Below are 54,088 nucleotides of genomic sequence, written 5' to 3'. Positions count from 1 at the left end.
GAAAGGCCGCCGCCAGAACCGTCGATGAACTCTGGTCAGTCGTCGTCAGATGCCTCTCCGCCTTCATGCCAGAGGAATGCCAACACTATTTCGAAGCCGCAGGATATGACCCGGAATAAGTCGAATCTGCTCTAGGCCAAACGCTCGCTGGTCGTTGGACTTCGGCACGACCAGTTCGCCTGCGGGCGACGCTTCCGCGTGCTGAACATCGCTGATGACGTCACGCGCGAGTGCCTCGCAGCGATCCCCGATACCTCGATCTCAGGCCGTCGTGTTGCCCGCAAGCTAATCGCCGCCTGGGTCCAGGACTTCAACACGTGGCGGCCACACTCCTCGCTCGGCTACCTGACGCCGACGGACTTCGCCAAGATGATCACGGCAACCGGCTCCGGCGCTCCGCTATCGGATGGCTCCGCGCCTTCGCCGGTTGCTCAACCCGCGCCCTACGGCGTAGCAGAAAGAGACGAGGCTCCAATCGCCGCCGAATGAAAGTTCAGTGGCAGATCATCAGCTTGCGAAATTTTAAGTTGACGAATCTCCACCTGATCCTATCCAGTATGCGAAAAGGATCATCGTAAAAGCCGTAAGATGATATACCGGTCCTAGATAAACTGCATTACTGGTACTGAAGCTTGTGGTGCCGACGATCGCCAGCAAAGCCAACCTTGTTCCGGCAAACACGAGAGAAATCAATACAATTCGCTCGACCGTATTAAAACGTGGCGTTCGAAACTCAAAAAGTCGCCGCGTTGCTGCCATAACCACAAGCAGCAAGATTGCAATGAAGGCAAATCGGTAAATGTCTACGACATACTGGACGAAAGTGGCGACAGATCCTGCTTGATAGGCTTCGCGATCGATTAAGAATGTGGATATAAACTCGGGCGACTGGAACGTGGGGGGACGCTGGAGTGTACCATACATATTGCTGAGGGCCGGTTCGGCACCGCCGCTCAATTCTGGTGTCAGGACGATGCGATCGATCAGGAATACGTTGCGTAGTAAGCGCAGCATGTATGACGGCATTTGCCATACGTCTTCAATACTCATGGTCGGAAGGGACTTAACGATCCTTCTGTGACAGCTGAGGCGCCCGTCCTCACAAGCCGTCTCGATGTCTAAGCGAACCTGATCATAGAACTCGGCGGCTTCTCCCGCACTTTTGTGAATTCCACTTTGCCAAGCGGCATAGCGCACAGCCCAATGCCACCAGCCGTTGCCTATCTCGCCGCAACGCTCAGGCGTTTGTGCGCAGGCAAAATCGAAAAAATGTGGGCTGTCAAGAAATGGACGTAGCGTCGCGAAGCGCGGACTGACTTCGTAGAGGCGAGCGCGAGTGGCACGTGGAACTGCCACCCCCGGTATTGGGCTGTCTCCGCTAACCGATTGCGTTGCGGAGATCATCCCGACGAAGGTGGGGTCTTTGATCTCTGCGATGGTCCAGCGACCGTAATACGAATAATTGAGATAACCGAGTGACAAAATAATAATCGCAAAAGCAGTCCCAAAAGCTAAACTCGTCTTTAGTTTAGCGGCCACTGACTTCTCGGCCAAGGTAAGCGTCATGAGCACGCCGGGTATCAACCATATACCGTCTTCACGGGTAATCCAAAGCCACCCAAAGGTGAGGCCACTGGCGGCACCCCAGCGAAGATTAGTCTTGGACGTCATCCAGAAGATGATGATCCCAAGAAATAGGCAGACTTGAGCGGGGTAGATCGTCTCTCTTAAAACTCGGTCAAGCATAAAGTACTGTGGCGACAACAAAACCAACGCGAAAACGGCGACGGTTGCGACGCGCGAGTCTGTCAACCTTAGGACAGACCACGCTAGGAAGGCTGTTGCAGCCGCGTTAAAAATCGCGACCGCAATATGGAAAGGCAGTCCGACAACGGACGTCGCAGCGATGAAAAATGAAAAGCCGGGCGGTTTTGCGAGGATGCGATCGTTGTAGGTCCCGAGCCATTCTCCGTCCAAAAGAGAACGTGCGATACCCGTGTAGAGAGCATCATCGTGGGCGAAAGTAGTGATTAACGCCCACGGCTTGTGGAGGAGGATTATAGTATAGATGATCAGGACGGCTAATGCGCAAATAAGCGCGTAGCGGTCCGCTACTGATTTATGAATTCGGGTCACGAAATGATCCTGGATCTATCGTATCATGATAAGCGAATCTTCACCGTAGAGCATCGAGCATGTCATTTACGAGTTTCGCCCAGTAAGGCTTGCGCGGCGAGCTCGATCGCTCGGCGCCAGTCCGATTGCGCGCGCATCTCGATGGACACCCAACCACGATAGCCGCCGCGCTCTAAAGCCCGGAACGCCGGTTCGTAGTCGCGACGAGCCGGGTCGACCGGACCAAGGCCCTCTTCGCTCAAATGGCAATGGACGCAAAGGCGCGCTGCCTGCTCCGTGACGTCCATGTCCTCCCCGTTGGTGAATACTGTGCCGGTGTCGAGCTGAAGTCCGAAGCCCGCCGTTTCGACGCGCTCCACGAGTTCAATGGCCTCGAGCGTCCGCGTTACGAAACGGCAGCCGTACACGGGCGGATTCGCTTCGAAAGCCAGGACCGTACCGTGGGATGCGAATTTGGGAGCAAGTTCGGCGAAGAACTCGGCGGCGATCGCCTCTGCCTCCTCGAAGCCCAGCATACCGGGATCGCGAAGGCCAGGCGAACCGAAGACGCAGGCGCCGGCGCCGAGTTCGCCGGCAACCTCCGCAACACGACCAAGATGACTTGCCAGGGTCTTCCGCATCGCTGGCCCGGCGAAGAGATGGGCATCGCTTATACCGAAGAGGATTGCCTGGAGCGCCGGGATAGCAAGACCACGAGAGGCCAAGTGACACCGATAGGCACGAAGATCCGCCGTCACGACTGCGTCAAGCGGCCCGAAGACTTTGGAGGGCGCAAGCTCAACCCCCTCAAACCCGAGCCTCTGCACGAGAGCGATGGCGTCCTCATCGCACTTAGCTGGCCACGCTATATTAGAGATTGAGCGTCTGGGCGTCATGCAAGCATCGTTTCAGGATCGCGGCGGGCCATCGTGACGAACTCGTACAGCTCTGCCATCACCTCGTTGGCCGACAGCCGGTAGGGAGCGGTGGCGCCGAACAAGGCCGAATGCTGCGTCGTCAGATCGTAGCGCGGGGCCGGATACGCTGCGGGTCCTATGACGGCGCCGGGGAAAAGCTCGCCCACGATGCGCTCGTTCGAGATGGGCTCAGGAAACAAATTAACGAGCGTAAGGCCCGCCTCTCGGGCAACCTCTAGATCTGCTGTCAGGCGAGCGAGAGGATACCATTGGAAGACTGCGTTCGGAACGATCCTGTCCGTCTGGTTGTTGGTCAGGAGGTCGTAAATCACATTCTTCTTCAGGCCCTTCCCAAAAAGAGCCGGCAAGCGCACAACGAGGACATCATTGAAGTGCATTCTCACGAACTGCTCCACCTCAAGGCGATGACGCCCGTAGGGCTGCCCATCCTCAGAAGCGGGAACGTGGCTTTCGCAGACCGCTAGACAAGGATCGGGATAGACGTCGATGGTCGAAACGAGGGTGAAACGTTTTGATGTGACAGTGGTGAGCGTGTCAAGGAGTACGGCGATGTCTCGCCAGTCCTTTTCCGGCTCCTTATTGGCTAGCCATTTAATCGCGGAGACGCCTGCACAGACGACCTCATCGAACTCTTCTCCAGCCATATCTTGAAAGTTCGATGAGTTGAAGAGATGCGTAAAGGCCCCGTCACGCTTTAGCTGGGAACCAACAAAGCCCGTGTGGCCAATAAGAGCGCGTTTGGAGGGCAAGGAACAGCTCCATGCGAGAAGGGGTTGATACCAAAGGTGACCAGATCACGACTGATCAGACATGATCCAGCGAACGACGACATAGTTGAGAACGAAGGAGATGCCGGTCGCGGAAACTAGTTGCACAAGCGCGAACTGGTCGCCCAAGCCAAGCCATTGCGAGGTGACTAGAAGGCTAATGCTGCGAGAGGCGAGCGCCAGTAATGCCGACATGACGGTTCCGGAAAGCCGGGTGGCGGAGAAGCTTCCCGCGCTCGACCGGAACGTCCAGAATTCATGCACGAAGTACATCAGGACGGCTGCGCACAGAAGCGATACCGAAGCAGATACTATAAGTGGTAAGGCAAAGACGTGATGAACGACGGCCGCGAGCGCGATGTCGAATGAAAGCCCGAGAAGACTAGCCACGAAGAAGCGAAAGAAGGAATTACGGCCAGCGGCTGTCGTCTGAGCGTTCGCGATCATTAACCCGTGCACCTCAACCAACAGCTTCAAAGAGATCGTAGATGTTGTCGATCTTGCTGCCAAGAACAGACCAGAGTCCGGGAACTTCCTTATGGTTCTGCAAGAGAATTGGTCGGCCGTCATCATGTTCGTTGCGGACGGGAACTGTCTTGATTTCGAAAAGGGATCGACGCCATGTCGCATCCTTCAGCGTCGGCATGTATCGACTTGAGTCGTTGATCATGTGCCGCCACCGCGTCCGGCGAGGTAGTTGCTCGCCTATCGCGTAGGCCGACGGGCCCGTCGCCCGATCTGTCCAAGCGAAATGGGGGGTATAGCGTACGTGTGTAAGGGAATAGGCCTTCGCGGAGGGGTAGGGCATGGTGGAGAAGAACGGCCCGTCCATGACGGTGGCGGCAATTCCATCAATCGTTCGCGGCGGATCAATGAGCGCGATCTCAACAAGTTCATGCTTCAACCGAATTGGCGCAATACCGCTTGCTCTCAGTACGTGGTTGATCTGCGAATAGGTGATGTTGAAGACGCGTGGAGCGCTCGCCGTTCGACCGCTGCGGAATTTTAGCTCGATGGCACTGCCGAAGGGTTCCAATCGCTCGGCCTGCGTGCGTAGGCACAGCTCTACCGGCAGCTTGCGGAGCCGTTCGAAGAGGATATCGCGAAGGATTGTATAGTCGAAGGCGTATTCAGTGCACGCAAAGACTTCCTCGATAAAATCGGAGGAGAATAGGGCTCGCTCTATAGGCGACGCCCTCTCGAACGGAGCCTGCATGGAGTTGAACATGCCTTCGAAACGACGAGCGTTTACTTTGCTGCGGTAGCGCGCGATGGCGTAGAGCATCCTGAAGTCGCGTCGTATGGCGGGTGCGAATTCGTCCGCGAAGCGTTCGAAATTGTGTCGCGAGCGAAGAGCTGTCGAGAAGCTGCGGGGATAATGAAAACCTGTGTGGACACGCGCTTGGTTGACTGCGGACGCGCGCTCGAAGGGCGCTTGCCCGGCGTCGCAGACAAGGACTCGGCAGCCTGCTTCCGCCAGATGGACTGCCAGTGCGCAGCCATAAAACCCTGCTCCGATGATAATCGCATCATAGACAGAAAAAGACGGGGTGTTCACGATCTCCATCAGGGTGCGTAACGTCCAGCAAGGGTCGTGAACAGAATGCGGATCAGCGCTAAATTGCCCAGCCCATTGAGCTTGGTCGGCATAGGGCCGTCGCAGGGGTACGATCTCGTTGTCGGGATTTCCTGCGTCCTTAGTCCCAACTGGGGCGCACGCACCGTGAGATACGCCAGAAGCTCATAGGTCTGAAAGACGTCGCGGAAGGGTTGCACCTTCGGATGCGATAGATATCGCGCGCTGTAGGCTCGAAAGCCCTGTGTGGTATCTGTGAACCTGCGCCGGGCGGCGAGGCTTAAAATCGGAGCATGCACCAGAACGATGCCGAGAGTTCGTAGCCAAGGTGTGTTCACCGCGCCGCCACCCGGCAAAAAGCGCGAGGCCTGCGCGTAATCGACTCCCTCCTCCAGGGCCTGCACAAAGAGCGGGACCGATTCTACAGAGTCCTTGCCGTTGCCGTCGATGGTGACAATACCTTCGTAGCCTTCATCGAGGGCATAGGCATAGCCCATGCGCAATTGCGCGGAGAGCTTACCTGGCCCGGTCTTGGTCAGGAGCGCCCGCACGCCCGTCTCGGCCAAGAGCGGCTCGGTGAGCGAACCATCGCTAGATCCTCCATCGGCGATGATGATGTCGCAGATGCTGTTAAGGCCGTGTTCGTGCATTCGGCGCAGTTGCCTGGCGATGCGCTCACCCTCATTGATCACCGGAACCACAATGCAGAACCGCGTTTTGCGGTCCGCCAGGCTTCGAACCTCGTGTGCAGGTACGCTTCGGGGTCGCACGTCTTCAGCTTTCACTAAAATATCCTGCGGGCTGTCTAGGCTGATCAATGTTCGTGCCCGCCTTCTACGTTAAGAAAGCTCGTATCAGAAAACAGATCGCTTACCGTGACATCTTTAATCAGGCGGGGCGGACGCGATCGCTCCTGACGATCGAGGAGCCTAGAGAGACCGAGGCACAAAATGGCGGATGCGGCCGACTGGACGAACATCCAGCCGGCGAGAAACGAAAACATCGTCGTCCACCCTTCGGCGATCTCATTGCGGAGCAGCCAGACGCCGACGACGTAGAGGAGGGAGAGAAGCGCTAAGGCGGAGAGGACAAGACATGCGATGCTGGCGGCCCGCAGGAGGCGTGGAGCCGAAGTCGCGATGAGCCTCGCAACGAGGTCAACGCGTCGCAGAATGAGTGAGACATCCGAGCGCGAGGGCGCCGTGTGCGTCTCGATGACGACGCGGGTGCGTGAATGCCCATGCACGGTGAAGCGGAAGAGATGCAGTTCCTCTGGATAGGCGAGCATCTCCCCTAGGAACTGGCGGCCGACACCGAGTGTGCGCTGAAACCGCGTATCCACCTCGAGCCCCGTAAGGCCGCGCACAAGCCAAGAGCTCGTCCGCTCTATCAGGGAACTGCGCTTCCGGCGAAGACGTACCAATTCGGCGCCCGAACTCAGCTTTTCGAGAACGATGGCGAGATCAATTGCTCCGATCTCGTCGGACGAAGACAGAATCACAACATCCCCGATGCATTCATGATAGCCATGCATAGCCGCGCGATCGAAATCGCCCGCGTCTGCGACTTGTAGGAAGCGAACATGAGGCACCTCGAAGCTCAGCGAGCGCACCAAGCACTGCGTAAGCGAGATATCTCCGTTTCCAATCAGAAGGAGTTCGAAGAAGGCGTGCCGCTCCCGCAAAGTGCTTGCCGCCCGCTTTATATCCCCCTCCAAAGCTGCCGACACCTCGTCGAATACGACGATCAAGCTGACGAGCAGAGAGCGGTCAAGCACTGACGGGCCCTGTGCGTCAGACTTTGAGTGAAGCGAAGCGTCCATGGTACTCCAGCAAAGCAGTTCACGGACTTCATAGCCAAATTGATTATGAGGAGCAATCGCGCGCCGTGTTACGCGGCCCGACCACGGCCGGCGAATCCTGTTCCGCCTGCGCGACCCAGCAGGCGGTCGAGAGATTGATAGACTGCGCAGCTCTGATCGTTAGGCATACGGATTTGTGCTTGTATGCGAACCGGGATGGACTTGCCCGGAAAATGTGGAGAGCACCAACTGAGGAACCACGAGGTGTTCTATGGGCAACGGGAACAGACCGACGCCGGAGTTTCGGCGTGAGGCAGTGCTGTGCGGCTGGCATTGAGCAGCGGCCGGACACGGCGGGAGATTGCGGAGGATCTCGGCATTGGCTTGTCGACTCTGACGCGTGGCTGAGCCAGGAGCGCGACGCCAGTGTGGTCTTGGTCGGTGGATCACCTATTACAACACCCAGCGTCCGCACTCGAGCCTTGCCGGTAGAACGCCGGTCGAGGCCTATCGGCGGAACGGGAATCAGATCATGGGAGGCATGCCCCCATGATCTGATGATCAAGCAGGCGGCATGTACGACAACAGGGATTTGCTTAACTCAGCCGCCAAACTGTCCAGGAAGGCGAAAAGCGAAAGATGTTACCCATGTCCGGTACAAATCGTCACCTATGCCTCCGGTCGTTCAAAGACTGATTTCCGATGCGGAAATCAGCCTTTTCTCTTTCAGGCCTCGTCGAGGCTTTCCAGCACGACATTGTCGTTGGTGTAGATGCAGATTTCGGCGGCGATGCGCATGGCGCGCCGGGCGATATCCTCTGCCGACAGATCCGTCTCGGCCAGCGCCCGGGCCGCGGCCAGCGCGTAGTTGCCGCCCGAGCCGATGGCGATGACGCCGCCTTCCGGCTCCAGCACGTCGCCATTGCCCGTCAGCGTCAGGGTGACACTCTTGTCGGCCACGATCATCATGGCCTCCAGGCGCCGCAGGTAGCGGTCCGTCCGCCAGTCCTTCGCCAGTTCCACGCAGGCGCGCATGAGCTGGTCGGGATACTGTTCCAGCTTGCCTTCCAACCGCTCCAGCAGCGTGAAGGCGTCCGCGGTGGCGCCGGCGAAGCCGGCGATCACCTGCCCGCCCTTGCCGATGCGCCGCACCTTGCGCGCATTGCCCTTCATGACCGTATTGCCCAGGGACACCTGCCCGTCGCCCGCCACGACCACCTTGCCGCCCTTGCGCACCGTCACGATCGTCGTGCCGTACATCTTGGCCGGATCGTGCTGTTCCATACTCATTATCGACGATTCCTTGTATCCTGCGCCGCCTGGGCGGCCCTTTGCCCGCTCATATGGGTGGCGGCGACGGCCCACGCAAACCGGCGCCCACGGCCGGGGTTTCCTCGCAGCCGAGTTTGCCCTACAGGATCGACCATCAACAGCGTAAGGGACAGGCGGTCATGGGCGACACGGCCGGGCGGCGCGATTCAGCGATCGAGCGCACGACGAAGGAAACGGCCATCCGCGTTCGGGTGGAGATCGACGGGCAGGGGCGCGCGGACGTCGCCACCGGCGTCGGCTTCTTCGATCACATGCTCGATCATCTCGCCCGCCATTCGCTGATGGACATAAGCGTGGCCGCCGAGGGCGACCTGCATGTCGACGATCACCATACCGTGGAGGACGTCGGCATCGCGCTCGGCCAGGCCCTGCGCAAGGCCATGGGAGAGCGGCGCGGCATCCGCCGCTATGCCTCGCTGGACCTTGCCATGGACGAATGCCTCACGCGCGCGGCGGTCGATGTTTCCGGTCGACCCTTCCTGGTGTTCCGTACGCGGTTCACGGCCGAGAAGATCGGCACCTTCGATACGCAGCTCGTTCGCGAGTTCTTCCAGGCGCTGGCGCAGAACGCCGGGCTGACGCTGCATATCGAGACGCTGTACGGCGACAATGCACATCACATCGCGGAAACCTGCTTCAAGGCGGTCGCCCGCGTGCTGGGTGATGCGCTGGCCATCGATCCGCGACAGGCCGACCTGATCCCCTCCACGAAGGGGGTCCTTGCCTGAGATGACGCGCTTCGTTGTCATGGATCCGCCGTCGCGCCTGCCTGCGGCCGAAGCCGTCTTCGTCCGCGACCGGTTCTCCTGGCTGGCCTTCCTTTTTCCGTTCGTCTGGCTGTTGTGGCATCGCCTGTGGCTGGCGACGGTCGGCTTCGTCGCAGCATCGGCAGCGGTGGCATTCGCCTTTCGCGCCGTCGGCTCCGGCCATGGGCAATTCGCCATCCTGGCGCTCTGCGCTCTCGTCGCGCTCGAGGGGCCGGCATGGCGCATCGCCAAGCTCAGGCGTCTCGGCTATACGGAAACCGCGATCCTGAACGCCGACGGGCTCGACGATGCGGAGCGGATCTACGCGGAAAACGCCGCGGATGCCGCGCCGGTCCGGCGCATGGCGCTGACGCCGGCCGGCCGACAGGCGTCGCGGGCGGTGCGCACGCTGCTCGACCCGATCGGAGGCTGAACCGGCCATGCAAACCGTCGCCATCATCGATTACGGGTCGGGCAACCTCCGATCGGCGGCCAAGGCCTTCGAGCGGGCCGCATCCGACAACGGCATCGACGCCCGGATCGTCCTGACCGACGAGCCGGAGCGCGTACGTGACGCCGACCGCATCGTGCTTCCCGGCGTCGGCGCCTATGCCGATTGCCGCGCCGGCCTCGACGCGGTGCCCGGCATGGTCGAGGCCCTGCGCGACGCGGTCGAGAGGAGCGGGAAGCCGTTCCTGGGCATCTGTGTCGGCATGCAGCTGATGTCGGAACGCGGCCTGGAAAAGACCATCACGCCGGGCCTCGGCTGGATCGCCGGCGATGTGGAGCCCATCGTGCCGGCCGATCCGACGCTGAAGATCCCGCAGATCGGCTGGAACACGATCGACGCGTCGTCCGTACACGCCCTCCTGGCCGGCATACCGACAGGGCCCGAAGGCCTGCACGCCTATTTCGTGCATTCCTATCACCTCGTCCCCGCCAGGCCTTCGCAGGTGGTTGCCACGGCCGATTATGGCGGCCCCGTCACGGCCATGGTGGCCGAAGGCAACAGGGCGGGAACGCAGTTCCATCCCGAAAAGAGCCAGGCCCTCGGCCTGGCGCTGATTGCCAATTTCCTGACCTGGAAGCCCTGAATGCCTCACCTTTTTCCGGCGATCGACCTGAAGGACGGACAGTGTGTGCGGCTGAAGCTCGGCCACATGGACGAGGCCACCGTCTATAACGACGATCCGGCCGCGCAGGCGTGCGCCTTCCGCGACCAGGGCTTCGCGCATCTCCATGTCGTGGACCTGAACGGCGCCTTCGAGGGGCGATCGGTCAATGGTGCGGCGGTGGACGCCATCCTGGCCGCCGTGGACGGCGACGTCCGGGTGCAGCTCGGAGGGGGCATCCGCAGCCTCGACGCCGTGGAAGGCTGGCTGGCGCGCGGCTTGTCGCGCGTCATTCTGGGCACCGTTGCGGTGCGCCGGCCGGACCTGGTGCGCGAAGCCGCAAGGCTGTTTCCGGGCCGCATCGCCGTCGGCATCGATGCCCGCGGCGGCAAGGTGGCGGTGGAGGGCTGGGCCGAGGCATCCGAGCTGGATGTGACGACATTGGCGCGCGCCTTCGAGGATGCCGGCGTATCGGCCATCATCTACACCGACATCGACCGAGACGGCATCCTGGCCGGCATCAACTGGCCGGCCACGATCGAACTCGCCAATACGGTGCGCATCCCCGTCATCGCCTCCGGGGGCCTCGCCTCGATGGCCGATATCGAGCGCCTTGCCGCGCCGGACGCCGCCGTTCTGGAGGGAGCCATCTCGGGCCGGGCGTTGTATGACGGGCGTATCGACGTTGCCGAGGCCCTGCGCATCTTGCGGTGAACCGGCCGGAGGGCGCATAAGCGGCCGGACGGAGACCAGAAAGCGGAACCCACGCCACGTGAGCCTGAAAAGCCGGATCATCCCCTGCCTCGACGTCAAGGACGGCCGCGTCGTCAAGGGCGTCAATTTCATCGACCTCGTCGATGCGGGCGATCCGGTCGAGGCCGCGCGCGCCTATGACGCCGCCGGGGCGGACGAGCTCTGCTTCCTCGACATCACCGCCTCTTCGGATGGCCGCGACACGCTTTACGATGTGGTGGCGCGCACCGCCGAGGCCTGCTTCATGCCGGTGACGGTGGGCGGCGGCGTGCGCGAGGTGGCCGATATCCGCCGCCTGCTGCTGGCCGGCGCCGACAAGGTGTCCATCAACACGGCGGCGGTGAAGCGGCCCGAATTCGTGGCCGAGGCAGCCGACAAGTTCGGCAACCAGTGCATCGTCGTCGCCATCGACGCCAAGCGCGTATCGGTTGGCGGCGAGGCACCACGCTGGGAAATCTTTACACATGGCGGACGCGAGCGTACCGGCATCGACGCGGTGGACTTCGCGCGGCGCGTCACCGCGCTCGGCGCCGGAGAGCTGCTTTTGACCTCGATGGATAGGGACGGCACCAAGGCCGGCTTCGACATCGACCTCACCCGCGCCGTAGCGGATGCGGTGAGCGTGCCGGTGATCGCTTCCGGCGGGGTCGGCACGCTGGACCATCTGGTGGACGGCATCCGCGAGGGGCATGCGACGGCGGTGCTTGCGGCCTCGATCTTCCACTTCGGCACCTATACGATCGGCCAGGCAAAGCGCCATATGGCGGCGGCCGGCCTGTCGATGCGCCTGGACGGACACTGAGACGATGACGACGGATTTCACGCTGCGCGACCTCGAGGCGCGCGTCCGCGAGCGGGCATCGAGCGCCGACCCCTCTTCCTACACCGCCAGGCTTGCGGCGCGGGGCATGCCGAAGGTGGCGCAGAAGCTCGGCGAAGAGGCGGTCGAAACGGTCATCGCGGCGCTCGGGGAAGGCGACGAGGCGCTGACGGGCGAGGCCGCCGACCTCCTCTATCACCTCATGGTGCTGCTGCATCTGCGCGGTATCCCGCTGGCGGCCGTCGAGGCCGAGCTGGCCCGCCGCACGGCCCAAACCGGGCTGGAAGAAAAGGCCGCGCGCGGGGCCGCGACCTGACCATGGACCAGATGTCGCCGTCGGGCCTGTCTCCCTATCGCTTCTATTCGGCCCAGGAATGGGGTGGGTTCCGCGCCGACGAGCGGCTGACGCTGACCGCCGAGGAGGTGAACCGGCTGCGCTCGATGGGCGATGCGGTCGATCTCGACGAAGTAGCCCGCATCTACCTGCCGATCTCGCGCCTGCTATCCTCGCATGTCGAGGCGATGCAACTCCTGTTCCGCGAACGGCAGCGCTTCCTGCGCCGCCCGGAGCTGCGCAAGACCCCGTTCATCATCGGGATCGCAGGGTCCGTGTCGGTGGGCAAGTCGACCACGGCGCGTATCCTGAAGGAATTGCTGGCCCGCTGGCCGAGTTCGCCGAAGGTGGACCTGATAACCACCGACGGTTTCCTCTACCCGAATGCGGTGCTGGAGGCCGAGGGCCTCATGCAGCGCAAGGGCTTTCCGGAGAGCTACGATGTCGGCGCCATCCTGCGCTTCCTGTCGGACATCAAGGCCGGTGCGCCGGAAGTGCGGGCGCCCGTCTATTCGCATTTCCACTACGACGTGATGAAGGGCGAAACGATCACGGTCGACCGACCGGACATCCTGATCTTCGAGGGGCTGAACGTCCTCCAGGTGCGCGAGATGCCGAAGGACGGCAAGGCAGTGCCCTTCGTCTCCGATTTCTTCGACCATTCCATCTACATCGACGCCGACGAGGCGGACCTCCGCCGCTGGTACATCTCGCGCTTCATGAAGCTGCGGGAGACGGCGTTCCGGCAGGAGGGCTCGTTCTTCCATCGCTATTCCAAGGTCTCGGATGCCGAGGCCCTGGCGATCGCCGAAGGACTGTGGAGCAACATCAACGCGCGCAATCTCTATGAAAATATCCTGCCGACACGCCCGCGCGCGGACCTGATCCTGCGCAAGGGCGGGCTGCATCGCGTCGAGCAGGTGGCCTTGCGGAAGATCTGATCCATGAAACGCCCGTCCGTCCTGTTCGTCTGCCTCGGCAATATCTGCCGCTCGCCCCTGGCCGAGTTCGCCTTCCGCGCGGCGGCGGCGCGCGAAGGACTCGATGTCGACGTCGAATCCGCCGGCACCGGCACCTACCATCTCGGCTACGCGCCCGACCCGCGCGCCCAGGCCGTGGCGCGCAAGGTCGGGCTGGACATGTCGGCAAAACGGGCGCGCCGCGTCACGCCGGACGATTTCCGCCGCTTCACTCACGTCGTGGCGCTGGACGAAGACAATCTGGTCGACCTGGAGCAGATGCGGCCTTCGGACGCGACGGCTGAGCTTTCGATGCTGCTCGACCATGTTCCCGGGCGCCACGGCGAGCCGGTGGCGGACCCGTATTACGGCGACGCCGACGGCTTCGACACCACCTGGAACGACGTGACGGCCGGCGCGGAGGCGATCGTCGAACTCCTGCGGAAAAGCCGCGGGACGGGACGTTAGCTGAGGTAACCGAGCTGCGCGGCCATGGCCACCGCATGGGTGCGGTTGGCGGCGTTCATCTTGCGGGTCGCCGATGCCAGGTGCTGCGACACCGTATGCTCCGAGACGCCGAGGCTGTGTCCGATCTCGGACGAAGTCTTGCCCAGCATGGCGAGCCGCAGGCAATCCATTTCGCGATGCGACAGCGGGTTGTTGGAGCGGTTCTCCTCCAGCCGGCAGGCCGACAGGATGCCGAACAGGGTGAACGTCAGGCAATGCAGCCCGGTGCGCGCCGCCTCGTCCGGAACGGGGTGCGTGCCGCCGAAGACGCCGGCGCCCTGCAATCCGCCGGGGCCGTGGACGGGCAGGAACAAGCCATGCACGTGCCCGCACGAGAGGAGGAAGCTGACCGTCTCGTCGGCCGGCTCGCCGCTGCCGGGCGTGTAGCCGAAGAGACTTTCGATATCCCATACGAAAGGCGACGGATCGGCCCTCAGGGCACGCATGACCGGGGAATAGCGGCCGAGGCCGAGCCGTTCGAAGCCGTCGCGGAACGGATCGCTCCAATTGCTGGCTACGGCCCGCAATTCGCCCTGCCCCGTTTCCGTGCCGTGGAAGACGGACAGGGCGCCATGGGTGAACCCGTAGGCATGGCATAGCCGACCGAGCACGCGCGACACGTCGGCGGCAGCCCATGGCCGCGGCATGTCCAGCATGTCGCACAGCGCATGGCTCGCTGCGGTTGACGCCCTGCCTTCGTCGAACGGCATGCCAGTTCCCTTTTTTCCCCAGTGTCTGACCTTAGGCGCGATCGGCTGCCGAATGAATCGGCATCGCATCGTCCGCCTGCTCATACCCAGCTTTTTGAGGCCATTTTGGGTGGGGGCCGGGCCCGCCATTGGCAAAATACGGTTCGTGTCCCCATCTGTCGTCGGGACAGGCCCGGCCGGGCCATCTCATTTTCCGGACAAGCGAAAGATCATGACCGACTTTTCACCCCGCGAGATCGTCTCCGAACTCGACCGCCACATCATCGGCCAGAACGACGCCAAGCGCGCCGTTGCCGTTGCGTTGCGCAATCGCTGGCGCAGGCAGCAGCTCGAAGGCTCGCTCCGCGAAGAGGTGATGCCGAAGAACATCCTGATGATCGGCCCCACCGGCGTCGGCAAGACGGAGATTTCGCGGCGCCTGGCCCGTCTGGCCGGCGCGCCCTTCATCAAGGTGGAAGCGACCAAGTTTACCGAGGTCGGCTATGTCGGCCGCGACGTCGAGCAGATCGTCCGCGACCTTGTCGAGATCGGCATCGTGCTCGTGCGCGACCGGAAGCGCGAGGAGGTGCGCGCCAAAGCCCATCGCGGCGCCGAGGAGCGCGTCCTCGATGCGCTGGTGGGCAAGACCGCCTCGCCGGCCACCCGCGACAGCTTCCGCAAGCGGTTGCGCGCCGGCGAGCTCGATGACAAGGAAATCGACGTCGAGGTGGCCGATACGTCCAACCCGATGGGCGGCATGGACATCCCCGGCATGCCGGGCGCCAACATCGGCGTGCTGAACCTGTCCGAGATGTTCGGCAAGGCCATGGGCAACCGCACCAAGCAGATGCACACGACCGTGCGCCAGAGCTACGACCTTCTGATCAACGAGGAATCCGACAAGCTGCTCGACAATGAAGCGCTGGTGGCCGACGCCATCGCCGCCGTCGAAAACAACGGCATCGTCTTCCTGGACGAGATCGACAAGGTGGCCAACCGGCAGGACGGCATGGGCGGCGGCGTCAGCCGGGAAGGCGTGCAGCGCGACCTCCTGCCGCTGGTGGAGGGCACGACGGTCGCCACCAAGCACGGGCCGGTGAAGACGGATCATATCCTGTTCATCGCCTCGGGCGCATTCCACGTGGCCAAGCCGTCCGACCTCCTTCCCGAGCTGCAGGGCCGTCTTCCGATCCGCGTCGAGTTGCAGGCGCTCACCAAGGACGATTTCCGCCGTATCCTGACCGAGACGGAAGCTTCGCTGATCAAGCAGTATGTGGCCTTGCTCAAGACGGAGAATGTCGATCTCGAGATCACCGACGACGCGATCGACGCCCTGGCCGATATCGCCGTGAGCTTGAATGCGAGCGTCGAGAACATCGGTGCGCGGCGCCTGCAGACGGTGATGGAGCGCGTGCTGGACGAGATCTCCTTCGACGCCCCGGACCGCGGCGGGGAGCGCCATCTCGTGGATGCCGCCTATGTCCACAAGGCGCTCGACGGCATCGCGGGCAATACGGATCTGTCGCGCTTCATCCTTTGACCTGTCGGTCGGGTATGGCCGCAACTCACGAATGAGTGTGCACGACGTGTAGGCGATATGGGCGGTGCTCGGGAAACGGAGTGCCGCCTTTCTCATTAGGTCATTCGAGCACAATCACTTATCGAACAACGGGACTCCTATGACGCGATTCACGACACTTCTGGCTTCGACCGCGCTTCTGACGGGCGCGGCCTTCGCCCAGACGAACGATTCCGGCCTGGGCCACGTCGAAGGGCAGGCGCCGGCCACCGGCGAAACCGCAGCGGCCGGCGCGCCTGTCGAGACGAACCCGCCCAACGCCCCGGACCAGCAGCCCGCCAGCACCGACCAGACGCGGGCTCCGCAGCCCGGCGCGACGCCGGAGATCGTCACCGAGGTCGTCGCCGAAGGCCTGCCGCATCTTTGGGCCATGGAATTCCTGCCCGATGGCCGCATGCTCGTTTCCGCCAAGGACGGCCAGATGATGATCGTGACGTCCGAAGGCGAGGCGGGCGAGGCGATCGCCGGCGTACCCGAGGTGTCTTCGGCAGGCCAGGGCGGCCTTCTCGACATCGTGCTGAGCCCGCAATTCTCCAGCGACCAGACCATCTATTTCTCCTTTTCGGAACCGCGCGACGGCGGCAACGGCACCAGCGTCGCCAAGGCGCGCCTGGTGGAGGACGGCGATACGGCCAGCCTCGAGGATGTCGAGGTGATCTTCCAGCAGATGCCCACCTATGACGGCGACAAGCATTTCGGCTCGCGCCTCGTCTTCGCGCCGGACGGCAACCTGTTCGTCACCGTGGGCGAGCGGTCCGACCCGGAGCCCCGCGTACAGGCGCAGGACCTCTCCAGCGGCCTCGGCAAGGTGTTCCGCATCACCCCCGACGGCGCGGCAGCGGAAGGCAACCCCTTCGCCGGGCAGGCGGATGCATTGCCGGAGATCTGGTCCTATGGCCATCGCAACCTGCAATCGGCCGCACTGGACCAGGAAGGCAATCTCTGGACCGTCGAGCACGGGCCGAAGGGCGGCGACGAACTGAACATGCCCGAAGCTGGGCTGAACTACGGTTGGCCCGTCATAACCTATGGCGTGGAGTATTCCGGCGCTGAAGTCGGAGAAGGCCAGACCGCCGCCGATGGCATGGAGCAACCCGTCTATTACTGGGATCCCGTCATCGGGCCGTCGGGCATGGCCCTGTATGAAGGCGACGCCATTCCCGAATGGGACGGCGCGATGCTGATCGGTGGTCTCGTCTCGCAAGGCGTGGTGGTGCTGCATCTGGAGAATGGCCGCGTCGCGTCCGAAGAACGCGTACCGCTGGATGCGCGCATCCGCGACGTGCGCGTCGGGCCGGACGGCGCCGTCTATGCCGTCACGGAGGTGCGCGGCGGTGGCGACAGCAGCATCATCCGCCTCAGCAAGGCGGCAGACTAACCTTCCGATTGTACCAACCGGGGGTGCGTGCTATTCAGCGCGCACCCTTTTTGTTGCGCGCCGCAGACCGGCTCGCCTGCAATCTTCCGGATAATGTCAGCGATGGTTCGGTTCACGCGTCGGCTTCCCGGCATGCTTTCCCTTTGCCTTGCCGTTATGGTCGGCCTTTCCGCAGGCGCCGCGAAGGCGCAGGATCTGGTGCCGCCCGGCAACCGCAACGCCAGCCAACCGGCCGTGCCCGGCGGCTCCCACAGCCGAACGCGGCAGTTGCGCACGACCTTCGATACCAAGTACCAGCGCATCTACGATCTTCTCAGGCACGACAAGGACCTGCGCACGAAGATCGTCGCCGTATCGCGGCGCTACTCCATCGACCCGGTCCATATCGCCGGTGCGCTGGTGGGCGAACATACCTACAATGTCGATGCGCTGGATCGCCTGCAGACCTATTACGTCAAGGCGACATCCTACCTCCAGTCCGGGCTGACCTTCGCCTACAAGGGCGAAAAGCTGACGGACTTCCTGTCACGCGAGCAATTTCGCGCCTGCGACGCGTCGCGCAGCGACGAGGCCCTGTGGAATTGCCGGGAAACCGTGTTCGAGGCCAATTTCCGCGGCCGGACGGTGGATGGGCGCAGCTACCCGAACCAGCGGTTCGGCACCACCTTCTTCCAGCCCTATTATGCCGGGCAGACTTTTGGCCTGGGTCAGCTCAACCCGCTGACCGCATTGTCGGTTTCCGATGTGGTCCACCGCGTGTCGGGCTATCCCGAGCTCGATCCGGCCGATGCCGCCGGGGTCTATGCCGCCATCATGGATCCGGACAAGACGCTCGCCTACATGGCGGCCGTCATTCGATCGTCCATCACGGCGTATCGCAGCATCGCCGGCTTCGATATCTCGAAGAATCCGGGCATCGTCGCGACGCTCTACAACCTCGGAAACCCCGTGGCCCGCGCCTCGACACTGGCGCGCGACAACCGGCAGAGGGCCGCCTCGCGGCAGCCGAAGCGGCTGCCGCAGGAAAATTACTACGGGTGGCTCGTCAACGACAAGGAAGACGAGCTACGCGCGCTCTTCCGCTGACGACCATCAGCCGAGGCGCTCGGCAACGAGCCGACGCAGGTTGGCAAGGTCGCCCGCGAAAGAGCGGATACCTTCGGAAAGCTTTTCCGTGGCCATCGCATCCTCGTTCATCGCCCAGCGGAACGCCTTCTCGTCGAAGGAGCGGCGTTCGGGCACCGCGCCGCCGACATCGGGCGACAATTTACGCTCCAGCGTGCCTTCGTCCTTGTCCAGCTCGTCCAGGAGGGCCGGCGAAATGGTCAGGCGGTCGCAGCCGGCCAGGGCCTCGACCTCTCCGGCCGATCGGAACGAAGCCCCCATCACCACCGTCTTGATGCCGTGCGCCTTGAAGTAACGATAGATGCTGCGCACCGATTGCACGCCCGGATCCTCTTCCGGCGTGAAGGTCTTGCCGCTCTGCTTGACGTGCCAGTCCAGGATGCGGCCGACGAAGGGCGAGATCAGGAAAACGCCCGCATCGGCGCATGCGATGGCCTGCGCCTCGTTGAAGATCAGCGTCAGATTGCAGTCGATTCCTTCGCGCTGCAGAATTTCCGCCGCGCGGATCCCTTCCCAGGTCGCCGCCAGCTTGATCAGGATGCGCTCTCGGCCGACGCCGCGCTCCTGGTAGGCGTCGATGATCTGCCGCGCCTTGGCGACCGACCCTTCCGTGTCGAAGGACAGATCCGCATCCACCTCGGTGGATACCCGCCCCGGCACCAGTTCGGTCAGCGCCGCGCCGACCGAGACGGCCAGCCTGTCGGCCACGACGACGACGCGCTCGTCTGCGCCCAGCGATTGCTGGCGCCCCCAGGCCACCGCCTCGTCGAGCTTCTCGGCGAACATCGGCAGCGCCACGGCCTTCAGCACGAGGGTCGGGTTGGTGGTGCAGTCAACGGGTTTGAGGCGTCGGACGGCTTCGATGTCGCCCGTGTCGGCCACGACCACCGTCATGTCCCGCAATTGTTGCAGCTTGCTCGTCATTGCCTTTCGAACCTCGTTTCTTGCGATTCGACGGGGGCCGTACGGGCCCCGGATCATCGGATATCTGCCCTACTACATAATCATCGCCGCGCTTGGAAACACCGATTGGACGCACGCAAGGGCACGATGCGTAAAATTTGTACGTGGCTGCGTAGACACAACCACTGGTATTTTTCCTGTGCACAATCGCGGCAACTGGACGTCACGACTCCGAAACGGAATAAATACTCTCGTTCGCATCCGGCCTACCGCCTTTTCCGTATGTCCGAAAGGGGTAGCGGCGGCAGGTTGCGATATGCCGGCAGCCATCTCCCATGGTTCCGGCACTATCGACAGGAGTGTTTCAGCCTCGTGCCCATGCCGCGCTCACCGAGTTCCCTTTTGCGCTTTTCATGCATGGCGGTGGCGGGCATGCTGCTTGCGGGTTGCATGACGGGCCAACCCGACCTGTCATCGAGCTACCGTTACGTGCCGCCGGAGGGCGCCTTCGTCCTGCCGCCGCCGGGGGGGCCGTCCGTCGTCAGCGTCATCGAGCGGCGTTACACGGACGCCACCGAGCAGCGCATCGTGCTCGGGACGCAGGGCGGCCAGAGCGGCGAAAACTACCTTCTGGTTCAGTTCTTCGGTCCGGTCGGCAATTCCGGTCCCGGCATGGGAGACAGCCCGCTGAACGACCGGCCGCTGCGTGCATCCGAAGTGGCCAAGGAAATCGCCGCCGCCATGCCCGGCGTGCCCATGCGCCAGTCGCCCAGCTATGTCCAGAACCGCTACGGCACATTTTCCTATGCGGTGGGGCGTGCCGGCAGCGGCGACATATGCCTCTACGCCTGGCAGCGCATCGTCGGCATGGACAACGCGACGCTGATCCTGCGTGCGCGCGGCACGATCCAGCTGCGCATGCGGCTTTGCGCGCCGAACCAGAGCGAAGAGCAGCTTCTGCTCACCATGTACGGCTTCTCCATCAACGCCTTTTTCGACAACTACCAGTGGAACCCCTACGGGGAGCCACCGGGTCCGTCGGAAACGCTCGGCCGCCCGGGCGATCCCATCTATCCCGTCGCGGCCGGCGGTTTCGAGCCGGTGCTGTCCGATCCGGAGCCCGCCCCGGCGGCGCTCCCGCCGGCGCGCCGGGCGGCTCCGGCACGCGCGGCGGCGCAGCAGCCCGCACCAGTGGCGTCGGCACCGCTGCCCGCACCGGTCGGCACTCCCGTTCCGCCGCCTCCGCCGGCTGCGCAGACCCCGTCCGCGCCGGCGGCCCCGCCGCCCTCCAGCGACAGGCCCTCGACGCCGCTCTGCATGCCGCACGAAAGCGGGGAGGGCGTCGTATGCCGATAGAGCGCAAGCGCCAGGGCTCCACGGGAGGCGTCGAATGACGGCCGGCACATTCCTGCTCTGGGCCCTCACCGCCGCGTTGTCGATTTCGCTGATCACGCTTCCGGTCAGCGTCGAGACGCAGCTTATCTCGGTGGCGCTGATCCTTGTCGCGATGGCCGTCATCAAGGCGCTCAAGCTCTCCGGCAACTGGCGGCTGGTCGCGCTGGCGCTCGGCACCGCCGTCGTGCTGCGGTATGTCTACTGGCGGACGACGAGCACGCTGCCACCCATCAACCAGCCCGAGAATTTCGTGCCGGGGCTGATGGTCTACCTGGCCGAGATGTACAGCGTGTTCATGCTGTTCCTCAGCCTGTTCGTGGTGGCCTCGCCCATACCACCGAGGCCGCCCCGTCCGGCCGAGAAGCCCGAGGACCTGCCCTTCGTCGACGTCTTCGTACCCACCTACAACGAAGATGCGGGACTTCTCGCCAATACGCTGGCCGCGTGCCTGGCGATGGACTATCCGGCAGACAAGCTCAAGGTCTGGCTGCTGGATGACGGCGGCACGGTGCAGAAGCGCAATGCGGACGACCCGGAGTCGGCCCAGGGCGCCGAGCGGCGGTACAAGGAGTTGCAGGCCCTCTGCGCATCGCTGGGCGCCATCTACCTCACGCGCGAGCGCAACGAGCATGCCAAGGCCGGCAACCTCAACAACGGCATGGCCTTCTCGACCGGCGAACTCATCGTGGTCTTCGATGCCGACCATGCCCCGGCGCGCGACTTCCTGCGCGAGACGGTCGGCTATTTCCGCGAGGATCCGAAGCTCTTCCTGGTCCAGACGCCGCATTTCTTCCTGAACCCCGACCCCGTGGAAAGGAACCTGCGTACCTTCACCCATATGCCGTCCGAGAACGAGATGTTCTACGGCATCATCCAGCGCGGCCTGGACAAGTGGAACGCGGCCTTCTTCTGCGGCTCGGCCGCCGTGCTCAACCGCAAGGCGCTGGAGACCACCGGCGGCTTTTCCGGCGTCAGCATCACCGAGGACTGCGAAACCGCGATCGAACTTCATTCGCGCGGGTGGAACAGCGTCTATGTGGACAAGCCGCTGATCGCCGGACTGCAACCGGCAACCTTCGCCAGCTTCATCGGTCAGCGCTCCCGCTGGGCCCAGGGCATGATGCAGATCCTGCGCTATCGCTTCCCGCCTCTGAAGCGCGGCCTCTCCCTGCCGCAGCGCCTCTGCTACATGTCGTCCACCTTGTTCTGGCTGTTTCCGTTCCCGCGCGCGATGTTCCTCGTCGCGCCGCTGTTCTACCTGTTCCTCGATCTCGAGATCTTCACGGCGTCCGGCGGCGAGTTCCTGGCCTATACGCTGACCTACATGGCCGTGAACCTGATGATGCAGAACTACATGTACGGCTATTTCCGCTGGCCGTGGATTTCCGAGCTGTACGAATATGTGCAGACGGTGCACCTGCTGCCGGCCGTCATCTCCGTGATGCTGAACCCTAGCAAGCCGACCTTCAAGGTGACGGCCAAGGACGAGTCCATCTCCGAAAGCCGATTGTCGGAGATCGCCCTGCCCTTCTTCGTCATCTTTTTCGTGCTGCTGGCGGCCGTCGGCGTCACCATATGGCGCATCTATACCGAACCCTACCGCGCCGACCTGACTTTGGTGGTGGGTGGATGGAACCTGCTGAACCTTCTGATCGCCGGATGTGCGCTCGGTGTCGTTTCGGAGCGCTCGTCCAAGCGCCAGACGCAGCGTGTGCGCATCAAGCGCCGCTGCGAGATCGAGGTCGACGGACAGATCCTGCCGGGCACCATCGAGGACGTGTCCGTGTCTGGCGCCCGCATTCGCGTCTTCGGCACCTTGCCGGCCAATCTCGGACAGCATGCCGACGCGATCCTGCGGTTCAAGCCCAGCCGCCCGCTGCGCGGCGACGCCCTCGCCATCGACATCCGCAATGTCGAACGCGTCGGCAACGGCGCTGCGATCGGCTGCCAGTTCGCACCGGCGACGGCCTTGCAGTACAGCCTCATATCCGATCTCGTCTTCGCCAATTCCGACCAGTGGTCGTCCATCCAGCAGTCCCGCCGCAAGAACCCGGGCGTGATTCGCGGCACGCTGTATTTCATACGGATCGCCTTCTTCCAGACGCAGCGCGGCCTGTTCTACCTGTTCCGGCAGCGGTTCGGGCGGGCGGAAAAGCCCGCCGCCATCCAGGCGCCGGCGCAATGAGGGGCCGTCTCGCAGCCCTTCTCGTCGCGCTCGCATGCGCGCTGTCCGGCGCCGGCCATGCCATGGCCCAGTCCAGTCCCTTCGACATGTCCGGCGAGCGGCCGGAGGAAGTCGCCCCCGTACCCCAGCAGCCTGTCGCCGCGCCGCCGCCTGTCCAGGCGGAAACGCCAAGCCCACGGCAGCCGTCCGCCCCGCTCGAGGAAGCCCGGCCGTACCAGCGGTTCGTCGCGCCGTTCGAGCGCCTGACGCTGGCCGGCGAAACGGCGCGGCGCGCGTGGTCCATCTACCTGACGCCGGAAGAGGCCGCAGCGGGCAACCGCCTGAGCATCGGCTACCAGAATGCCATCTTCGTCGCTCCGGAGGCTTCGCGGCTGCGTGTCAGCATCAACGGCGCGATGCTGGTGGACGAGGCCATCGCCTCTCCCGACTCCGTCACCGACCTTGCATCGGACATCGCGCCCGGGCTTCTCAAGCCGGGCTACAACCTGATCCAGTTCGAAGCCTCGATGCGGCACCGGACGGATTGCAGCATCTCGTCCACCTACGACCTGTGGACGGAGATCGCCACGGCACGCACGTTCCTGCAGTTTTCCGATCCGGATGCCGGGCAGATGCGCCGGCTCGAGGATATCCGGGCCCTCGGCGTCGACGCCACCGGTTCCACCCGCTTCACCATCGTGGTTCCGACGGCCGAGATCGCCGCGGCCGCGGAGCCTCTGGTCCAGTTGTCGCAGGGCCTCTCGCTGATGGCCTCGATGCCGAACCAATCGGTGCGGGTTGTCCCGGAGCTGCCGACGTCGATGGAGCCGGGAGAAGCCGTGATCCTGCTCGGTCCGGCCAACGCCCTCCGTCGTATCCTGCCGCAACTTCCCGACCAGGCCGGCAGCGCGGCCACCCTCGATTTCCTTCCCGGCATCGTCGAGGGCGGAACGGTCATGCTGGTCACCGGCGCCGGATGGTCCGACGTCAACGCCGCCATCCGCCAGATCACCGCCCCGTCGGAGCGCTCCGTCGCGGTCGCCCGCACCGTTCTGTCCTACAATGGCTGGATCTACCCGGACGCCCCGTTCGTGCAGGGCAATTCCAGCATCAGCCTGGCGACGCTCGGCGTTCCGACGTCGGAGTTCTCCGGTCGACGCTTCAATACCGAATTCAACATCGGCATCCCCTCCGACTTCTATGCCGAAGCCTATGGCGAGGCCCGGCTGGTGCTGGATGCGGCCTACTCGCGCGATATCCTGCCCGGCAGCCATCTGGACATCTACGTCAACGGCAATATCGCGACCACCGTCCCACTGGGCGCGGGCAGCGGCGCGATCCTGCGGCAGGTGCCCGTCAACGTGACGATGCGGCACTTCCGGCCGGGCCTGAACCGCGTGGGGATCGAAGTCGTGCTTCTGACCGAGGGCGACGCCGTCTGCGCTCCGGGCGCAAGCGCCGGCAACGACGTCCGCTTCGCGCTCTTCGACACCTCGACCTTCGATATCCCCAACTTCGCGCGGATCGGCACTCGCCCCAACCTGTCTGCACTGGCGGGTACCGGCTTTCCGTACAACCGGCTGGCCGAACCCATTCCCGTCGTCCTGGATCGCGGCAGCCGCGACACGCTGGCGGCGGCGGCGACGCTGATATCCCGCCTGGCCCTGGCGGCCGGCCGCGTGATCGAGATCGATACGACGATTCCCATCACCTCCCTGTCCAGCCGCAACGCCCTGTTCGTCAATACGCTGCCGCAAGTACCCGTCGGCGTCCTTGCGGCGGTCGGCATCGCCGAGCAGGCGCGCGTCAGCGGCGGCGACACGACCGGCCAGTCGGCCGCTTCGGCCGGAACCGTCGCGGCCATGAACCGCTGGAGCAGCGAAGTCGGCACCAACTGGCTGCACCCCGTGGAACGCTTGCGCGAATGGCTGTCGGAGACGTTCGACCTGTCCTTCGACGCGCTGCGGCTGCTGCCCGCCGATACCGCGCCTTACATGCCCGCACCGGGCGTATCCTTCATGCTGGCGCAGGGCGTGAGCCCAGGCGGCGACGCGGCCTGGACGCTGGCGACCGCCGCCACCGACGCGGACATGGCGACCGGCATGGACCGGCTGGTGCGGTCCGACGGATGGTCGGAGCTGGCCGGGCGCCTCGTAAACTACACCGCCTCGACCGACAGCTTCGCGAACGTCCCCGTGTCCAATGTCGAGTTCTTCCAGACGCAGCCGCTGTCCTACGCCAATCTGCGCCTTGTGGCCGCGAACGCCCTGTCGGAGAATATCCTTCTGTATGCCGCGATGCTTGTTCTGTTCTCCATCATCCTCGGCGTCACGACGACGTGGCTGACCAAACGCCTGGGGCGCCACTGATGATCCGACGCCTGACCGCCCTCCTCTCCTGTGCCCTCGCCATGCTGTCGCTGACCGGTCCCGCCGCTGCCGCCTCCGTCGATTCGGCCGACTGGAGGGCTTATGCGGACGCCTTCGTGGAGCCGAATGGTCGTGTCGTGGATACGGCCAACGGCCGCATCAGCCACAGCGAAGGCCAGGGCTACGGCATGCTGCTGGCGTTCCTGGCGGACGACAGGGGAGATTTCGAACGGATCTGGTCCTTCACCCGGACGGAATTGCTGCTGCGCGACGACGGGCTGGCCATGTGGCGCTGGGACCCGGCATCGACGCCACGCGTCACCGACCCCAACAATGCCAGCGACGGCGACATCCTCATCGCCTATGCGCTCGGCCTCGCGGGCCAGGCCTGGCAGCGCCCGGACCTGACCAATGCGGGCGCGGCGCTGGCCACCTCCATCGGGGACAAGGTCGTGGTCCAGCATGGCGGCGCGCCGATCCTTCTGCCGGGCGTGGAAGGCTATGGCCGCGACGCGCGCGACGACGGGCCCGTCGTCAACCTGTCCTACTGGATATTCGAGGCTTTCCCGGTGCTCCGGCAACTGGCCCCCGATACCGACTGGGAAGCCCTTTCGCAAAACGGCATCGCGCTGACGCGGCGCGCCCTGGGGCCGGAACGGCCGCTGCCGCCCGAATGGCTATCGGTGCAGACGGTGCCGCGGCCGGCCAAGGGTTTCAAGGACGAGTTCGGCTATAACGCGATCCGCATACCGCTCTATCTGATCCGGGGCGAGGTCGCGGAGCCGGAGCTCATCCGCAGCATGATATCCGCGATGGCGCCGGACGGCACGGCAGTCAACCTGACAGACCTGAACAACGGCCAGGTCACCGAGCGGCTGACCGACCCGGGCTACCGCATCCTGCCGGCGCTCGCCGCCTGCGCGCTGGACGGAACCGCCATTCCGGCAGAGCTGCGCCGGTTCCAGCCCACGCTCTATTATCCGTCGACGCTGCACCTCCTGTCCCTCGCCTATGTGGCCGAGCGCCATCCGGAGTGCCTGTCATGAACAATATGGGCCTCTTCAGCGCAGGTGCGGGGCTGATCGCCCTGCTGGGCATATCCGGGCCGCTGTCGCCCTTCGCGTCCGATGGGCCACGGGCGCCCGACAGCCGCCTTCTGGCGCAGGCCACGCCGGAACAGCCATCCCCCCGGCCGCCGGCGCCACCGGCAGCGCAGCCGGCGCCGGCGCCGGCGGCCTCCCCGGTTCCGGCTTCATCAGGCGTGCCGGAAGTGGACGAAACGGCGTTGCGCTATTTCGCACGGCAGGGCGACACGCGCCGGCTGGAAGCCGAGATCGCCCGCCTGCGATCGCTCTACCCCGACTGGACGCCGCCCGCCGACCCGCTGGCCGTCGAGGATGCCGGCGATCCGGAGCTGGACAGGATGTGGCAGCTCTACGCACAGGGCCAGTATCCCCAGGTCCGCGAGGCGATCGCGCAGCGCCAGGCGCGCGAGCCGGCATGGCAGGTGCCCGCCGACCTTCTGGACCGGCTTGCGCTGGCCGAGGCGCGACAGCAGATCATCAACGCGTCCGACCTCAAGCAATTCGAAACGGTGGTCCGGCTCGGAGCCGACAATCCCAGCCTCCTGACCTGCAGCGACGTCGACGTCCTGTGGCGGGTAGCGGCCGCCTTCGCGCAGACGGATCGTCCGGCCCGCGCCACGGACGCCTACCGCTACATCCTCACCAACTGCAACGACGCCAACGAGCGTCTCGCAACGGTGCAGATGGCGCTTCCGCTGCTTCCGAGAAGCGATCTGGACCAGTTGCTGGCGCTCGAGCGGACCGGCCAGAACGGTGTGGGCGAGTTCCAGCCGGTGCGCGTGGACATCGCACGCCAGGCCGTTGCCGATGGCGGCGCCAACCCGGACGAGACCGTGGCGCAGCCCGACCTGCGATTGGTGGAGGACGCCGCGCGCGCCTCCGACACGGCCGGCGATCCGCTCCTTCTTGGCTGGTACTACGTCCAGCGTCAGGCCTATGACGACGCCCGCCGCTGGTTTTCCATGGCGGCGGAACGCGAGCCGACCGCAGAGGCGGCGCGCGGACTGGCCCTTTCCCTGATCGGACTGCGCCAGTTTGCGCAAGCCGAAACCGCGATGCGGCCTTACAGCAGCGAATCCACCCAGTCCCGGTCGGTTTATCTAGCGGCCGCAGCCAATCTTCTGGCGATCGAGCCGCCCGTCAGCCTGCCCCCTGAGGTTCTCGGCCGGATCGTGCAGGAGGTGGCGACGGGGCGCGATGCCGCAACCGCCGAGCAGCTCGGCTGGTATTCCTATGCGCTCAACCAGTTTCAGACCGCGGGACAATGGTTCACGACAAGTCTGGAGTGGCGGCCCGACGGAGAACTTGCGGCATTCGGCCTGGCGCTGACGCGCCAGCGGCTCGGCGATGCGGCGGGCCTCCGCGCGATCCAGCAGCAATGGGCCGGCCGTTCCGAGCGCATCGCCAATATCGGACGGGACTGGCGCGGCGCGACGCCGCAGGCGGCGACGGCTGCTCCGGTCCAGGTGCAGGCGATCCCGCCCGTGCCGCAACAGCCGGTCGCGCCGGCGCAGCCGCCCGCCCAGCCCACCGCCATGTATCCTCCGGCCCAACCGCAGCAGGCACAACCCGTGCCTCAGGCGATGGCGTATGCAGAGCCGGCGCCGATGGCGCAGCCGGCGCCGCCCATCCAGCAGCCGGCGCCCGCCGCGCAACGGGCCCCCGCCCCCCGCGTCGCAGCATCCGGCGGCGGAAGCGGAGGAGGCACCACGGGGTGCCGGGGCTTCGTCCCGCCACAAACCCTGTCGGCGCAGGCCGCCTTGAATCGCGCCTGGTGCCTGATGGAGCTGAACCGACCCATGGAGGCCGCGCCGGCCTTCGAGGTCGGCCTTCAGACGACCAATCCGACGACCCGGCAGGACGCCGCCTACGGCTTGGCGCTGGCCTATCTTCGGCAAAACCTGGTGGACAAGGCGGCCGTCGCCGCCACCATGGCGCCGCAGCCGCGCGCCCGCAGGATCGAGCTGGAGAGTTCCATCCTGTCGCAGCGCGCAACCAGTAATTTCGATGCCGGCCGGCCGGTCGAAACCATCATGACGCTGGACCAGAGGGCACGGCTCGTACCCGAGCAGCTCGACCTGATGGTCCTGCGTGGCTATTCCTACATGCAGCTACGCCGTTATCGCGATGCGGAGCGGGTGTTCAAGGCCGTGGCGGCCACCGGCAACCGCGAAGGGATCAGGGGGCTTGCCGCGGTTCGCGAGGCCATGCGTCCGACCAGCCGCTGAAGCGCTGGAGCGTTTCCGGCTCATATGGAACCTTCATAGCAGCGGGCTGATGAGGCGCGCCCAGTTCTCCATGAGCTTCTGGCTCAAGGGCCGCTCCTGCCAGGTTTTCGGATCGACCTTGTCGGAGGCGTGGATGTAGCCATCCTGGATGCCTTCCAGTGCGGCCACCTCGACCGCGTCGTACAGCAGGATGCTGACCTCCGCGTTGAGCTGGAACGAGCGGATGTCGACATTGCTGGATCCGACGATGGCCACGCGACCGTCGATGCTGACATGCTTGGCATGCAGCAGGAAGCGCCTGTAGCGGTGGATTTCCACTCCGATATGCAGGAGCTCGTCGTAATAGGAACGCTGGGCCAGGCTGACGAGGAGCTGGTCGGCCACCAGCGACACGATGAGATGGACCTCCACCCCGCGCAGCACGGCCGTTCGCAACGCGTTGAGAAGTGCGGCATCGGGAATGAGATATGGCGTGGTGACGATGACGCGCGAGCGCGCCGCGTTGATCTGCGACACGAGCAGCGTCTCGAATCCCTCCACCGGATAGTCCGCACCCGAAGGGAGCACCTGCGCGACCATCCCGTCGTCGCCCTCCTTCGGCAACGGCGGATCGCTCAGCAGTTCCTCGGTTTCCAGGAACCAGTCGCTCTGGAAGATCGAGCCCATGGCCGCGACGGCGGGCCCCTCGATCCGCACGACCAGTTCCTTGTTGACGATACCGGGCCTGAAATCCTTGGCCACGATGTTCTGCGAACCAGCATAGCCGATACGGCCGTCGACCAGATAGAGCTTGCGGTGATTGCGCATGTCGCCGCGCGTCCGATCCCGAAGAAAGCGCAGCGGCAGAGCCTGGCGCGCGTCGACGCCGCCGTTCCGAAGCAGGCGAAGGGTCCGCTTCATCCACCGGCGCGAACCCAGCGCGTCGATCAGCACGCGCACCGTCACGCCCCGGTGCACCGCCCGCAGCAACGCATCGATGACCAGGCGTCCGGTCTCGTCGTCCGCGAAGATGTAGACGAGGATATGCACCTGGTGCTTCGCCGCATCGATATCGGCGACGAGACGCCCGATCGTACGGTCGTAATCGTCCAGCCATTCGAGCCGGTTGCCGGCCACCGGCGGATAGGCCCCGACCCGGTTCGCCAGCGCCGACAATTCCGTTTCGCGTCGGGACAAGTCCGGCAGGGCCCGGTGCCGCATCGCCTCCATGATACGGTCGCGCGCCGGTGCGAAGCTGGCGAAACGGGCCGCACGCCAGGGAGGGAAGCGCGGCCGCCCGATAAGCAGAAACAGGATCAGGCCCGGTATCGGCAGGAAGAACACCAGCAGCAGCCAGCTTCGGGCGGCATCCGGGGTGCGTCGCAACGGCGCCACCCCCAGCATCACGAGACGGACGATCCATTCCGCCAGAAGATAGGCCGTTCCCAGATTGATGAGGCTGTCCAACGCCACGCGACTCCCTGTCGATCGAGCGATAACGGTGGACGGTCGCAAACTCGTTGTCCATCCTGTGCGCCCCAGCCTATCCTGATTGCACAGAGGCAGGGTTCGGACAGGCATGCGGCATATCCACATCATCGGCATCGGTGCGGGCAAACCCGATCACCTGACCATGGAGGCCGTCTCCGCGATCGCCGCCAGCGACGTCTTCTTCCTGTTCGACAAGGGGGAGGACAAATCGCAGTTGACCGACCTTCGCCGCCATCTGATCGAGCGACACAAGGCCGGCGCGCCCTATCGCCTCGTCTGGGGCGAGAGCCCGCAATGGGCCAGCCGCGAAAGCGGCTACGGCGCCGTGGTCGACGATCTCAACACGCGCAAGCGACTGTTGACCGGAGCGCTGGTCGATGCCGAGGTCAAGGACGGGCAGTCCGGCGCCATCCTGGTCTGGGGCGATCCGGCGCTCTACGATTCCACGCTCCGCATCATGCAGGCGGTTTGCCAGGGCCGCGACGATGTCGATTATTCCGTCATTCCGGGCATCAGCAGCCTGCAGGCACTCGCGGCCCGGCATCGCATTCCGCTCAACGCCATCGGCGGTGCGGTGACGATCACGCCGGGGCGCGGGCTTGCCGCGTTGATGTCACGGCGCCCGGAAACGGTCGCGGTGATGCTCGACAGCCGGGACGCCTTCCAGGAGGCGTGCGGTGCAGGATACGTCATCCACTATGGCGCCTATGTGAGCCTGCCGCAGGAGCAGTTGTTCGCAGGCCCGCTCGACGCGCTGGCCGGCACGATCTCGGCCTATCGCCGGGAGGCGCGGGCAAGGCACGGCTGGATCATGGATTCCTATATCCTCAGCCGGCCGCTAACCGCTTAAGGCTGCAAGGCCGGCGCGCAGATCGTCCAGTTTCCCGGGTCCGAGTTGCTGCTCCAGGCGTTCGTGCGCTTCGCGCCATAGCGGCACGGCCTCCGCCAGAAGGTGCTGCCCAGCGGCGGTCAGCAGCAGGCGGCGGCTCCGCTTGTCGCCGGGGTCCACCAGCACCTCCACGAGCCCGCGCCGCTGCAGGGGCTTCAGGGCCGCCGTCAGCGTGGTCCTGTCCATCGCCAGCAGGGCGGCGACCGAACCCATGCCCGGCGCCTCGGGCCTGTTCAACGACATCAGCAGGGAAAACTGGCCATTGGTCAGGCCGTGCGGCGCCAGGATCGCATCGAAACGACGCGCAAGGGCCCGCGCCGCCCGCTGCACATGCAGGCAGATGCACGTATCGCGGACCAGCAGTGTGGTCGCATAGGAAACAGGTCTGTCGTCGTCCTTGGAAATCGTCATGAATTCAATATGTTGATATCAAGTATTTTGCGCAAGCCTTCTGCAGTGCACACATTGTGGACGAATCGAGAAACGGAACCGACACCATGAATATCGGGCAGGCTGCAGCCGCATCGGGCGTATCGGCAAAGATGATCCGCTACTACGAATCGACGGGCCTCGTCGGCCCGGCCGGACGAAGCGGCAGCGGCTACCGCATTTATGGTGCCGACGACGTTCACCGGCTCGGATTCATTCGCCGCGCCCGCAATCTGGGCTTCACCATCGAGCAGATCGGCGAGCTGCTGTCGCTCTGGCAGGACAAGAGCCGACCGAGCCGGGACGTCAAACGCATTGCCGAGGCACACCTGGATCATCTGCGGGACAAGATCCGGGAGATCCAGGCCATGGTGGACACGCTGGAAGCCCTTGCCGACGGCTGCTGCGGAGACGACAGGCCCGACTGCCCCATCCTGAAGGACCTGGAAGCGACAAATGGTCGCATATCCGACCTCGCCCCGCCGCAGATGCACCGCCTCAACAGCATCTGAGGTTTGGAGATCGATTTCGTATCTCAATCACTATTACCTATAGCGTTTACAAGTCATCGATTGCATGTTTGAGTGCCGACAATGGGCTCGGCATTTGGACCGTGCGCCCATGCGGCAGCAGGGACCGGCATCGCAATGCGCCAATTTATTAATATATATGTATTAGGATATTTTTATTCTCGACTGGAACAGTAGGTCCGAATGCGCAGCGATTTCAGATATGGGCTCGCCATCAGCGCCGCCCTCCTGCAGGGTCTCGCCGGTTGCACGGTCTCGGATGGCCCCCAGGCCGGCAAGGGCGTCGCCTTCCTGTCCGACCTCATCAGGCACGACCCGGCGCAAGGCGCGACGGACGGCCCTGCGTCATCGACGCCGGCCGGTTCAACCGCCGAAAAGCCCGGCGCTGCGCCGACGGTCTCTTCCCTCCCGGCCACGGCGTTGGTCACGCCGCTTCGCGGCAACGGCTACGGCATCGCCGACCTTGTGGCTCGCGCCCAACGGGACAGTCCGTCGTTGCGCATCAAGGCCAGCAAGATCCAGAGCGCGCAGAACCAGGTCAACGTCGCGAAACTCCAGTTCCTGGCGACTCCGAGCGTCTCGGTCGAAGACGCGGTCAGCCAGAACGACCCGTACCTTCATGGCGACAGTACCGTAACGGTGCTGCGCGTGCAGCAGCCGCTGTGGACGGCCGGCCGGCTGACCTCGACCCTGCGCCGCGCAAAGGCGGGCGTGGAGGTATCCGAGGCGGATCTCGATCATGAGCGGCAGGGCGTCGCTCTCAGCATCCTCGAAAAATACGGCCAATGGCTGTCTTCGCGCCTGAAGCGCGAGGCGATGCAGGATGGCGAAAAGCTTTACACGAGTCTCGGCCAGCTGATCGACCGGCGAATCGATGCGGGGGCATCGGCGGAGAGCGACATGCTGATGCTGCAGAGCAGGGTGGACCAGCTGCGCGTCAGCATAAACCAGATGCAGACCAACGAGGAGACGTCCATCGCGGCGCTGAGCCAGCTGATCGGCGGACCTCTCGCCGCCAGCGAACTCGCTCAGGAGTTGACCGGCCCGCCCGTCGATCCGTCCCGGGGGCCGCAATTGATCGAACAGGCGCGGGAACGCAGCCCCTTGCTCCGGCGTCTGGGCGCCGAGGTCAAGGTTGCCGATCAGTCGGTCGTGCGGGCGCGCTCCAGCCTGTCGCCGGAAATCTACGTGCGAGCACAGCGCCAGTACGGGCGCCAGGACATCAAGGTCGACGAACCGGTCGACAGCGTCTTCGTGGGGGTGCAGAGCCAGTTCGGCGCCGGATTCTCGAATGTCCTGGATATCCAGAACGCCCGCTACGATCGCGATGTGGCCAAGCTGGCCATCCGCTCCGGCGAGTTGTCGCTGGTCGAGCAGATGTCATCCGACCTCGCCGTCGCCGGCTCTATCGACGAACGCATCCGCAATCTGGAAAACGCCGTCCAATCCACCAGCATGACCAAGGAATCCTGGGACCGACAGTTCGTCGCCGGACGCAAGACATGGCTCGACGTCATGAACGCAGCGCGCGAGCACATGGACATGAAGGTCCAGCTGGCCGAGGCGCGGGCGACCGCCGTCATCGTGAAATGGCGACTGCACATCCTTGCCGAAGGCGTCTCACCCTCCGCTCCGAACACGAAAGGGCAACGCAGTTGAGCGTGCTTTTCGCAATTCTAAGTCGCATTGCCACCCTGCAGGGCGAGGTCGTCGACCGTCTCGCGCTCAAGGACGCCGCCGAAGCCGCGGAAAAGGCCGGTACGAAGCCGCTGGGGCAGCTTCAGTTCGTGGTTGCCCGCATGCATCTGCCGAAGCTCCGGCCTATGCAGCGGCCCGACCCGGCGATCGTCCCGATGGTGGTCCATAGCGATGGCCGCTGGCTGATCCTGCGCGGCCAGAACAGCCAGGGCCAATGGGTCATGGAAAGCTGGGATGCCGAGAAGCAAGGCTTCGTGGAAAGCGTCTGGACCGAAGACGCCAAGGCCGGCTTCTACCGCATACGCATGGCCCTGCCCTTCAAGGCGTCCAGCAGCAAGGTCTTTCATCTCATCCGAGACGAGGTCTTTTCGCACTGGAAGACCTTGGGCGACATCATGCTCAGCACGGTACTCATCAATCTCATCGCGATCGCCAGTTCCTTCTACTCCATGCAGGTCTACGACCGCGTCGTTCCGACCGGCGCAACCCAGACGCTCCTGGTGCTGACCATCGGCGTCTTCGCCGCCATCATGTTCGAGATGGCGTCGAAATATGCCCGCAGCGCAGCCTATGAACGCCTTGTCGATTTCGTGGACCAGCATCTGACGCGCGCCGTCTATATGCGGCTACTGTCCGTCCGGCTGGACCAGATGCCGAAAAGCGTGGGCTCGTTGGCCGCCCAGATCCGCGGATACGAATCCGTGCGCGCCTTCCTGACCTCCGTTTCCTCCTACCTTCTGGTCGATGCGCCCTTTGCCATCTTCTTCATCCTGATCATCTGGTCGATCGTCGGCTGGATCGCCGCGATCCCCGTCGCCATGCTGATCGCAAGCATCTGCATCGGCCTGTACTACAAGCGGCGCATGGATGCCCTGGCGATGAAGGCGAATGCCGCGAGCAACCTCAAGAACGGGCTGCTGGTCGAGACCATCGAGGGAGCGGAGACGATCAAGTCCGGACAGGGCGGCTGGCGGATGCTGTCACGCTGGCTCAGCGTCACCGACGACGCCCGGCAGAACGAGATGGAGATGAGGCGCGTCTCGGAACATGCGGCCTATCTTGCCGCTGCCATGCAGCAGATCTGTTATTCGGGGTTGATCGCCGCCGGCGCTTTGATCGTCAGTACCGGCCATGTGACGATGGGTGGGCTGATCGCCTGCTCCATCCTGTCGGGCCGCGCACTTGCCCCCGTGTCCGCCATTCCCGGCCAGCTCGTGCAGTGGTCCAACGTACGGGCCTCGGTCCAGGGGCTGGACAGGTTGTGGCAGCTGAAGGACGATCACGACGGCGAAGAGCAGCCCGTGATCCTGCCGCGGCTGACCGGGCGCTATCGCTTCGAGACGGTCGCTTCCTTCTACGGCGAGCGCGTCGCCTTCCAGGTCGAGAAGCTCGACATCAACGCCGGCGAGAAGATCGGCGTCATCGGGCCGATCGGCGCCGGCAAGACGACGCTGCTGCGGCTCCTGAGCGGCATGTACAAGCCCGGCAAGGGGCGCATCACCCTCGACGACGTCGATCTGTCCCATCTGTCCAAACCGGTCATCGCCGAGAATGTCGGTTATCTCCAGCAGGAGGGGCGGCTCTTTGCGGGTACGCTGCGCGACAACCTCGTCCTCGGCCTGCTGGACCCCGGTGACGAGGCCATACTGGAAGCCGCGCGGCTGACCGGCCTCATGACGGCCGTCATAGCCGGCCATCCGAAGGGTCTGCAGCAACCCATCTTCGAGGGCGGCATCGGCTTGTCGGGCGGACAACGCCAGCTGGTCAACCTGACCCGCACCTTCCTGCGCAAACCCAAGGTTTGGCTGCTCGACGAACCGACGGCCTCGATGGACCGCGCGACCGAGGAGATGGTCATACAGGCGCTCCGCCGCGAGATCCGGAAAGACGACACGGTGGTGATCGTGACCCACAAGCCGGAGATGCTCTCGCTCGTCGACCGGCTCATCGTCGTGACCGGCAACAAGGTCGTCGTGGACGGCCCGCGCGACGCCGTGCTTCGCCACCTCCAGCAGATGAGCCAGGGCCAGGCCGAAAAGGTACCCGCATGAGCACGATGTCCAGCCACCATGCCGACCGCTCTCATGGGCGTCGGTTTCCGATGTCCGTCCTGCTGGCGGTCGGACTTGCCATCTTCGTGGGGTGGGCTGCCTTCTTCGAGATCGACGAGGCGGTCCGCATGACGGGCCAGATCATCCCGAGCGAGCGCACCCAGATCATCCAGTCGGTGGACGGCGGCGTCGTGTCGCAGATCCTCGTCCAGGAAGGGCAGGTCGTGACGGCGGGCCAAAAGCTTGCCGTGCTCGAACGCGGCCGCGCCGAAGCCGGATACGAGGAAAGCCGTTCGCGGCGGGCCGCACTTCGCACGTCGCTGGCCCGCGCGCGTGCCGAAGCCGTGGATGGCGACTTGAAGTTCGATGAAGACCTGTCCCAGTATCCGGACTTCGTCGAGGCGCAGACACGCCTTCACGAGCAGCGCCAGAGGGCGATCGACGAGACGCTCGATACCCTGAAGGAAGCTCTCAGGATGGCGAAGCAGGAACTCGACATGACGGAGCGCCTGTTGAAGGATGGCGACGTCAGCAAGCTGGACATGCTGCGCGCCCAGCGCGCCGTGCTGGAGCTGGACGGAAAGATCGCCGACATCAGGAACAAGGCGATCCAGGATGCCCGCGCCGAAGTGGCCAAGCTGGAAGAGGAATTGTCCTCGACCGATTACAAGATCGACGAGCGTCAGGACATACTGAAGCATACCGATCTCGTCTCGCCGGTAACCGGGGTGGTCAAGTTCCTGCGCATCAATACCGTCGGGGGTGTCTTGCGCCCCGGTGACGAACTGATGCAGATCGCGCCCACCGACGGCGGAGTCATCATCGAAGGCAAGGTCCCGCCTGCCAATATAGGCAAGCTGACCGAGGATCTGCCCGCCTCCGTGAAGATCGATGCCTTCGATTATTCCATCTACGGCTCGCTGCACGGGCGCGTGACCCTGATCAGCCCGGACACGCTGACCGATACCGCGGCCAACGGGCAGAGCACGCCCTACTACCGCGTCCACGTCCGGCTCGACGACGATCAGTCCTGGAATGCTAAGTCGGACCAGATCCTGGTCAAGCCCGGCCTGACCGCGACGGTGGATATCCGGACGGGCCAGCGCACCGTGCTCAAATACCTCATGAAGCCGGTCGTTAAGGCCTTCAGCGGCGCCATGCAGGAAAAGTAAGCAGGCACGGCGCTCTATCGTCGCGCAATGACCCGGCTTCCTCGATGTGAGCCGGGATCCGGGCGGCGCACCTCGTCGGCGCGAGCCAGTGCGGCGCCGAGCGCCGCCGCCGCCTGGGCGACATCGTCCGGACGCGGCATCGGCGCGCGATGATCCGGCCGGTGGTTGCGCAGCGGACTTTTGACATGGTCCGTCGGCGCAAGCAGGCGGGCGCCCTCCAGCCCGCCCCGTGCGATGCGCACCAGCATGGATGTCAGGTCCACGATCTCTTCAGCCACCACATGGATGACGCCGTGGCTGGCCTGAAGCCGGCCCCGCACTTTCAGGAAGCGTCCGCCCAGGACCACCGCACGATAAGCTTCGAAAACCTTGGGCCAGACGATGACGTTCGAGATGCCCGTCTCGTCTTCCAGCGTCATGAAGATCACGCCCTTGGCAGAGCCCGGCCTTTGCCGGATCAGCACCAGGCCGGCTACCGTGACGCGCCGGCCGGATCGGATATCCGGAAGGCTCGAATGCGGAATGACCGCCAGGGCGCGCATATCCCCGCGCAGGAAGGATACGGGGTGCGCCTTGAGCGACATGGACAGGAACCGGTAATCGTTCACCACCTCCTCCCCCGGCGGCATCGGCGGCAGGTTCGCTTCCGGCTCCCCATGCAGATCCTGCGTCGACGCAATCGCGAACAGCGGCAGGTGCTCGGCCGCCCCGCCGGCATCCAAGGCCTCTGCAGCCCACAGCGCATCGCGCCTGGAAAGCCCGAGGGCCGCGAAGGCATCGGCGTCCGCAAGCCGCGCCACGACCGCGCGTGCAAATCCCGTGCGCAACCAGACATCCCGCACGGAATCGAAGGGGCGTTGCCGGCGCACGTCCACCAGATGCTTCATCTGCGTTTCAGACAGGCCCTTCACCTGCCGAAAGCCGAGCCGCACGGCATGGCGGGTGCGTATATGAGGCGCCATCTCCAGATTGCGGCGCGCCATGCGCGTCGCGTCGAATGCGGCTTCCTCCAGCCCGTTGTCCCAGCCGGACGCGTTGATGCAGACGGGGCGCACCTCCACTCCGTGCTCCCGTGCATCGCGTACGATCTGCGCCGGCGCATAGAACCCCATGGGCTGGGCGTTGAGCAGGCAGGCCGCGAAGACATCCGGGTAATGGCATTTCAACCAGGCCGAATCGTAGACGAGCACGGCAAAGGAGGCCGCATGGCTTTCGGGAAAGCCATATTCGCCGAAGCCCTCGATCTGCCGGAAACATCGGGCGGCGAATTCCGCATCATAGCCGTTCTCGACCATGCCGCCGATCATCTTGTCGCGGAAATCCTGCACCTTGCCCGTGCGCTTGAAGGTTGCCATGGCGCGCCGCAACTCGTCGGCCTCGGAGCCCGAGAAATTGGCTGCCACCATGGCGATCTGCATGGCCTGCTCCTGGAACAGCGGAACGCCGAGTGTCCGCTCGAGAACCTCCTTCAGCTCCGGCTTCTGGTAATTGACCTTCTCGAGGTCCATGCGCCGACGCAGATAGGGGTGCACCATGTCTCCCTGGATGGGGCCGGGGCGCACGATGGCCACCTGGATGACGAGGTCGTAGAACTCCTTCGGCTTCAGCTTGGGCAGCATCGACATCTGCGCCCGACTTTCGATCTGGAATACGCCCAGCGTGTCGGCGCGCTCCATCATCTTCCAGACCGGCCCCTCCTCCTCTTCCTTGGGCAGGACCCCCAATCGAAGAGGTGCGTGGCCGCCGAAATCGTCGGCGTAATGCGCACCCAGCATGTCGAAGCCGCGCCTCAGGCAGCTCAGCATGCCAAGCGCCAGGATATCGATCTTCAGGATGCCGATTTCTTCCAGGTCGTCCTTGTCCCACTCCACGATGATCCGGTTCTTGTCGCCCGTGTTCAGGACGGGCACCGTCTCGTCCACCCTGCCGCGCGTCAGGACGAAGCCGCCCACATGCTGTGACAGATGGCGCGGAAAGCCGGCAAGCTCATGGGCGAAATGCAGGACGTTGGCCGTGGTGGCGTCGGCTTCGCTGAGGCCTGCCGCGCGCGCCTCCCAGGCGCCCAGGGCCGAATGCGACGTGCCCCAGACGGAGGCGGACAGCGCTCCGACCGCATCCTCCGACAGGCCGAAGGCCTTGCCTACCTCGCGCGCGGCGGAACGCGAGCGATAGGAAATCACCGTCGCCGCGATGGCCGCCTTGTCCCGCCCGTAGGTCCGGTAGATCCAGTCGATGATGTCGTCACGCTTTTCATGCTCGAAATCGATGTCGATATCGGGCGGTTCGTCCCGTTCCAGGGAAATGAAACGCTCGAACAGGAGGTTGCCGCGCTCCGGGTCGACCGACGTTATGCCAAGGCAATAGCAGATGGTGGAGTTGGCGGCCGATCCGCGCCCCTGGCACAATATGCCCATGTTGCGGGCAGCCGTGACGATGCGGTGCACCGTCAGGAAATAGGGCTCGTACTGCTTCTGCTCGATGATCGCCAGTTCCCGCTCGATCTCGTGGCGCACCTTCTGCGGGATCCCTGCCGGAAAAAGCCCATGCGCCCCTTCATAGGCAAGATAACGCAATTCGGCCGCGGGCGAGCGCGACAAGGCAAGCCCTTCGTCCGGATACTCGTATTGCAGCGTTTTCAGGTTGAAGTTCAGCCCCTCGAAGAAGCGCCGGCTTTCCGCCACGGCCTGCAGGTGGTCCCGAAACAGGAACTCCATTTCCGCCGTGCCGCGCAAATGGCGCTCGGCATTGCGCGACAGGGCAAGCCCGGCCCGGGAAAGCGGAACATGGGTGCGGATGGCGGTCACGACATCGGCCAGCATCCGCCTTTCCCGCACATGGTAGAGGACATCGTTGGTGGCCAGCATGGGCACGCCGGCTCGCGCCGCCAGACCGGCGGCGCGGGCAAGGAAACGCTTGTCCCGCCCCTCCTGACGGGCGGCGACCGCAAGCCAGACGCGGCCGGGTGCTGCCTCGTACAGCTTCACCAGCGCTTGCGCCGCACCATCGGCGGCATCGGCCCACAGCGTGCCGGCCAGCGCCTCCGGACACATCAGGGCAAACCGGCAGTGCCCGGCCCATGACATGAGATCCTCCAGCGCGAGACGGCATTCTCCCTTGTCGGCACGCAGGTTTCCCGTACTGATAAGCCGGCAAATATTTCCCCAGCCTTCCCTGTCTTCGGGATAGGCGAGGATATCCGGCGTATCGTCGGCGAACACGAGACGAACGCCGGGCCGGAAAGCGAAATCGCAGTCGCGCGCAGCCTGCAGGGCCCTCACCACCCCTGCCACGCTGTTCCTGTCGGCAAGGCCGACGCCTCCCAACCCCAGGATCCGGGCCGTGCCGACCAGCTCCTGCGGAGACGAGGCCCCCCGCAGAAACGAGAAACTCGACTGAACGCCGATCTCGCAGAAACCGGCTCCCATGGGCCGGAAGGCAGCCGCTATCGCGTCATTGTCCCTGCTCATGGGAATATGCCGTGCAGGAACCAGCGGGCCGGCCGCATGTCGGCCAGGCCCTCGCGGAACATCCAGTAGCGCCGTCCCGCATCGTCCTCGATGCGGAAGTAATCGCGAAACAGCCCCGGCGCGGCGATCGTGACATCGTCATGCCACCATTCGGGCTCGATCCGCTCCGGCCCTTCGAGGCGCAGCACCCTGTGCGCAGCCCGCCGCCAGACGAACCTGATGGGCTCTCCCTCGGGCAGGACGGAAATGGCCTCGACCGGTTCGGGCGGATCCAGGATACGCAAGGGACGGGGCGGACATTCCATTGCGGTATCTGCGGCGAGGCCACCGGAAAACCCGGTCACCAGGACCTGCGCCTTTTCCGGCCAATGCGATGCTCCGTCCCGCAGCGACTGGACGGCCCCGGGCCCCAGCCGCGCCGTCAGCCTGTCCACCAGCGAGACCATCTTTTCGGCCGTGACGCCGCTTGCGATGAAATCGGACTGGTCGTCGCCGAGCACATCCATGGACAGGACGGACAGACGCAGGAGGTCGTAGCCGTAACCGGCATCGCGCTCGTCGCCGATGGCCTTGAGACGCTCCGAGAACAGGCGGCGGACGGAAGACGGATCCCGCATGGGGCGCGCGGTGGCGAGGGCGATGCGCTCCACGACGCCATCGACACGAAACAGGGATAGTTCGAGCTGCCGCACGCCCTGCCCCAGACGCTCGAGATCCGGCTTCAGGCGCTGGGCCAGATGCAGGACGAGGTTTTCGATATCGTCCACCCGCCCGATCGGCTCGAACAAACGCCGCTCATGAATAAGGGCCGGCACCGGGCGCCGCGGGTTCAGGGGGCGGGTGCTGCGGCCGGTCGCGAAGTCCAGCTGCTCCATGAAGGCAGCGCCGAAACGACGCCCCAGAGAGGCGCGCGGCATCGACAGCAATTCGCCGACGCGGCGCAGGCCCAGCCTGTCCAGCGTCGCCGACAATGCAGGTTCGAAGCGCAGCGCACGGCAGGGCAAGGGCGACAGAAGGGCCACCTCCTCGCCGGGTCTCGTGATCGTTCCCGGAGCATGGGCGGCCAGCGCCGCGGCCGGCCCCGCCGAGGATGCGATGGCCAGCCCTGCAGCAAGGCCCTGACCGTCCATGCGGCCTGCCAGGTCGCGCATGAGTCCGTCTTCGCCGCCGAACAGATGCGCGCAGCCGGAGATATCCAGAAGCAGCCCGGCCGGCCCATCCAGCGCGACCAGTGGCGTATAGCGATCGCACCAATCCGCGATTGCCGCCAGAAATCCGGCATCCGCGCCCCTGTCCATTTCCTCGAACCGGACAGAGGGGAAACGGGCGCGCGCCTCCGCCAGCGAAAGCCCCGGAACGAGCCCCGACAGGCGGGCGCGTTCGCATGCCGCCCGGATGCGCATGAGGCCGCCATCCTTGTCGTAGAGCGCCAGCGGCCGGAGTTCGTCCGGCGCGCCCTGCCCTGCCGGATGCTCCGCCCGCGCCGCCAACCCACCCCCGCGCGGTGCGCGGTGGGCACTGCCCGATGCCTCGCGGAACAGACCGGCCGTTGCGACAGCCTCCGGCCCGAAACTTCCCGCGACGGGAGAATCAGGCGTGGCGACGCCGTGCATGGGATACGTCCGGCGCCAGGACCGGCCAAGGCTTCTGCGAAACAGCCTGTCTGTCGACAGATGGGGCAGGCACACGGCCAGAATTCTGCTCGGCGGCTGTGAAATGACGCTCATCCTGGTTCCACTCCAGTCGAAATCTTCCGGCCCGTCCCGACGCCGATTTCTCCACCGCCACATCGAAGGCAGGCTGCCCGACGAGCCGGCCGATATGGGCAAGGTCCGGCACGGCGCCTGCGGCGGCAGGGGCAATTTGCAGGCGCAGCGGGGCCGCAGTGGCCTCCGGCTGCCCGGCCTGCCGCAAAAGTACCAGCGGCAGGCCGCTCGCGCGGGCCCGCACATGCAGTCGCCGCGTGCCTTCCAGCCCCAGAAGACGCGGGTTGCCGGACACTTCGAGCACGACCAGTGCCGCACCGCCCGAACCTGCCGCCTCCTCCGCCGCCCAGAGGGCTTCCTGCAGCCGCCGCGTATGCACCAGCAGCAGGGAAGACGGGTCCAGCCCGAACGTCCGCAGGCCGGGGGCATAGAAGACGCCGAGCTCCGCCTTGACGCGCCCTTCGCTGATCCACAGCAACGGACGGTCGGCAGAAGCACCGCACAGGCTGGCCAGCCCCGCCAGGAAACCGGCCCCGCCACCGCCACCGCGCGGTTCGGCAAGGCGAATCTCGGTCAGCGCCGCAGATGGAAAGCCGCCGCCCAGCACCCTGTCTGCAGAGGCGACCCGCAGCGGCACGAACTGCCCGCCGGATGCCGCCTCGCCTTCGGGCCTCACCTCCGGAAACGCCCCCTCCAGACGCGCGATCCGATGCCGCAATTCCGCCAGTTGCCGGGCCTTGTCCGGCAATGAAGGTGGCATCTCGGCAGATGGGTCGCATCGCCGCTCCATAAGGGCTCCAAGAGTTTTGTTCCTGTTATGTTCTTATGGATTCCAGAGCACCAGCGCAGAGTCAAGAGAGCTGCGGATGGATGGCGACGGGCCGGCGCTTCGTCTAAAAGAACGACGATCGGTATCCTGCGGAGGCTTTGAGTGATGGGACAGCTTGACCATGGCGACGACTGGTCGCGGCGCATGGCGCCCAGCCTCGACGACATAGAGCGGCTTGCCATCGATGCCTATGCCGGTCTTCCGGAAGAATTTCGCGCCCTATGCGGCGATATCCGATTTCATGTCGCCGACTTTCCCGAAGACGACGTCGTGGCGGAGATGGAGCTCGAATCACCCTTCGACATTCTCGGTCTGTTCGAGGGGCGCGCCGTCGCAGCATCCGCCACGGAGATGACGGGCGAGATGCCCAACCGTATCCTGCTCTATCGCCGGCCCATCCTCGACTATTGGGCCGAGCACGAGGAAACGCTGGGCATGCTTGTCAGCCACGTGCTGATCCACGAGATCGGCCATCATTTCGGACTGTCCGACGACGATATGGAAACGCTGGAAGCCGCGGCCGACTGACGCCGGCCTGCCGGGCCTACTGTTCGCCGAGCTTCATCGACGGATCGTAGTCCTTGCCCTCGACCACCTTGGTGACGGGCTGGGCGCATTTCATGACGCCTTCCGCCGCATCGAAGGCATAGGCAGGGCTGCCGGCCAGCTCCCACCCCTTTGAAAGGGCAAGGGAAACCTTGTGGCAGAAGGCGGCGTCGTCGACGCCCGTCAGCAGACGATAAAGTTTCATGATCTGTCCTTCGGATTGCGGATCGATTCCGCGATGTCGAGCAGCCGCCCTGCATCGGCAAGATGCAGCCGCTCCACCATCCGCCCGCCGATCCGGATGACGCCACGGCCGGCATTGGCCGGGTCGTCGAAGGCGGCGACGATTTCCCGCGCAGCCTCTATTTCCTCGGCGGTGGGGCCGAAGGCCGCGTTGGCCGGCTCCACCTGTGACGGATGGATCACCGTCTTGCCGTCGAAGCCCATGCGCCGGCCGGCGGCGCATTCGTCCGCAAAACCTTCGGCATCCCGGAAATCGTTGTAGACGCCATCCAGCACTGGAATGCCGTGGGCCCGCCCGGCCAGCACGATCTGGGCCAGCCAGGGGATGAGTTCGGGCCGCCCGGCGGAAGGGCGAAGTCGGCCCGCAGCGACGATGTCGTTGGGCCCCGCGACGAGCGCTCCCAGTGGATAGGCCATCCGCACGGCGGCGATCGCGCCCGCATTCAGGATGCCGAGCGGGGTTTCCACCATCGCCCACACCTGCAGCGCCGGCGGTGCATCCGTCTGCTCCAGCGCCGCTGAGATATCCAGGAGATCGGCCGCGGAGTCCACTTTCGGAACTAGGATCGCATCCGCATGCGCGCCCCGCGCCATCAGCAGATCCTCGGTGCCTTCGGGCGTCGCCAGCGGGTTGATGCGCACCACCCGCATGGCGCCGCCCCGGGGCGCGGCCAGATGCTCGCGCAGGCGCTCGCGCGCCTCGGCCTTTTCTTCCGGCGCGGCGGAATCTTCCAGGTCGAAGATCAGCGCATCCACCGCGAAATCGGCGCTGCGCGCCAGCGCGCGGCCATTCGCGGCAGGAACGAACAGGGCGGATCGGAGAAGGCGCGGCGTCTGTGTCATCCCTGCTTCCTGCCAAATGGCGGCCGGGGCCGCAATGGTTTTGACCCGCCTGCCGCCTTGATATATCGGAAAGCGGAAAAAGCCACGCAGCCGAGGAGACATGCCGATGCAGAAGTTCGACACGCTGACGGGCGTTGCCGCCCCGTTGCCCATCGTCAACATCGACACCGACATGATCATCCCCAAGGATTACCTGAAGACCATCAAGCGAACGGGTCTCGGCGTCGGCCTCTTCGCCAACATGCGCTATCGCGACGACGGCTCGCCCGATCCCGACTTCGTGCTGAACCAGCCGGCCTACTCCAAGGCCGAGATCCTGATCGCGGGCGACAATTTCGGCTGTGGCTCCTCGCGCGAGCATGCGCCCTGGGCGCTGCTCGATTTCGGGATCCGCTGCGTCATCTCCACGTCCTTCGCCGACATCTTCTACAACAACTGCTTCCAGAACGGCATCCTGCCGATCCGTGTCACTCCGCAGGAGCTCGATGAGTTGCTCAAGGATGCCGAGAAGGGCTCCAACGCGCGGCTGTCCATCGATCTGGAAACGCAGGAAATCCGCCGGCCGGACGGACAGGTGATCCATTTCGACCTGGAGGCGTCGCGCAAGCACCGCCTTCTCAACGGCCTCGACGATATCGGGATGACGCTGGAGCGCTCGCCCGGGATCTCGTCCTTCGAGCAGAAGCTCGCCGAGGACCGCCCCTGGGCCTGATCGCAATCGCCCGACCTGCCTTTCACGATACCGCTTACCGGCCGGAGGACCGCCGCATGACGACCCGTAACCTGCTTCTACTCCCCGGTGACGGGATCGGCCCGGAAACCATGGCCGAGGTGGAAAAGCTGATCGCTCTCATGAACGCGGAGGCGGGCGCGGGTTTCACCATCGAACGCGGCCTTGTCGGCGGCGCCGCCTACGACGCCCATGGCGTGCCGATCTCGGATGCCGACATGGCGCTGGCGCTGGCGGCGGACGCAGTGCTGTTCGGCGCCGTCGGCGGCCCGAAATGGGATGGCGTCGCTTACGAGCAGCGGCCGGAGGCCGGGCTTCTGCGCCTGCGCAAGGAACTGGAACTCTTCGCCAACCTGCGCCCCGCCATCTGCTATCCGGCCCTCGCCGAGGCGTCGTCACTGAAGCGCGAGTTGGTCGACGGGCTGGACATCCTCATCGTGCGGGAGTTGACCGGCGGCGTCTATTTCGGCGAGCCGAAGGAAATCCGCGATCTGGGCAACGGCCAGAAGCGCGGCATCGACACGCAGGTCTACGACACCTACGAGATCGAGCGCATCGCCCGCGCGGCCTTCGAGCTGGCGCGCACGCGGCGCGGCAAGGTGACGTCGATGGAAAAGCGCAACGTCATGAAATCCGGCGTCCTCTGGAACGAGGTGGTCACGGCAACCCATGCCGACTACGCGGACGTGACGCTGGAACACATGCTGGCGGACGCCGGGGGGATGCAGCTGGTTCGCGCGCCAAAGCAGTTCGACGTCATCGTGACCGACAATCTCTTCGGCGACATGTTGTCCGATATCGCCGCGATGCTGACCGGCTCGCTCGGCATGCTGCCATCCGCCTCTCTCGGCCGGCCGGACGACGCGACGGGGCGCCGGCGCGCCATGTACGAGCCGGTGCACGGTTCGGCGCCCGATATTGCCGGACGCGGCGTCGCCAACCCCATCGCCATGATCGCCTCGTTCGCGATGTGCCTGCGGTATTCCTTCGGCATGGTCGCGGAAGCGGACAAGCTGGAAGCCTCGATCGCCGAGGTGCTGGAAAAGGGCATCCGCACGGCGGATATCGTTGCCGAGGGCGCGCGCCGGGTCGGCACGGCCGAAATGGGCGACGCCATCGCCGCAGTATTCCGCGACAGGCTCGCCGCCGCCTGATCGGGCCCGCCGCGCACCGCAGACGGATATGAAAGGGCCCCGGTGTCGCCACCGGGGCCCTTTCTTCTGGTGGCGTCCGTCGCGCCGCCGTCAGTCCAGCTTGTGGATGTCGACGTGGCGGGTATCGCGCAGGAAGATCATGCCGACGATGAGCGACATCGCGGCGATGACCACGGGATACCAGAGACCGGAATAGATGTTGCCCGTCGCCGCCACGATGGCAAAGGACGTCGTGGGCAGGAAGCCGCCGAACCAGCCATTGCCGATGTGATAGGGCAGCGACATGGACGTGTAGCGGATGCGTGTGGGGAAGAGTTCCACCAGATAGGCCGCGATCGGTCCGTAGACCATCGTAACCAGCAGGACCAGGAAGAACAGGATCGCCGTCGTGCCGATGTAATTGATCTCGGCGGGGTTTGCGGCCGCCGGATAGCCGGCGGCGCGGATCGCATCCGTCGCGGCCGCGCCGAAGGCGTCGGTCTGCGTCTTCAGGTCGGCGGCAGACAGGCCTTCGCCCTCGAAGCTTTCGATGACCACATCGCCCACGCGCACATTGGCGACCGTGCCCGGAGGCGCTTCGATGTTGTCGTAGTTCACTGCGTTCCTGGCCAGGAAGGCCTTGGCGATATCGCAGGAGCTGGTGAAACGGCTGGTTCCGACCGGGTTGAACTGGAAGGAGCAGGTCGCCGGATCCGCGGTCACATGGACCGGAGCGGACGCCTGCGCCGCCGCAAGGGTGGGATTGGCCATGCGGGTCAGCATCTGGAAGGCCGGGAACAGCGTCACCACCGACAGGGCAAGGCCCGCCATGATGACGGCCTTGCGGCCGATCCGGTCCGACAGGATGCCGAAGATCAGGAAGAACGGCGTTGCCAGAAGCAGGGCCACCGCCATCATGATGTTGGCGGTCGCGCCGTCGACCTTCAGCGTCTGCGTCAGGAAGAAGAGGGCGTAGAACTGCCCCGTATACCAGACCACCGCCTGGCCGGCCGTCAGGCCGAACAGCGCCAGGAGCACGATCTTCAGGTTCGACCACTGGCCGAAGGACTCGCGCAGGGGGCTCTTGGACGCCTTGCCCTCCGCCTTCATCTTCTGGAAGACCGGGCTTTCGTTCAGCTTGGTGCGGATCCAGACCGAGATCGCCAGCAGAACGATGGAGATGAGGAACGGAATACGCCAGCCCCACTCGGCGAAGGCCGCCTCGCCCATCATCGTACGGGTGCCGAGGATGATGACCAGCGACAGGAACAGGCCCATCGTCGCCGTTGTCTGGATCCACGAGGTGAAATAGCCGCGCTTGCCGTTGGGCGAATGCTCCGCGACGTACACCACCGCGCCGCCGTATTCGCCGCCGAGGGCGAGGCCCTGCAGGAGGCGCAGGATGATCAGGATGATCGGGGCGAGAACGCCGATCGACGCATAGTTGGGCAGAAGACCGACCAGGAAGGTCGACAGGCCCATGATGATGATCGTGACGAGGAACGTGTATTTGCGCCCGACAAGGTCGCCGAGCCGCCCGAAGACGAGAGCGCCGAAGGGACGCACCGCGAAGCCGGCGGCGAAGGCCAGCAATGCGAAGATGAAGCCCGCCGTGGGATTGACGCCGGCGAAGAACTGCGCGGCGATGATGGCCGCCAGCGAGCCGTATAGATAGAAGTCGTACCACTCGAAGACGGTCCCGAGCGATGAGGCGACGATCACCTTCCGCTCTTCGCGCGTCATGCTGGTCTTGCTTCCGGACGCAGTCGTATCGTTGTAGCTTGCCACGTAGTTCCCCTCCCGGCCGCCGTTCCAAGGCGGTCTCGTTGCTTACACACCGACGTGTACTGATGTGTGTTGACAGGCAGGCTAGCCTATCCAGCGTAAATGAAAAGTGGCAAAATTCTGTTCTGCCGAAATCTGCACGCGTATGATGACATGATCTTCCGCCGACCTTCAGGGAACGCGAGTGCCCTCAACGCCGTTGTACTGTGCATCGAAAGTTCAACAGGGAAACTGAGGATATGATCAGAGGTTTGATCAAGGCCGTGGTTATCGGCTGGGTTATGAAGAAGCTGTTCGGCCACGAGGAACGGAACGAGCGCAACAGGGGCCGCGGCGCGCGTTGAGCGCCGCGACCTTCGATTGACAAGCCGCGCCCGAGGGCGCATATGCGAGCCCATGTCCACACGCTCCACGATTAAAACCGCGATTGGCTGATACCTTCGTCCCGCACTCCCCCGGGACGGGGTTGGAGGCGTTTGACGAAGTCGCGGGGAGCAGAGGAACTGGGTCCAGATGGGTTACAAGGTAGCTGTCGTCGGCGCGACTGGAAATGTCGGTCGGGAAATGCTGAACATCCTGCACGAGCGCGGCTTTCCGGCCGACGAGGTCGTGGTGCTTGCGTCACGCCGCAGCCAGGGCAAGGAAGTCACCTTCGGCGATACGACCTTGAAGATCCGGTCGCTGGAATCCTACGATTTCTCCGACACGGACATCGCCCTGATGTCTGCCGGCGGCTCGGTCGCCAAGGAGTGGGCGCCGAAGATCGCGGCCCAGGGCTGCGTCGTCATCGATAATTCCTCCGCCTTCCGGTACGAGCAGGACGTACCCCTGATCGTGCCGGAAGTGAACGCCGACGCAGTGTCGGGCTTCCGCAGGCGGAACATCATCGCCAATCCGAATTGCTCCACCGCGCAACTGGTCGTGGCGCTGAAGCCGCTGCACGACCATGCCACCATTCGCCGTGTCGTCGTATCGACCTACCAGTCGGTATCGGGCGCCGGCAAGGACGGCATGGACGAGCTGTTCGAGCAGAGCCGCGCCGTCTTCGTCGCGGATCCGGTAACGGCCCGCAAGTTCACCAAGCGCATCGCGTTCAACGTCATTCCGCATATCGACGTCTTCATGGAAGACGGATCGACGAAGGAAGAATGGAAGGTGATGGCCGAAACCAAGAAGATGCTCGATCCCCGGATCAAGGTCACGTGCACGGCCGTGCGCGTTCCGGTCTTCATCGGGCATTCCGAAGCCGTGAACATCGAATTCGAAAAGCCGATCACCGCGGACGAGGCGCGCGATATCCTGCGCGAGGCGCCGGGCTGCCTCGTGATCGACAAGCACGAGGACGGCGGATACGTGACGCCGCTCGAGACGGCCGGCGAGGATGCCACCTATATTTCACGTATTCGCGAGGATCAGACGCTCGAGAATGGTCTCAACCTGTGGGTCGTCGCCGACAACCTCCGCAAGGGCGCGGCGCTGAACGCCGTGCAGATCGCCGAGTTGCTGGTCAACCGCAAGCTGCTGGATCAGCGCAAGGCAGCCTGAACCTGCATTGCGGCGGAGCGGTTCGTTTCGCCGCAATGCGGCCACAGGTCGGTTGCAGTGCCGTTCATGCGATATTAACCATGGACGGCGCACATCCTGCGCGATCTTTCTGAGAGATGAGCCTGCGATGAAAAAGACCCTGGCCGCGTGCGTGTCCCTTGCCGTTCTCGGCGGTTGCACGACGACGAATCCCTATACCAACGAGTCTCAGATTTCGCGTACGGCCGCCGGCACCGGCATCGGCGCCGGCGTCGGCGCGCTGGGCGGCCTGCTCGTGGGCGAAATCGCCGGCGTGGATCGCGGACGGGCGGCGCTTCTAGGCGCCGGCGTCGGAGCCCTGACGGGCGGCGGAATCGGCGTCTACATGGACCGTCAGGAGGCCGACCTGAGGGCACAATTGCAGGGGACGGGTGTTTCCGTGACCCGGCAGGGCGACCGCATCATCCTGAACATGCCCTCCAACATCACCTTCGCGACGGACCAGGACCAGGTCCGCTCGGAGTTCTACCCGACGCTGACGTCGGTGGCGATCGTGCTCAACAAGTACAACCAGACCATCGTGGACGTGATGGGCCACACCGACAATGTCGGGGCCGAGGGGTATAATTTCGCCTTGTCCCAGCGCCGCGCGGCCAGTGTGGGCCAGTTCCTGCAGACGCAGGGCGTCACGGGCAACCGCCTCAACATCCAGGGCTTCGGCATGTCGAGGCCGGTCGCGTCCAATGCCACCGAGCAGGGCCGCGCGCAGAACCGCCGTGTCGAGATCGCCATCTCGCCGCTGCAGGCCGGCTGACCGGCTGACCGGCTGACCGGCACGGATCAGTCATGCAATCCAGGGGCCGGCAAGCTGCCGGCCCCTTTTTCATGCCTTTGGCCGCTTTGACGTGCGGTCGAGCAAGGCAGACAGAAGCGCGACGCAAACGCCGAGCACGGCCATGGCCAAGGCTCCGAGCGGTAGATCGCGATAGCCGAGGCCGAGGGTAATCAAGGCACCGCCGAACCAGGCTCCGATCGCATTTCCGAGGTTGAAGGCGCTCTGGTTGAAGGTCGACGCCAGGTTTCGCGCCCCGACCGCGCGGGAGACGATCCGCATCTGTATGGGCGCCACGAGGCCGAAGACGACGATCCCCCACAGGAACATGACGCCGATCATGGCCGAAGCATGCGTCATTGCGGGATAGAGTGCGATCATGACGACGACCATCGCCACGAACAGCCCGATGATCGCCGGCATCATCCGCCAGTCCGCAAGCCGCCCGCCCAGCACGTTGCCGATCGTCAAGCCGACCCCGAAGACCAGCAGGACGTAGGGAACGCTGGCCGGCGCAAGCCCGGTCACCTGCTCGAGCATCGGCGCGATGTAGGTGAACACGGAAAAGAAGGCGACGGATGCCAGCACGCTGAGCAGCATCGCCAGCAGCACCTGCACGCGGGTCAGGGCACGGATTTCATCCTTGAAGGCGATGCCCGCCAGCGGATAGCTGCGTGGCAGGAAGGCGTAGAGGGCGATGCCGGACAGGATGCTGAGCCCCGTGACGGCCCAGAACGTCGCGCGCCAGCCATAGGCCTGGCCGATGAACGTGCCGAGCGGTACGCCCATGACGTTGGCCAGCGTCATCCCGACGAACATCAGCGAGATGGCTTGGGCCTGCCGGCCAGGCGGCGAGATATCTGCTGCCAGGACGGCGCCGATGCCGAAGAAGGTGGCGTGGGCAAGCGCGGTGAAGACGCGGGCGGCCATCAGCAGGCCGTAGCCGGGCGCCAGGGCGCAGGCGAGGTTGCCGAGAACGAAGATGACGACCATCGAGAGAAGAAGGCGCCGCCGCTCCATGCGCGATGTCAGCCCGGCCAGCAGTGGGCCGCCGAAGACGACGCCCAGGGCATAGCCTGTCACGAGCAGGCCTGCCTGCGGGATTGTCACCCCCAGATCGTCGGCGACGCCCGGCAGAAGGCCCATGATGCCGAATTCCCCGACGCCGATGGCGAAGGATGCGATCGACAGCGCCGCCAGTGCAGGTGCAGCGCTGCCGAAGCCCTTGGCGGAGACATCGGCGTTGCCGGCCGGCGGCACGGTGTCCGCGACATCGGTTGTCGGAAGCATGATGGAAGCCTGTGACAGGTGGATGGCGGGCTCGCGGCCGCCTGGGGCGAACCATACTGCAGCGCGTCATTGCCAACAAGACGACCACCGGAGATTGTTAAGCGATCATGACGATCCATCTTTTTGTGACGGGCGTCATTTTCCCTTTGCATCGACGCGGAGCCATTGTTATAGAGGCGCCCGTCGGCCAAGTCCGGCTCCCTGCTGGGGGATAGTTTAAGGGTAGAACAGCGGACTCTGACTCCGTTAGTCTTGGTTCGAATCCAGGTCCCCCAGCCAATTCTACAATTGATCACTTGCTTTATATGGCGGGAGAGCGTTGTGCTCGTCTCGTCCGACTGCGTGCACCGATCGAACACGCCTCAGACTGATCCTCAATTCCTTACAAATGCATCATCTTAACGCTCAGGTAAAACTGAACGCCTTAAATGGCATCCTCGGACGGCATTGTCGCCAGCAGTTGCCCTGAAGCTTACACACCTATATTACCGCCGCGTATTCGCCCTGTTAAACGTCATAACATCGTGGCCGTAATCTTCATGGTACCCGTGGAGAGGCGTACTGGAATGGGACATTGGATGGCCGGCTTCGCCGCGCTCACCGTCGAACAGCAATTTTAATTGAGTACGGGAAATATGGTCTGGAATAAAAATAGCTTTGTTTGGCTCGAGCTAAGAGTAGTAGCGATATGACGGTAACCGTATTGGGAGGCGGCGGCTTCATCGGCACACATGTAAGCCACGGATTAGTTAAATCTGGATTTGATGTTCGCGTTTTTGGGCGGCATTTTTTGGATCGGTCACTCTTGGCTGGCGCTGAATTATTCGAAGGCGATTTCAACGATGAAACTGTACTTGCAACAGCGTTACAAGATACGGATATAATTATTCATCTAATACATGCAACTTTCCCAACAGTCGCGAATGTCGAGATGATCGCAGATATCGAGCGAAGCGTCATGGGAAGCGTTAGAATGCTCGAGGCCGCTCGCGCTAACGGGGTCAAGCGCATCATCTTTTTCTCTTCAGGCGGTACCGTTTATGGTCCCACTGCCCAGACTCCCATATCTGAGACAGCAGCGACAAATCCTATAGGGGCTTACGGTATCAATAAGCTCGCCATTGAAAAGTACGTTGCGTTGTTCGAAAGACTACATGGTATCGAAGGTTTTGTCCTTCGACTAGCAAATCCGTTTGGACCCTTGCAGACGGGTCGACGACAACAAGGCCTAATTCCCAACGTTTACTCAAAAATAAAAAATTATAGGAAAGTTCCCATATACGGCGACGGATCAAATATTCGAGATTATATTTACATAGACGATGTTGTATCATCAGTTCATAGAATAATAGAATACAACGGGTATGAAAGATGTTTTAATGTCGGTTCCGCCACTCGCGGTAAGACAATAATTGATGTAGTGAAGTCTATAGAAAACTCATGTGGCGTAAGGGCAGATCTTGAGTTTTTGCCGAGTAGAAGCTTTGACGTCCCAGAAAATGTACTTTGTTGCCAACGCTTGATAGATCAAACAAATTGGCGACCTACGGTCGCTTTCGACACCGGAATTGAAAGGACAATTCGATGGCTCGAAAATCATGCTGCCATGTGAGGTAAGTACGTTAACAGCCAAAATACCTAGCGCATCTTCGATGAACGCAGAGTCGGATTGAGGATTCACTCGGTCGGCCTTGTCTGATTCACTGGTCCTGGTGGATTGCCAGGNGGATTGAGGATTCACTCGGTCGGCCTTGTCTGATTCACTGGTCCTGGTGGATTGCCAGGAGGTGATGATGACGAGGAGCCTTAGCAGCGACCTTCGTAGTCGTGTGATTGCAGCGATCGAAGATGGAGTTTCGACGCGAGAGGCTGCGCGACGCTTCTCGATCGGGATTTCGACGGCCGGGGCTTGGTATCGCCGCTATCGCGAGACTGGCGAGACAGTGGCGCGTAAGCAGGGCCAACCGTCCCGCTTGAAGCTCGATGCGCACGCGGCCTTCATTCTCGGCCTGATCGAGGCGGCGCCGGACATTACGCTGGCTGAGATCGGGGAGCGCCTTGCCGCCGAGCACGGTGTGCAGGCAGCGCCCTCGACGGTCTGGCTGTTCCTCGACCGACGCGGCATCACGTTCAAAAAAAGACGGCGCACGCTTCAGAACAGCAGCGCGCGGACGTCCTTCGCCGCCGCATAGCCTGGTTCGACGGCCAGCTCGATCTCGATCCGGAGAAACTGATTTTCATCGACG

At 64.1% G+C, this 54,088-nt stretch carries 48 protein-coding genes, 1 tRNA gene and 1 pseudogene; 31 read left to right on the top strand and 19 right to left on the bottom strand.

All coding sequences use genetic code 11. The annotated features are described in order from the left end of the window. Positions 1 to 130 precede the first annotated feature (130 nt). A pseudogene (locus NDN16_RS20220) lies at positions 131 to 489 on the top strand (integrase core domain-containing protein); the annotation flags it as partial. A gap of 33 nt (positions 490 to 522) precedes the next feature. Here the strand turns inward: NDN16_RS20220 and NDN16_RS20215 are convergent. From NDN16_RS20215 to NDN16_RS20185, 7 genes are all read right to left on the bottom strand, one after another. Then, positions 523 to 2,136, bottom strand: a complete 1,614-nt coding sequence (locus tag NDN16_RS20215; RefSeq protein ID WP_251115259.1) for a hypothetical protein — start codon at positions 2,134 to 2,136, stop codon at positions 523 to 525. A gap of 62 nt (positions 2,137 to 2,198) precedes the next feature. After that, positions 2,199 to 3,011, bottom strand: a complete 813-nt coding sequence (locus NDN16_RS20210) for a sugar phosphate isomerase/epimerase family protein (protein WP_251115258.1) — start codon at positions 3,009 to 3,011, stop codon at positions 2,199 to 2,201. Beyond that, positions 3,008 to 3,802: an NAD(P)-dependent oxidoreductase gene (locus NDN16_RS20205; RefSeq protein ID WP_251115257.1), complete on the bottom strand. Its 795-nt coding sequence runs from the start codon at positions 3,800 to 3,802 to the stop codon at positions 3,008 to 3,010. Before NDN16_RS20205 ends, NDN16_RS20210 begins: the two co-directional genes overlap by 4 nt. 45 nt (positions 3,803 to 3,847) lie before the next feature. Next, on the bottom strand, positions 3,848 to 4,267 hold the full coding sequence (locus NDN16_RS20200) for a GtrA family protein (RefSeq protein WP_251115256.1): 420 nt from the start codon (positions 4,265 to 4,267) through the stop codon (positions 3,848 to 3,850). Between the two features lie 13 nt (positions 4,268 to 4,280). Continuing rightward, positions 4,281 to 5,387, bottom strand: coding sequence for an FAD-dependent oxidoreductase (locus NDN16_RS20195; protein WP_251115255.1), 1,107 nt, complete (start codon positions 5,385 to 5,387; stop codon positions 4,281 to 4,283). After that, entirely contained in the window at positions 5,387 to 6,214 is an 828-nt protein-coding gene (locus NDN16_RS20190; RefSeq protein WP_251115254.1) for a glycosyltransferase family 2 protein, read from the bottom strand. Before NDN16_RS20190 ends, NDN16_RS20195 begins: the two co-directional genes overlap by 1 nt. Beyond that, entirely contained in the window at positions 6,211 to 7,218 is a 1,008-nt protein-coding gene (locus NDN16_RS20185) for a glucosyl transferase (protein WP_251115253.1), read from the bottom strand. The genes NDN16_RS20190 and NDN16_RS20185 overlap by 4 nt, the downstream gene beginning before the upstream one ends. Before the next feature lie 379 nt (positions 7,219 to 7,597). Between NDN16_RS20185 and NDN16_RS20180 the strand changes: the two genes are divergently transcribed. After that, positions 7,598 to 7,750: an integrase core domain-containing protein gene (locus NDN16_RS20180; protein ID WP_435301141.1), complete on the top strand. Its 153-nt coding sequence runs from the start codon at positions 7,598 to 7,600 to the stop codon at positions 7,748 to 7,750. A gap of 173 nt (positions 7,751 to 7,923) precedes the next feature. Here the strand turns inward: NDN16_RS20180 and hslV are convergent, their stop codons facing one another. Further along, positions 7,924 to 8,481 (bottom strand): ATP-dependent protease subunit HslV, encoded by a 558-nt coding sequence (hslV, locus tag NDN16_RS20175; RefSeq protein WP_251115263.1) that lies wholly within the window; start codon positions 8,479 to 8,481, stop codon positions 7,924 to 7,926. A gap of 167 nt (positions 8,482 to 8,648) precedes the next feature. Here hslV and hisB point away from each other — a divergent pair, with 167 nt between their 5' ends. The 8 genes from hisB to NDN16_RS20135 are packed head-to-tail and all read left to right on the top strand — an operon-like array spanning position 8,649 to position 13,721. Continuing rightward, complete coding sequence (hisB, locus tag NDN16_RS20170) at positions 8,649 to 9,257, top strand: imidazoleglycerol-phosphate dehydratase HisB (protein ID WP_251115252.1); 609 nt, start codon at positions 8,649 to 8,651, stop codon at positions 9,255 to 9,257. A 1-nt stretch (position 9,258) separates the two neighbouring features. Next, the gene (locus NDN16_RS20165) at positions 9,259 to 9,708 is read left to right on the top strand and encodes a DUF2628 domain-containing protein (protein ID WP_251115251.1); all 450 of its coding nucleotides are present in this window, start codon (positions 9,259 to 9,261) and stop codon (positions 9,706 to 9,708) included. Between the two features lie 7 nt (positions 9,709 to 9,715). Further along, complete coding sequence (gene hisH / locus NDN16_RS20160; protein ID WP_251115250.1) at positions 9,716 to 10,369, top strand: imidazole glycerol phosphate synthase subunit HisH; 654 nt, start codon at positions 9,716 to 9,718, stop codon at positions 10,367 to 10,369. Continuing rightward, on the top strand, positions 10,370 to 11,101 hold the full coding sequence (gene hisA / locus NDN16_RS20155) for a 1-(5-phosphoribosyl)-5-[(5-phosphoribosylamino)methylideneamino]imidazole-4-carboxamide isomerase (protein ID WP_251115249.1): 732 nt from the start codon (positions 10,370 to 10,372) through the stop codon (positions 11,099 to 11,101). Between the two features lie 58 nt (positions 11,102 to 11,159). Continuing rightward, positions 11,160 to 11,942 carry an imidazole glycerol phosphate synthase subunit HisF gene (gene hisF, locus NDN16_RS20150; protein ID WP_251115248.1) on the top strand — a complete coding sequence of 261 codons (783 nt, stop codon included), beginning with the start codon at positions 11,160 to 11,162 and terminating at the stop codon, positions 11,940 to 11,942. Positions 11,943 to 11,946: 4 nt separating this feature from the next. Next, entirely contained in the window at positions 11,947 to 12,276 is a 330-nt protein-coding gene (locus tag NDN16_RS20145; protein ID WP_251115247.1) for a phosphoribosyl-ATP diphosphatase, read from the top strand. Positions 12,277 to 12,278: 2 nt separating this feature from the next. Continuing rightward, positions 12,279 to 13,235, top strand: coding sequence for a type I pantothenate kinase (gene coaA, locus NDN16_RS20140; protein ID WP_251115246.1), 957 nt, complete (start codon positions 12,279 to 12,281; stop codon positions 13,233 to 13,235). Between the two features lie 3 nt (positions 13,236 to 13,238). Next, positions 13,239 to 13,721, top strand: coding sequence for a low molecular weight protein-tyrosine-phosphatase (locus tag NDN16_RS20135; protein WP_251115245.1), 483 nt, complete (start codon positions 13,239 to 13,241; stop codon positions 13,719 to 13,721). Here NDN16_RS20135 and NDN16_RS20130 read toward each other — a convergent pair. Beyond that, positions 13,718 to 14,470 carry a helix-turn-helix transcriptional regulator gene (locus tag NDN16_RS20130; protein ID WP_251115244.1) on the bottom strand — a complete coding sequence of 251 codons (753 nt, stop codon included), beginning with the start codon at positions 14,468 to 14,470 and terminating at the stop codon, positions 13,718 to 13,720. The genes NDN16_RS20135 and NDN16_RS20130 overlap by 4 nt on opposite strands. A 211-nt stretch (positions 14,471 to 14,681) precedes the next feature. On the opposite strand from NDN16_RS20130, the gene hslU reads away from it, so the two are divergent. From hslU to NDN16_RS20115, 3 genes are all read left to right on the top strand, one after another. Next, entirely contained in the window at positions 14,682 to 15,989 is a 1,308-nt protein-coding gene (gene hslU / locus NDN16_RS20125) for an ATP-dependent protease ATPase subunit HslU (protein WP_251115243.1), read from the top strand. A 139-nt stretch (positions 15,990 to 16,128) separates the two neighbouring features. Next, positions 16,129 to 17,406: a PQQ-dependent sugar dehydrogenase gene (locus NDN16_RS20120; RefSeq protein ID WP_251115242.1), complete on the top strand. Its 1,278-nt coding sequence runs from the start codon at positions 16,129 to 16,131 to the stop codon at positions 17,404 to 17,406. A gap of 102 nt (positions 17,407 to 17,508) precedes the next feature. Further along, positions 17,509 to 18,492, top strand: a complete 984-nt coding sequence (locus NDN16_RS20115) for a DUF1402 family protein (protein ID WP_251115241.1) — start codon at positions 17,509 to 17,511, stop codon at positions 18,490 to 18,492. Positions 18,493 to 18,498: 6 nt separating this feature from the next. On the opposite strand, the gene tal is transcribed toward NDN16_RS20115, so the two are convergent. After that, positions 18,499 to 19,455 (bottom strand): transaldolase, encoded by a 957-nt coding sequence (gene tal, locus NDN16_RS20110; protein WP_251115240.1) that lies wholly within the window; start codon positions 19,453 to 19,455, stop codon positions 18,499 to 18,501. A 411-nt stretch (positions 19,456 to 19,866) separates the two neighbouring features. On the opposite strand from tal, the gene bcsN reads away from it, so the two are divergent. From bcsN to NDN16_RS20085, 5 genes are read left to right on the top strand one after another with little or no spacing between them, the layout of a single operon-like run. Next, positions 19,867 to 20,790, top strand: coding sequence for a cellulose biosynthesis protein BcsN (gene bcsN, locus NDN16_RS20105; protein ID WP_251115239.1), 924 nt, complete (start codon positions 19,867 to 19,869; stop codon positions 20,788 to 20,790). A 34-nt stretch (positions 20,791 to 20,824) separates the two neighbouring features. After that, complete coding sequence (bcsA, locus tag NDN16_RS20100) at positions 20,825 to 23,014, top strand: UDP-forming cellulose synthase catalytic subunit (protein ID WP_251115238.1); 2,190 nt, start codon at positions 20,825 to 20,827, stop codon at positions 23,012 to 23,014. After that, positions 23,011 to 25,362, top strand: a complete 2,352-nt coding sequence (locus tag NDN16_RS20095) for a cellulose biosynthesis cyclic di-GMP-binding regulatory protein BcsB (RefSeq protein ID WP_251115237.1) — start codon at positions 23,011 to 23,013, stop codon at positions 25,360 to 25,362. The genes bcsA and NDN16_RS20095 overlap by 4 nt, the downstream gene beginning before the upstream one ends. Beyond that, positions 25,362 to 26,408, top strand: a complete 1,047-nt coding sequence (locus NDN16_RS20090) for a glycosyl hydrolase family 8 (RefSeq protein ID WP_251115236.1) — start codon at positions 25,362 to 25,364, stop codon at positions 26,406 to 26,408. The genes NDN16_RS20095 and NDN16_RS20090 overlap by 1 nt, the downstream gene beginning before the upstream one ends. Then, the gene (locus tag NDN16_RS20085) at positions 26,405 to 28,675 is read left to right on the top strand and encodes a tetratricopeptide repeat protein (RefSeq protein ID WP_251115235.1); all 2,271 of its coding nucleotides are present in this window, start codon (positions 26,405 to 26,407) and stop codon (positions 28,673 to 28,675) included. Before NDN16_RS20090 ends, NDN16_RS20085 begins: the two co-directional genes overlap by 4 nt. A gap of 33 nt (positions 28,676 to 28,708) precedes the next feature. Here the strand turns inward: NDN16_RS20085 and cls are convergent, their stop codons facing one another. Further along, a complete protein-coding gene (gene cls, locus NDN16_RS20080) occupies positions 28,709 to 30,127 on the bottom strand; it encodes a cardiolipin synthase (protein WP_435301140.1) in 1,419 nt (472 codons plus the stop codon). Between the two features lie 106 nt (positions 30,128 to 30,233). Here cls and cobF point away from each other — a divergent pair, with 106 nt between their 5' ends. Next, positions 30,234 to 30,995, top strand: coding sequence for a precorrin-6A synthase (deacetylating) (gene cobF, locus NDN16_RS20075; protein WP_251115233.1), 762 nt, complete (start codon positions 30,234 to 30,236; stop codon positions 30,993 to 30,995). Here cobF and NDN16_RS20070 read toward each other — a convergent pair. Next, positions 30,984 to 31,445, bottom strand: coding sequence for a MarR family winged helix-turn-helix transcriptional regulator (locus tag NDN16_RS20070; RefSeq protein WP_251115232.1), 462 nt, complete (start codon positions 31,443 to 31,445; stop codon positions 30,984 to 30,986). The genes cobF and NDN16_RS20070 overlap by 12 nt on opposite strands. Positions 31,446 to 31,531: 86 nt before the next feature. Here NDN16_RS20070 and cueR point away from each other — a divergent pair, with 86 nt between their 5' ends. The 4 genes from cueR to NDN16_RS20050 all read left to right on the top strand — a co-directional run bounded on the left by cueR (position 31,532) and on the right by NDN16_RS20050 (position 36,914). After that, positions 31,532 to 31,975 carry a Cu(I)-responsive transcriptional regulator gene (cueR, locus tag NDN16_RS20065; protein ID WP_251115231.1) on the top strand — a complete coding sequence of 148 codons (444 nt, stop codon included), beginning with the start codon at positions 31,532 to 31,534 and terminating at the stop codon, positions 31,973 to 31,975. Between the two features lie 201 nt (positions 31,976 to 32,176). Then, positions 32,177 to 33,652, top strand: coding sequence for a TolC family protein (locus tag NDN16_RS20060; protein WP_251115230.1), 1,476 nt, complete (start codon positions 32,177 to 32,179; stop codon positions 33,650 to 33,652). Positions 33,653 to 33,654: 2 nt separating this feature from the next. Further along, the gene (locus tag NDN16_RS20055; protein ID WP_251115262.1) at positions 33,655 to 35,742 is read left to right on the top strand and encodes an ATP-binding cassette domain-containing protein; all 2,088 of its coding nucleotides are present in this window, start codon (positions 33,655 to 33,657) and stop codon (positions 35,740 to 35,742) included. Continuing rightward, positions 35,739 to 36,914, top strand: a complete 1,176-nt coding sequence (locus NDN16_RS20050) for an HlyD family efflux transporter periplasmic adaptor subunit (protein WP_251115229.1) — start codon at positions 35,739 to 35,741, stop codon at positions 36,912 to 36,914. Before NDN16_RS20055 ends, NDN16_RS20050 begins: the two co-directional genes overlap by 4 nt. A gap of 14 nt (positions 36,915 to 36,928) precedes the next feature. Here NDN16_RS20050 and NDN16_RS20045 read toward each other — a convergent pair whose 3' ends face one another. Genes NDN16_RS20045 through NDN16_RS20035 form a run of 3 tightly spaced genes read right to left on the bottom strand, consistent with a single transcriptional unit; the run spans position 36,929 to position 42,835 of the window. Beyond that, on the bottom strand, positions 36,929 to 40,381 hold the full coding sequence (locus tag NDN16_RS20045) for an error-prone DNA polymerase (protein ID WP_251115228.1): 3,453 nt from the start codon (positions 40,379 to 40,381) through the stop codon (positions 36,929 to 36,931). After that, entirely contained in the window at positions 40,378 to 41,994 is a 1,617-nt protein-coding gene (locus NDN16_RS20040; RefSeq protein ID WP_251115227.1) for a Y-family DNA polymerase, read from the bottom strand. Before NDN16_RS20040 ends, NDN16_RS20045 begins: the two co-directional genes overlap by 4 nt. Then, positions 41,972 to 42,835 (bottom strand): ImuA family protein, encoded by an 864-nt coding sequence (locus tag NDN16_RS20035; RefSeq protein ID WP_285292870.1) that lies wholly within the window; start codon positions 42,833 to 42,835, stop codon positions 41,972 to 41,974. The genes NDN16_RS20040 and NDN16_RS20035 overlap by 23 nt, the downstream gene beginning before the upstream one ends. A gap of 186 nt (positions 42,836 to 43,021) precedes the next feature. Between NDN16_RS20035 and NDN16_RS20030 the strand changes: the two genes are divergently transcribed. Next, a complete protein-coding gene (locus tag NDN16_RS20030; protein ID WP_251115261.1) occupies positions 43,022 to 43,444 on the top strand; it encodes a metallopeptidase family protein in 423 nt (140 codons plus the stop codon). A gap of 16 nt (positions 43,445 to 43,460) precedes the next feature. On the opposite strand, the gene NDN16_RS20025 is transcribed toward NDN16_RS20030, so the two are convergent. Both NDN16_RS20025 and NDN16_RS20020 read right to left on the bottom strand, forming a co-directional pair. Further along, the gene (locus NDN16_RS20025; RefSeq protein WP_251115225.1) at positions 43,461 to 43,667 is read right to left on the bottom strand and encodes a DUF1737 domain-containing protein; all 207 of its coding nucleotides are present in this window, start codon (positions 43,665 to 43,667) and stop codon (positions 43,461 to 43,463) included. Continuing rightward, positions 43,664 to 44,548 carry an HpcH/HpaI aldolase/citrate lyase family protein gene (locus NDN16_RS20020; protein ID WP_251115224.1) on the bottom strand — a complete coding sequence of 295 codons (885 nt, stop codon included), beginning with the start codon at positions 44,546 to 44,548 and terminating at the stop codon, positions 43,664 to 43,666. Before NDN16_RS20020 ends, NDN16_RS20025 begins: the two co-directional genes overlap by 4 nt. 106 nt (positions 44,549 to 44,654) lie before the next feature. On the opposite strand from NDN16_RS20020, the gene leuD reads away from it, so the two are divergent. Then, positions 44,655 to 45,260, top strand: a complete 606-nt coding sequence (leuD, locus tag NDN16_RS20015) for a 3-isopropylmalate dehydratase small subunit (RefSeq protein WP_251115223.1) — start codon at positions 44,655 to 44,657, stop codon at positions 45,258 to 45,260. A gap of 56 nt (positions 45,261 to 45,316) precedes the next feature. Further along, the gene (gene leuB, locus NDN16_RS20010) at positions 45,317 to 46,432 is read left to right on the top strand and encodes a 3-isopropylmalate dehydrogenase (RefSeq protein WP_251115222.1); all 1,116 of its coding nucleotides are present in this window, start codon (positions 45,317 to 45,319) and stop codon (positions 46,430 to 46,432) included. A 90-nt stretch (positions 46,433 to 46,522) separates the two neighbouring features. On the opposite strand, the gene NDN16_RS20005 is transcribed toward leuB, so the two are convergent. Next, a complete protein-coding gene (locus tag NDN16_RS20005; protein WP_251115260.1) occupies positions 46,523 to 48,154 on the bottom strand; it encodes an MFS transporter in 1,632 nt (543 codons plus the stop codon). 555 nt (positions 48,155 to 48,709) lie between these two features. Here NDN16_RS20005 and NDN16_RS20000 point away from each other — a divergent pair. Together NDN16_RS20000 and NDN16_RS19995 are read left to right on the top strand one after the other, a co-directional pair. Further along, positions 48,710 to 49,741 (top strand): aspartate-semialdehyde dehydrogenase, encoded by a 1,032-nt coding sequence (locus tag NDN16_RS20000; RefSeq protein WP_251115221.1) that lies wholly within the window; start codon positions 48,710 to 48,712, stop codon positions 49,739 to 49,741. A 127-nt stretch (positions 49,742 to 49,868) separates the two neighbouring features. Next, on the top strand, positions 49,869 to 50,534 hold the full coding sequence (locus NDN16_RS19995) for an OmpA family protein (protein ID WP_251115220.1): 666 nt from the start codon (positions 49,869 to 49,871) through the stop codon (positions 50,532 to 50,534). Positions 50,535 to 50,603: 69 nt separating this feature from the next. Here NDN16_RS19995 and NDN16_RS19990 read toward each other — a convergent pair whose 3' ends face one another. Continuing rightward, entirely contained in the window at positions 50,604 to 51,842 is a 1,239-nt protein-coding gene (locus NDN16_RS19990; RefSeq protein ID WP_251115219.1) for an MFS transporter, read from the bottom strand. Positions 51,843 to 52,047: 205 nt separating this feature from the next. Here NDN16_RS19990 and NDN16_RS19985 point away from each other — a divergent pair. From NDN16_RS19985 to NDN16_RS19975, 3 genes are all read left to right on the top strand, one after another. Continuing rightward, positions 52,048 to 52,121 (top strand) — tRNA-Gln (locus tag NDN16_RS19985). 409 nt (positions 52,122 to 52,530) lie between these two features. Next, complete coding sequence (locus NDN16_RS19980) at positions 52,531 to 53,454, top strand: NAD-dependent epimerase/dehydratase family protein (protein ID WP_251115218.1); 924 nt, start codon at positions 52,531 to 52,533, stop codon at positions 53,452 to 53,454. 139 nt (positions 53,455 to 53,593) lie between these two features. Further along, positions 53,594 to 54,034, top strand: a complete 441-nt coding sequence (locus NDN16_RS19975; protein WP_251115217.1) for a transposase — start codon at positions 53,594 to 53,596, stop codon at positions 54,032 to 54,034. Positions 54,035 to 54,088 lie beyond the last annotated feature (54 nt).

Source organism: Aureimonas altamirensis (assembly GCF_023702225.1).
Classification (GTDB): domain Bacteria; phylum Pseudomonadota; class Alphaproteobacteria; order Rhizobiales; family Rhizobiaceae; genus Aureimonas; species Aureimonas altamirensis_B.
Note: the sequence above shows the minus strand (reverse complement) of the source record. Positions and strands in the feature narration are given on the sequence as shown.

What these genes read in the sequence shown, in the direction of transcription:
- NDN16_RS20025 (WP_251115225.1), bottom strand. Translation starts at nt 43,667, where the DNA reads ATGAAACTTTATCGTCTGCTGACGGGCGTCGACGACGCCGCCTTCTGC.
- NDN16_RS20000 (WP_251115221.1), top strand. Translation starts at nt 48,710, where the DNA reads ATGGGTTACAAGGTAGCTGTCGTCGGCGCGACTGGAAATGTCGGTCGG.
- NDN16_RS20120 (WP_251115242.1), top strand. Translation starts at nt 16,129, where the DNA reads ATGACGCGATTCACGACACTTCTGGCTTCGACCGCGCTTCTGACGGGC.
- NDN16_RS20050 (WP_251115229.1), top strand. Translation starts at nt 35,739, where the DNA reads ATGAGCACGATGTCCAGCCACCATGCCGACCGCTCTCATGGGCGTCGG.
- NDN16_RS20040 (WP_251115227.1), bottom strand. Translation starts at nt 41,994, where the DNA reads ATGCACGGCGTCGCCACGCCTGATTCTCCCGTCGCGGGAAGTTTCGGG.
- NDN16_RS20185 (WP_251115253.1), bottom strand. Translation starts at nt 7,218, where the DNA reads ATGGACGCTTCGCTTCACTCAAAGTCTGACGCACAGGGCCCGTCAGTG.
- NDN16_RS20095 (WP_251115237.1), top strand. Translation starts at nt 23,011, where the DNA reads ATGAGGGGCCGTCTCGCAGCCCTTCTCGTCGCGCTCGCATGCGCGCTG.
- NDN16_RS20145 (WP_251115247.1), top strand. Translation starts at nt 11,947, where the DNA reads ATGACGACGGATTTCACGCTGCGCGACCTCGAGGCGCGCGTCCGCGAG.
- NDN16_RS19990 (WP_251115219.1), bottom strand. Translation starts at nt 51,842, where the DNA reads ATGCTTCCGACAACCGATGTCGCGGACACCGTGCCGCCGGCCGGCAAC.
- hisA (WP_251115249.1), top strand. Translation starts at nt 10,370, where the DNA reads ATGCCTCACCTTTTTCCGGCGATCGACCTGAAGGACGGACAGTGTGTG.
- NDN16_RS20210 (WP_251115258.1), bottom strand. Translation starts at nt 3,011, where the DNA reads ATGACGCCCAGACGCTCAATCTCTAATATAGCGTGGCCAGCTAAGTGC.
- leuD (WP_251115223.1), top strand. Translation starts at nt 44,655, where the DNA reads ATGCAGAAGTTCGACACGCTGACGGGCGTTGCCGCCCCGTTGCCCATC.
- NDN16_RS20130 (WP_251115244.1), bottom strand. Translation starts at nt 14,470, where the DNA reads ATGCCGTTCGACGAAGGCAGGGCGTCAACCGCAGCGAGCCATGCGCTG.
- NDN16_RS20060 (WP_251115230.1), top strand. Translation starts at nt 32,177, where the DNA reads ATGCGCAGCGATTTCAGATATGGGCTCGCCATCAGCGCCGCCCTCCTG.
- hslV (WP_251115263.1), bottom strand. Translation starts at nt 8,481, where the DNA reads ATGGAACAGCACGATCCGGCCAAGATGTACGGCACGACGATCGTGACG.
- NDN16_RS20135 (WP_251115245.1), top strand. Translation starts at nt 13,239, where the DNA reads ATGAAACGCCCGTCCGTCCTGTTCGTCTGCCTCGGCAATATCTGCCGC.
- NDN16_RS20165 (WP_251115251.1), top strand. Translation starts at nt 9,259, where the DNA reads ATGACGCGCTTCGTTGTCATGGATCCGCCGTCGCGCCTGCCTGCGGCC.
- NDN16_RS20090 (WP_251115236.1), top strand. Translation starts at nt 25,362, where the DNA reads ATGATCCGACGCCTGACCGCCCTCCTCTCCTGTGCCCTCGCCATGCTG.
- NDN16_RS20085 (WP_251115235.1), top strand. Translation starts at nt 26,405, where the DNA reads ATGAACAATATGGGCCTCTTCAGCGCAGGTGCGGGGCTGATCGCCCTG.
- bcsN (WP_251115239.1), top strand. Translation starts at nt 19,867, where the DNA reads ATGCTGCTTGCGGGTTGCATGACGGGCCAACCCGACCTGTCATCGAGC.
- NDN16_RS20045 (WP_251115228.1), bottom strand. Translation starts at nt 40,381, where the DNA reads ATGAGCAGGGACAATGACGCGATAGCGGCTGCCTTCCGGCCCATGGGA.
- hslU (WP_251115243.1), top strand. Translation starts at nt 14,682, where the DNA reads ATGACCGACTTTTCACCCCGCGAGATCGTCTCCGAACTCGACCGCCAC.
- NDN16_RS20115 (WP_251115241.1), top strand. Translation starts at nt 17,509, where the DNA reads ATGGTTCGGTTCACGCGTCGGCTTCCCGGCATGCTTTCCCTTTGCCTT.
- hisH (WP_251115250.1), top strand. Translation starts at nt 9,716, where the DNA reads ATGCAAACCGTCGCCATCATCGATTACGGGTCGGGCAACCTCCGATCG.
- NDN16_RS20005 (WP_251115260.1), bottom strand. Translation starts at nt 48,154, where the DNA reads ATGACGCGCGAAGAGCGGAAGGTGATCGTCGCCTCATCGCTCGGGACC.
- NDN16_RS19980 (WP_251115218.1), top strand. Translation starts at nt 52,531, where the DNA reads ATGACGGTAACCGTATTGGGAGGCGGCGGCTTCATCGGCACACATGTA.
- NDN16_RS20195 (WP_251115255.1), bottom strand. Translation starts at nt 5,387, where the DNA reads ATGGAGATCGTGAACACCCCGTCTTTTTCTGTCTATGATGCGATTATC.
- NDN16_RS20200 (WP_251115256.1), bottom strand. Translation starts at nt 4,267, where the DNA reads ATGATCGCGAACGCTCAGACGACAGCCGCTGGCCGTAATTCCTTCTTT.
- cobF (WP_251115233.1), top strand. Translation starts at nt 30,234, where the DNA reads ATGCGGCATATCCACATCATCGGCATCGGTGCGGGCAAACCCGATCAC.
- bcsA (WP_251115238.1), top strand. Translation starts at nt 20,825, where the DNA reads ATGACGGCCGGCACATTCCTGCTCTGGGCCCTCACCGCCGCGTTGTCG.
- NDN16_RS20030 (WP_251115261.1), top strand. Translation starts at nt 43,022, where the DNA reads ATGGGACAGCTTGACCATGGCGACGACTGGTCGCGGCGCATGGCGCCC.
- coaA (WP_251115246.1), top strand. Translation starts at nt 12,279, where the DNA reads ATGGACCAGATGTCGCCGTCGGGCCTGTCTCCCTATCGCTTCTATTCG.
- tal (WP_251115240.1), bottom strand. Translation starts at nt 19,455, where the DNA reads ATGACGAGCAAGCTGCAACAATTGCGGGACATGACGGTGGTCGTGGCC.
- NDN16_RS19995 (WP_251115220.1), top strand. Translation starts at nt 49,869, where the DNA reads ATGAAAAAGACCCTGGCCGCGTGCGTGTCCCTTGCCGTTCTCGGCGGT.
- cueR (WP_251115231.1), top strand. Translation starts at nt 31,532, where the DNA reads ATGAATATCGGGCAGGCTGCAGCCGCATCGGGCGTATCGGCAAAGATG.
- NDN16_RS20020 (WP_251115224.1), bottom strand. Translation starts at nt 44,548, where the DNA reads ATGACACAGACGCCGCGCCTTCTCCGATCCGCCCTGTTCGTTCCTGCC.
- NDN16_RS20070 (WP_251115232.1), bottom strand. Translation starts at nt 31,445, where the DNA reads ATGACGATTTCCAAGGACGACGACAGACCTGTTTCCTATGCGACCACA.
- hisB (WP_251115252.1), top strand. Translation starts at nt 8,649, where the DNA reads ATGGGCGACACGGCCGGGCGGCGCGATTCAGCGATCGAGCGCACGACG.
- leuB (WP_251115222.1), top strand. Translation starts at nt 45,317, where the DNA reads ATGACGACCCGTAACCTGCTTCTACTCCCCGGTGACGGGATCGGCCCG.